Source organism: Bosea sp. NBC_00550, from assembly GCF_026020075.1.
Lineage (GTDB): Bacteria > Pseudomonadota > Alphaproteobacteria > Rhizobiales > Beijerinckiaceae > Allobosea.
The window spans coordinates 115,343-172,348 of record NZ_CP102773.1 but is presented as its reverse complement, the minus strand read 5'-3'; the positions used below and the strand labels follow the sequence as shown (position 1 = coordinate 172,348).

Here is a 57,006-nt window from a genome sequence, read left to right as displayed (position 1 = left end):
TTTCATTGGTTATTCGGCATCTCGGACAGGTCGCGCCCCTTGCGAGAAGTGCCCGGGCAGGCGCGCCAAGGCGCGATCCCGGAGGAATTCGAAGAGCACACCAGGGTGCTATGAGGCCGGAGCGAACCCGCCGTCGCACTTACAACGACTATCCACGCCCCCAGGATGACGACGATTTCTGGACCATCTTTCACCAGGGCTCTACGTCGGCACGATTGTTTAGCAACAAGGCCCGGGCGCCGAGCCTCCCTATTGGATGTGGGTCATTCAAATGCACGCGGGGGGCACGCCAACGGCGTCCGCCAGGTGACACCAACAGATGGTCAGGCTGAAACTCGCGACGCCTGCCTCCCGGCCTTCCGCAAATCCACCTGACCTACATCGGCGACGAAGGTTGGGCCGCCCATGTCGAGCACATCAGATTGCTGGGAACTCGGAGCGGAACGAAGCTTTACTGAGCCCATTAATCGCCCATGAGCCGATTGGTGATACGACGCGAAGACGAACTGAGCGCCGCTTTGGACCAGGCCCCAGATCGGATGGGATTCACCAACAACAGCGACGAAGAGCGCGAGATGGCGGTTTCGCGGACGCCGTGAAGGTCTATAAGGATTCGCTCGATGAAGGGCGTTGGCGCTCCCCTCAGCGCCTGTCCGGAGCGCCTGACCTAAGTCTGAGGGCAGACGGAAAAAATCGTGATGGAGACGGAATACCAAATAGGTGATTTTGTCGATCTCCAGCGAAATTTTGCCGGTGCGCTCCGCCCTGGCCCTTTCGAGATCATCCAGCTTTTGCCGAACTGTAATGGTGAGCAGCATTACCGCGTGCGCGGCCCGGACGACGCGCACCATGTGATCGGCAGATGCGAAATCGAAGAGGTCGCCATCGTACGGTTTCGGCGAAGGCACGCTGAGAAGAGCTGACGAGCCGGCACCTCCGCAGAAATAGGCCGTGCCAAGGAAAGGACGTGGGTAAGCCCCATCAGGCTTCAGGGCAGCTCAGTGACCTCAGCCGCCTCGGCATCTTCGCGCAGGCCCTTGTACGATGCATGCCGCAGCTTGCCATCGTCTGTCCACGCTCGGAACTCGACCTCTGCGACCAGAGCTGGCGTGAGCCAGCGATAGGCCTGGCGACTTCCCTTCACGCTGAGCGCCGGCTTCGGGATAACGAGCTCGTCCATTTGCTTGCGGAGTGCCGTCGCGCTGGCGTGGCTGAAGCCGGTACCGACGCCCCCGACATGGACCAACGCTCCGTCCTTGCGAGCAGCCAGCACCAATCGACCGATGCCGCCGAGCGCAGCGGTGGACGGTTCATAACCCACGATAACAAAGCTTTCCGACTGCACGCACTTCACCTTTAGCCAGTCGCCGCCGCGCCCCGAGCGATACGGAGCCGAGCGGCGTTTCGCGATGATTCCTTCCAGGCCGAACTCACCTGCGAGCTCAAGAAACGGAGCGCCTTCCGTCTTGATTTCCTTGCTGGGCCGGATCGAGCCATGCGGCTGGTAGGCGAGTACACCCTCCAGCATCGCCCGGCGCTCATCGAGGCGGAGCGCGCGCAAATCACGGCCGTTGAGATAGAGCAGGTCGAACGCGTAGAGCATCGCGCTCGCAGCCGATCGCTTGCCGCCCCGCCCGCCAAGGGCCTTCTGCAGGGCGCCAAAGTCGGAAGCGCCGCGCTCGTCGAGCATGACCGCCTCGCCATCGAGGATGGCGCTGTCCAGGCCGAACTCAAGCGCATCGTTTGCGATAGTCGGAAAGCGATTGGTCCAGTCGTGGCCGCCTCGGGTGATGATCTGCACCTTCTTGCCAGGCCCGATATGGACGGCGAGCCGGTAGCCGTCCCACTTCACCTCAAAAGCCCAGTCGTTGCCGGCTGGAGGTTTGCTTTGGAGCAGCGCCAAACAAGGCTCAACGCGTTCCGGCATCGGGTCCACAAATTGATCGCGCTCGGCTTCCCGCCGCCGCGCGAGCGGGTCTTGGACGATATCCGCCGCAGGCGCGCCTCTGACAGCCCGACAGTCACACATTGTACAACCTCCGCAATTAACAGAGTTGTAAAAGACGGGCGGAATGTTTCGTTCCGCTGCAGTGGTCTAAACCTCCTTTTACGGGGTCTGAACTAAAGTAGGGAGTGCTATTCTTTCGCCCTCTGGAGGTAATCCGGCAGATTGTTCGGACCCTAACAGTTTGGCGTATTGGCCCAGATTGGCCTTCCGCGATGGGACGGGCCCTCTTTATAGCCAGTCGCCTGATATCGACGTCGTTGAAGGGGCTCAACGCATGGCGCTCCGGATTGGCAGCCACGGCCGGACGATAGAATCGTTCCGCGTCGGAACTGTTGGGACGCGCCCGTCGTTGGCGCTGAAAGTCCGCGCCACGACGAGGTTGTTCGGTGAGAAAGCTGTTCCTGAAGAACATAGACGAGTATCGCGACGCTGCACGCCGGCTCGACGCAATCGGCAAGATCGAACCCGGTAGCCCGGCTCCCCCCGAGTACGAACTCCTGATGGCCGCGGTGGATTGTTGGGAGGAAACCCACGACGATGGTGAAGCGGTTTCCCTCGACGAACTTGATAGTGACACCGGCGTGAAGAAGCCGAACGAACGCGGCCCCAGGGGCTGAGTGTTTGCCCTGCTGGCGCCCTGTCGTGGATTACCGCTCGATCGGTGCTGCCGGTACATCCGCAGCTCGCTTCCTGATCCGCAGTAGAATGAAGGGCATTGTCACGAGAACGGGCGATTTGAACCTGGCAGGTTAGGGTAGGGGGCATGCAGCCGAGTTCCTACGCCAGTCACCAGTTCGCGCCCGAGCTTATCAAGCACGCCGTTTGGCTCTATCTGCGGTTCGCCTTGAGCTATCGCGATGTCTAGGAGTTGCTGGCGGAGTGCGGCCTCGACATTTCGTATGAGACGATCCGGCGATGGGTCCTCAAATTTGGATGCCACTATGGCCGCAACCTGCGCCGGCTGCGGCCGCAACCGGCAGACATCTGACACCTCGACGAGAGGCGTCCAGGGCCGGCGCCAGTATTTTTGACGAGCCGTCGACAGCGAGGGCGAGATCCTCGACATGCTGGTGCAATCGAGGCGGGACAAGGCTGCCACCCTGCGGTTGATGCGCAAACTGCTCAAAAAGCATGGCTTTGCTCCCAAGGTGCTGGTAACCCTGCTCTGATCGACAATGCTGAAGCGCGCGGTCTCCAAGCGACCGGCCGCGGGATGGATATCCCGCCTGTTGAGTGCCGACTGTTCGAAATCGAGGAGCGTGCTCCCATCGGGGACCACGCAGACGACGCGTGCGACCGGATAAAGCAATAGGCCCAATTGGCGTGGGCTTATCAGCGTGGGGGGCCGCCGACTTCGTTAGGGGGTTACTCACTGCCGTAATGGTCTGGGGGGTTCTCACGCTGGTGAAGCTGGCGCTCCGCGAGCATTGAGCGTTTTTCCGGCTTTGCGTCGATACGGTCAAAGGGCCGGTCACCCGGCGGCAGGCGCCGACCGGGGAAGACGGTGCATTTGATGACGAAATGGATGCCGACTCGGGGTGCATATAAGCCCTGGCGAAAGGTTCGTGCGACGCTGGCGAACGGAGATACGCTCGCCAGATCTAGTTCCGATAAGGCCTGGAAGGAAAGCGGCCGGGTCCATCGCAATGGTAAGCTGCATGACTCGAAAGGCAGCACGAATCTAGCCCAACGGCCTCTACGAAACTCTATTCAGCGGGCATACCACGCTGCGCTAAGCCGTGGCGAAGTCGTCCACGTCGGAGCTCCCAGCCCTGGACGCCCTTAAACGGCAATTGGCTTTGAACTGATGATGCGCTGCAACAATATCAGGGATGCGCCGGTCCCTACAGGCGCGAATTACTCAGAGGAATTATGGATATTATCCGAAAGAGGTACGCAGGCCGTAAGGGAAGTTAAGGAATAAATAACTCGCAACTTGCCTTGTAACTTAACAAAGCGTTAAAGCTTCCCTTAGGGCAGCGATACCCGCTTGCCCCACTATGGGACGCACAGGGAAGCATCCAATGAAAAAAATGACTGTTCTGACGCTCGCGCTGGTGAGCTCGACCTCGTTTGCCTACGCTGCCAGCAACGAGTCTGTCATCGGTCAGATCGGTGCCGAGAATGGCGCCGTCGTCGGCCAGGTGGGCGGGAACAATAAACAGGGAACTCTGCAGGCCGGCTATAAGAACTACGCCGTCACCTCGCAGGCCGCTGCCGGCTCCAGAACGAACGAATCGGCCGTCGGCCAGATCGGCGCTCGCAACACTGCCCAGGTCGGCCAGACCGGCGGCAACAACCGTCAGGGCACGCTGCAGGCTGGCGCTCGCAACTATGCGGCGACGTCGCAGACCGGCGTGAGCACCTCGGGCCGCATGAACAACTCCGGCACCGCACAGTTCGGCTACCGGAATGCCTCGGTTGTCGGCCAGACTGGCGGCAAGAACGACCAGAACACCCTGCAGATCGGCGCCCGCAACAACTCGCTGACGGGCCAGAATACCAACTCGCGCAGCGGCACCAATGGCTCGGCCACGCTTCAGGTCGGATCCGACAACAACGCGACGACCGCGCAGACGTCGACGGGCGCTGCTGGCACCGGGCTCTTCGGGAATGAAGGCAAGGGCGGTGCCAACAATGCGACCACTGCCCAGTTCGGCCGTGGCAACACTGCCTTGACCGGGCAGGCATCGGCCGGAACGGGTAGCAGCGCCTTCATCCTCCCCGGCTCCAACGGCGTCGACAACAATGCTGCTACGCTGCAGGCAGGCCGCAACAACTACGCATCCACCTCTCAGACCGGGGCTCGTCCCGTTCCCGCCGGCACCACGCTGTCCAACGACTCGTTCGTCGGCCAGTTCGGCGCAAACAATGCCGCCCTCGTTGGCCAGACGAACGGCCTCAATGCGCAGGCGACCATTCAGGCGGGACGTGGCAACTCTTCTATCACCTCGCAGGCGAATACTAATGCGCCCTTGTCGGCGAACCAGAACGCAGCGGCGACCTTCCAGGTCGGCGCCCGAAACAGCGCGACCACCAGCCAGGTCGCCAATCCGCTGGCTTTCGGCGTGAACGGTTCGCTGGTCGCCCAGATCGGCGCCAACAACGCTGCCGTGGTCGGCCAGACCGGCCTCCAGGGCATGATCGGCGCCAACCTGCAGCAGACGGTTCAGGTCGGTGCAAGTAACTATGCCTCGACCTCCCAGACCGGCAGCTTTGGTGTAAGCAACTCGTCGCTCACGGCGCAGTTCGGTTACAAGAACGCGGCCGTCGTCTCACAGAAGTAAGTCATCCGGGAGCGGCGGGCCATTCGGCCCGCCGCTTCACCTCGTTCTTGCCCCAAAGTTCTTGCCCAAGCGGAATGCGGCAATGCGGTTTGGCTCATTTCCTCCGGTATCCATTGGGTCGGCGGCAGTGCTCGGCGCTTGCCTCGCTTCGTTTCCTTGCCTCGGTGCACCAATGAAGCCGTTGCCGACCGATATGCCGTTGCAATGCCTGATTCGCGCCGAGGATACCGGTTCGGCGCTTCGGTTGCAGGCGATCGCGCGCGCGCATTCGCCGGTTTCGGGGCAATATCGTCTGTCCATTCTCAAGCAGAGCAGCAGCGGCACGAGCCAGAACATGCAAAGCGGCAATTTCTCCATCGGCTCCGGCCAGGATAGCGTGCTGACCACAGTTCTGCTCGAGCAGGCCGCCATCGGCCACTACGAGGCGTCTCTGTCGCTCGAATCCAATCGCGGGAGCGTTTCATGTATTTCGCCCTGACCGCGCGATTTTCGCGGTGCATCATGGCCGCTGCGGCGGTCCTCATAGCTCAGGCGGTCGCGCTGACGCCTGTTGCGGCCGAGTCGGCCTATGTCGCGCAAAGTCAGGCGGGAGATCGTCTCCCGATACATGCCGTCCCGGTGGCCAATGGACTTTCCGCGGCGCTTACTGCCGCACGCCCGGCTGTGACCGCGCCGCGTCTTGCTCCAGAGGCATCCATAACCGGGATACGCAACTTCGCGCAGACTATACAGATTGGTAACTATAATCAGGTCGCTCAAATACAGAACGGAGCGAACAATCTGTCGAACATCGGTGTTATCGCCGGAAATTCTAACAATGTCGGAGTGTTGCAAGCCGGTAACAACTTACGTTCAAATCTTGTGTTACTAAATACCCAAGGGTTGTCCGTGGGGGTGATACAACCCAACGGGTCGGCACCGATCAACGTGCTGATTGCGCGGCTGCCGAATGGCGGGCTCTTAATCAAGCGTTGAGATAAGATGGTGCAGCGTATGTACTGATTTGGGAGGTAATGTTCTATGGCACTACGGAATGTGGCTACCATTACAATCCTGAGCTGTTGTTTCGGAAGCGTTGCGGCCATTGCGGGGGAGCAGGTTTATCGTCCGACGAATCCCACTTTCGGCGGTAATTCGCTCAATGGCACCTTTTTGCTGTCGACGGCCCAGGCGCAAGGCAAGGGAGCTAAATCCGGCCAGCAATCTCCCGACCTTTCCGGTTTGACCAGCGCTTTGAGCGGCATCGGCAGTGGCGCCAGCCAGGCCCCGATTGTCGTTATCGGCGGCAACGGTCTCCCGGTCGTTCCGGCATCACCCTGAGATTCCTGGCGCTTACATAGGCGCCACTTTACTCATTCAGGTATTGGGGTCATGAATCGGATTTACTCGCAGATTGCGGGCGCGCTGACGCTTGCGCTTGTTACTGGTGGATGCGTCGTCTCAGGCACGAACATCGATCCCATCACGCAACCGGCAACACTGGTTCCCGATACGAAGACCGGAGTCGTTCTTGATCGACTGCCGCCGCCCGCGCAGAAGCTGGACGTTGCTGTCTACAGCTTTCCAGATCTGACAGGTCAGAACAAACCTAACGACAATTTTGCCGAATTTTCTCGTGCCGTCACACAAGGTGGGAGCGCAATACTTTCAGATGTTCTGACGAAGGCCGGTAATGGCGCTTGGTTTAACGTCATCGAGCGTAATGACCTTCAGCCGCTGCTGCAAGAACGCCAGATCATCCAGAACACTAGGACAGCGGTGGAAGGCAAACGCGCTCAAGGATTGCCAGCGCTGCGCTTTGCCGGAATTCTGCTGCAAGGCGGCCTGATCGGCTACGATACGAACGAAACGACTGGCGGCATCGGCGCCAATTATTTGGGGATTGGCGGCAATACCCAGTATCGCCAGGATGTTGTCACCGTGGCGCTCCGGGCTGTCAGCGTTCAGACGGGGCGAGTAGTCGCATCGGTGACCACGACTAAGACGATATATTCGGTGCTCGTCCAAGGCAGCGCATTCAAATTCGCAAAGGTCGATCACATCCTGCAGATGGAAGCGGGGTTTACAAAAAATTCGCCCGCCACCCTGGCCGTTCGCGAGGGCATACAGCTCGCCGTGTATTCGCTCATTTTCGAGGGCGTCAAGGCAAAGCTTTGGGATTTCGCCGATGCGCCGGCCGGCGCTGCCTTTATGCGGGCGCTCGACGAGCAGAAAAAGGCCGTCAATTTCGAGATGGTGACCGAGACGCCTTCGACCGCTGCGCTAGCGCCGCCTCCCGCGCCAACCAAAAGTGCGATGTAACCGCTCGGATTGGCCAAGGCCTCGTGACCCTTGTGCCATGAGGTCTGGATCCGATCGTACCGCGTGATCTCGCAAATCAACCGCGGAATTGCCGCGGGAGAGCATGATTGAAGCGATGCTCGCGCGGGCCAGGCCTCGTTTAGCGTGTCGGCGGACGGGACTGCTGGGTTGCCGTGTGACAGGCTGGATCGGATGTATTCTGCTGGCCGCAGGTCAACGGGCGGCCAACGGACCCGACCGCCGCAGTGCCGGAAACAACCGGCTTGGCCTTGATATCCGACGCGGCCTCGTCGGATATGAACACGCGGCCTTGCGCTTGGCCTATCCTTGCCTCCTCCGCTCGGCTTTGCTGAAGGGATGGGGCGCCGTCTACGCCAACGGGCCGAACAGCGCTGGGTTGAACGCAGCTGACGAGCGCAAGGCCGATGAGTGTGGCCAATCCGAGCCTTGTCGCCTGCATTGGGTCGTTCCTAGCACTGATCCGGGAGACACATATCTGAACGCATGGAGCAAAGGTCAAAAGGCATCATGGGATTTGTACCATGAGAATATATCGCAGCTGAGCGTTGGCGCTAGTGTGACTGACATATGCGCTTCTGAGCTTCTGATGCTACAACCATAAATCAGAGGTGAAGCGACGCGCCTGACGCAGAGGACGGCATCTCTAAAGGCTTCTAAACCTTTTGACGCTATACCGCCGTCATGTTTGGCGCGTGAGGTATGGCCGTGAGAACAATCTGGATGGCGATAGTCGTTGGCTTTGGGATTGGCTTGACGACGTCCGCGGGCCTGGCAAGCGAGGCTTTCATAACCCAGTTCGCGCGCGACCTAACGCAAGGGCGGTTATCACCAGATCGCCACGCCGCATCGGATCTTCTGAGCACGCCGATCTCGTTAAATCAGCTCGCGGCCGTGCCGGCCCCTCAGCATGGTCAGGGTGCCCGCGGCGCGGGGAATTATTCTTACGTATCGCAAGTCGGGTCGTCGAACTCCGCTTCGATCACACAGCAAGGTAGCGGCAGCCACTCGATGGTTGCTCAGCAAGGCCTGAATAATGTCGCACGTGTCCATCAGGTCCGATAGCGAACTTTGGGAGCAAGAACCGGCGAGCCGTTGGCCGATAGCCAACGCGCAGCGCGCCATCGCAGTTTATTAGAGGCCAGGGCCGCAGCCTTGGGATTGACCCGTCACGGCGCGACACTGACCCGCAGTGAACCGATTTTTAGCTCGTCGACACTATCGTCGACCAGCGCTCGTACACTGATCAAACCCGGAGCCTCGACCCGCAGGGGAGCGAAGATCAGGCTTGCAGCCGCCACGATGAATTTAGGCGTGGCTGGCACGTCGCCAAGTTCGTCGATTAGCCGATCCTGCACTGCCGGAGCCGGAGCCTCGATCCGCTCGGTGACGATCGGCTCATCATGTCCCGGGATATAAACACGCGCCGTTATCAGCTTAAATGGCCGAGTAGCGGGCGACAGAATATGCAAGTGCACGCAAAATTTTGGTAGCACGAACGGGAAGGAATCGGGGACGAACATGACGGAGTTATAGCAACCAATAAAGCTAAGCTTACCGCTCACTTCATTGCGTATGTCGTCGCAGAAAATCGAATAGCCGTATCGGTCCATCGAACTACTTTGCTGGAATGCGTGGCGTCACGATCCGTATCTGGGGCCGGGACGGTAAAGTCGAACTGTTGGTGGAGGCGCCAACCATGGTCGGCGCATTGCTGATCAGGGTCGACGCTTCCGGCAAGTGGTTTTGGCCAGTCTTTTCAACTCGCGCCTTCAATTCAAAGTTTATCTCACGATCTAGCGCCCAAGCGAGATCCGAAACTGCACGCAACGTCAGTCCGCTAGTTCCTGCGAGTTGATTATTGAGCTCCGATCGCGGAATGCGGAGTTTTTGAGCCAGAGACTGCTGAGACGTCCCTTTCAGCCTTTCTTCTACGACTGCCTTCAATAATTCACTTTGAACACCCCCAATGAAGCGACTTGCCTTGCTTGCTCTGGCGCCTATATCAAAGCGAAAGAACTTCACGAGGATCTATCCCCTCTACACAAAGTGCATCCTCCATCCCTAGCTCCCGCCGAATACGTCGTACCTCTATGCGGTAGCCGCGGTAAAGATCGTGATCCTTGATACGGTCGGCCCAATCCCCGAAAACGGCGACATAACAGTCTTTAACCATAAACCAGCCGAATATTCGGAGGTCTGCCGTTTTTAATTCCCAAACGGCATACTTCTCTGCCTTAATGAATCGATACTGTCTAGAATAAATCAGTTGGCGACCACTCGCGAACGTGTAGAAGAGGTGATCAAGTTGCTCGGACGGCGATAAATCCGCTGAGAGTGCAGAAGCTTCCCCAGCGTTCAAGCGCTCTTGAAGCCAATCGACGAAATTGGCTGTTCCATAGAGCAGTCTTAGTGGCTGCTCGTCCGCCTTCAAACCAATCTCGATGGGAATTATTACCCCTGCTGTCACAAGCTCGCGAATGCGATCGATCGCGCTCAATGGAAGCCTGCGCGGGAGGAGTTGACCTCGGCCAACTTTGCTCTGCGCGGAGCGGCACGTGGGCCAAGCGAGAGTTTAAGGCTGGCCAATGCGTATGCCACGGCGCATTGAATGGCTCTGTTCTGCATCATCATCCCCCGGCGATCGCGATTGAGTGCAGCAAGCTAGACCCGTTATCATCGCGGCGAAATTGAGCAGAGAACGAGCTAACCAGCAATGCTCTTGTCCGCCCTCGCCATTTGGTCGCGAGCGCGATCCCGACCGAGTCCTCGCTGGCCTTCCTCGGGCTGGGCGATCCCAATGTGATGAGCTTGGGCACGATGATAGGTGCCGGCCGCGGCCACCTTCGCACCGCTTGGTATCTGACGGCCATACCCGGCGTCGCCATCCTACTCACCGTGCCGCCATCAACCTGATCGGCGAGGGCCTGAACGACGCCCTCAATCCACGGCTGCGCAATCGCTGACGCGGAACAATAGCCACTGAAAGATTTACCGGCGCCTGGGTCCGAAGGGACAAGGCGCCCAACACAACAGGTGCGAAAGGGAAGCGACGCGATGGATGTGATCATCCGCAAGGGAACGGTCGTCAGCACGGCCGGGCTCGCGAAGGTCGATATCGGCATTGCCGACGGCAAGATCGTGCACATCGGAAGCAGCTTCCTGGAAGCGGCGCGGCACAACGCCATGGACTACTCCTCCTATGAGGGGCACAGCGTGAAGGGCCTGCCGCGCACGGTGCTGCTGCGCGGCAAGACGGTCGTCGAGAGCCGCGATTATGTCGGTGAGCCCGGCGAGGGCCGCTTCCTCAAGCGGGCGAGCTATCCGGCCGCGCCACTTTCCGTCTCTACGGGTTGTGAGGGATGGCAAAACCCACCCAGGCGGAGGAGCTGTTCGACGCGGAGCTCGCGGATTTGCCGCCCGAGATGCGCTGGCGCGAATGGATGGGGCGGGTCGAGGCTGTGATCTTCGCTTCCCCCAAGCCCGTTGGCCGCGAAACCCTGGTGCGTGTTGTGGGCCGGGACTGCAGCATCGATCTGTTGATCGCCGACATCCGTGACGAATTGCGTGGGCGCCCTTACGAACTCGTCTCTGTCGCCGGCGGCTGGCAGCATCGCACAAAGAAGAGCTATGCCGCCGCGATCCGGACCGCGACCGGGCTTGGCGGAGCCGACAGCAAAGCCCTGTCGCAGTCCGAGAGCCTGGTGCTGCTCTGCATTGGCTACTTCCAGCCGATCACTCGCGCGGAGCTCGGCGCCGTCTTTGGCAAGGAGGTCAGCCGCGACACGATCGGCCATCTGCGCAAGCTCGGCTTTCTCGCCGCCGGCCCGCGCAGCCCGCAGCCGGGCGCACCCTACACCTAAGTGACGACGCCGGCCTTCCTCTCGGAATTCGGGTTTGAGACGCTGCGCGATCTACCGGATTTCGAGAAGCTCGAGGATGCCGGCCTGCTCAGCAAGGAGCGCTTGCTAACCGGCGACATCCCCATCTCGATCCTAGATTCCGCTCTGCCACCCGCGAATCCCCTCAGCGAAGACTCGTGAAGCGGACTTCGTTGGCTGGGCGATCAGAGGGTTTGAAGCTGATCTGCCGAGGTGCGACCTGAGCGCTTGTCCTGGGCAAGCTCGAACGACACCTTCTGACCATCGCGCAGCTCGCGCAGACCCGCTCGCTCCACGGTACTAATATGCACAAAGACATCCTGCCCGCCTTGATCCGGCTGGATGAAGCCAAATCCCTTCGTCGCATTGAACCATTTCACAGTACCGGTCGCCATCGCAGATTACTCCTAGTAAGACGCAGCATTTTCAATGCCGGCGCGTTCTGACGCAACCCCTCAGGTGCCTGGGAGGAGACGTAAGCCCGTCAATCTCCCCCCTAAGACTTCCTGAAGTTCGGGTACCGGCGCTCTGCGATTGGAAAGGGCGATGATGGCCCCTTCCCGACTCAGGCAGCCTGATTGACGCGCAAAGTGCGCGGTCGCAATGCACCATTCACAGCTCAGCTTTTGTCGAGATCTCGCGCGCGAGATCGGCCAGATAGCCGCATTCGGCGGCGGATTCATTGTCCCACCACATCGCGCAGAGATTGTGGGACGGGATCGGCGGCCTGGTCTCGAGCACACGCAGGGCAAGGTCGTCGCCCGAGACCCTGATCATCTCGCGCGGGATCAGGGCCGCGCCGGTGCCGGCATTGGCGAGCCTGGCGATCACAGTCAGCGGATTGCAGGTGTTCATGCGGTGGGGTTTGAGCCCTTTTGTGCCGAACCACATCTGGATCGTTGTGAACAGGCCCGAGGGCGAGCTATTGGTAAAGATCGGCAGATCGACGAGATTCTCCGGCGTGGCGACATCGCCGTCGAAGGGCAGGTCCTTGCCGATGACCCAGACGAGATCGATCAGCCAGAGCGGCACGATGGTGATGCCCTCATGCGCGCGCGGCTGCGACAGGAAGGCGATATCGATCGAGCGATCGAGCAGGAGCTGTTCCAGCCGCGTGCTGAAATCCACGGTGACGTCGACCTGCAAGGCCGCGTGGCGAGCCGCCAACGCCGCCAGCAGATCCGGCAGGATCAGCGCCGCAAACGAGTCGGCGGCGCCGATGCGCAGCAGGCCGCGACCCGGCAGCGCGTCCTTCGAGCGGCGCTGGACCTGATCGGCATGGGCGAGCATGCGCTCGACATCGGCATAGATCGCGCTGCCCAACGTCGTCGGCACCGGCCGGTACAGCGCGCGGTCGAACAACTCTCCGCCGAGGATGCGCTCCAGCTCCTTGACGCGCAGGCTAACGGTGGGCTGGGCGAGATTGAGATGCGTTGCGGCGGCGCGGAACCCTCCGAGCCGGGCCACCCAATAGAATGCCTCGGCCTGACCGAAGGTGTAGCGCATGGGCAAAGACGATAGTGGGCGGCTATCGAGACGCCAAGAGTTCTTATTTTCATTGGTCTTTGCGCGGGTGTTACGCTTCTCCCCGTTGAGCGCCACGTCCGACGATGCGCGCTGCCAAGGCTTCGCCAGCCAAAAGGGGATGTTCGATGGTCAATCTACCGACGGATCGCCGACAATTTCTAACAGCGAGTGCCGGTGGCGCGCTGGCCGCGCTGTTGCCGTCCAGCCTGCTCCACGCCCAGCCGAACGCCGGAAAGACGCTGACGATTGTCCTGCCGAGCAATCCGATCACCATCGACCCGATCAACCAGCTCAATCATGACGCGATGGTGTTGGGCCAGACCGTCTTCGAGAACCTCGTCGAGTTCGATGTCGATGGCGTGCTGAAGCCGCAGCTTGCCAAGGCCCTGCCGACGATCTCGGCCGACAAGAAGACCTACACCTTCGAACTGCGCGACGACGTCACGTTCCACAACGGCAAGAAAATGACGGCCGAGGACGTGAAATACTCGTTCGACTACCTGCTCGACGCCAACAACAAGGCGCTGCGCCGGCCGCTCTTCACCAAGATCGCCAAGGTGACGGTGCTCGATCCGCTCAAGGTCCAGGTCGAACTGTCCGAGCCCTATGGCCAGTGGGTCTACTTCCTGACGAAATACATGGGCGTCTTCCCCGCCGGCTCGCGCAAGGAGCATGGCGACGACTATTTCAAGTCCAAGCCCGTCGGCATGGGCACCGGCTTCGGCATGTTCGAGGAGTGGAAGCCCAACGACTATATCAGCTTCAAGAAGAATCCGAATTACTGGCGCAAGGGCCTGCCGGCCTGGGACCGTCTCGTCGTCAAGATGATCCCGGAGGATGCGACGCGCGTCGCCTATCTCCTGACCAACCAGGTCGACATCATCAGCGCGCCGCCGGCACGCGAATTCAACCGCCTCAAGACCATGCCGGGCGTCACCGGCGCCTCCCGCCCGACGCTGGGCGGCGCGCTGCTGATGTTCACCAACAACCTCAAGCCCCCGCTCGACGATCTCAACTTCCGCAAGGCGCTGTCCTGCGCCATCGACCGCAAGGCGATCGGCGACAAGGTCTATTACGGGCTGCTCGATCCGTCCGCCGTGCTCGCGCCGCCCCGCGGTTGGTGGTTTAATGCCGCGGCCGACAAGGAGCTCGGCTTCGATCTCGACCGCGCCAAGGAGTTCCTGGCCAAGTCGAAATACCCGACCGGCGCCGAGATCGACATCTCGATCCAGGCCGAGCCCTATCTCCTCGACACCAAGGACGCGGCGATCTTCCTGCAGGCGCAACTCGCCAAGATCGGCGTGAAGATCAATCTCAAGGTCTACGAGTTCTCGGTGCTGATCCAGCAGATCGCGCGCGGCGAGCACCAGATGGCGATGCAGGTCTTCATGTCGCCGGGCGAGGCGACCTACATCATCGCCAACACGGTGATGCCGGGACAGTTCCTGTCGAAGAGCACCGGCTATGACAACCCCGAGCTCAATGCGCTGATGGCGACATCTTTCGCCGAGACCGACGAGGCCAAGCTCAAGGACCTCTACGGCAAGATGCAGGCGATCCTGGCCCGCGACGCGCCGATCGGCGTGCTCGGCTTCGTCCACGCCTCCAATCTCTGGCGGCAGGGCGTGAAGGACTTCACGGTGAACCAGGCGCTGACGATGAGCGTCGGGGACGTGAAGCTCTAGGGTCCAGCTCGAACTCCAGAACCGCCGTCATCCCGGACGCAGCGAAGCGGAGATCCGGGGTCCATCATAGGGGATCGTCGCGCCCTGTGATGGATCCCGGGTCAAGCCCCGGATGACGGCACCGGTTCCGGGGCCCATCCTGATCTGGCCGCTGGTCACCAAGCTTTAGGACACAACTGCCCATGCTTCGCCTCGTCGCCGGCCGGATCGTCTCGTCCATCGGCACCTTGCTCTTCGTCGGCTTCGCGCTGTTTGCCCTGACGCGGGCCGGTCCGGGTTCTCCGGCCCGGATCGTGCTCGGTGCGGATGCGACCGCCGCGCAGCTGGCGCAGTTCGAACAGGCGAACGGGCTCGACCGCCCCTTCCTGACGCAATACGGCGCCTGGCTTTCCGACATCCTGCATGGCGATTTCGGACGGTCCTTCGTGACCGGCCGCGATGTCGGCACCGAGATCGTCAACGCGCTTCCGGTGACCTTGTCGATCGTGCTCTTCGCCTTCGCGGTTGCGCTCGTCTTCGGTGTAGGCATCGGGATCGCGGCGGCGCTGCGCCCCGGCGGCGTGTTCGATCGCGGGGCGCGGCTGCTGTCGGTGCTGGGGCTGTCGGTGCCGGCCTTCTGGCTTGGCATCGTGCTGATCCGCTTCATCGCGGTCGATCTGCGCTGGCTGCCGCCCGGTGGCTATGCGCCGCTTTCCGCCGGCCTCGGCGCCCATCTCCAGACCATCCTGATGCCGTCGGTCTCGCTCGCTGTCTACTATGTCGCCGTGCTCGCCCGGATGACCCAGGCCAGCCTGCAGGAGACGCTGCGCGGGGACTATGTCCGCACCGCCCGCGCGATGGGGCTGTCCTCGCCGAGAGTCGTGATCTACGCGCTGATCAACGCGCTGCCGCCGGTGGTGAACCTGGCCGCCCTGTCCTTTGGCTACATGTTCGGCTGGGCGCTGATCATCGAGCAGGTGTTCAACGTGCCCGGCCTGTCGCGCGCTCTGTTGAACGCGATCTCGCAGCGCGACTTCCTGCTGCTCCAGGGCATCGTCTTCCTGTTCACGGTGATCTTCGTGCTGGCGAACCTCGCCGCGGACCTCGTCAACCGCGTGCTCGACCCACGCCAGCGGGTCACCGCATGAGGGGGCTTTCGTCGACGCTGCGCCTGATCGACTGGACCGGCTGGCTTGGCGGTATGATCGTCGTCGTCATGCTCGGCGCCGCTATCTTCGCGCCGCTGGTCGCACCTTACGATCCCGTCGCGCTGAGCATCGAGGATCGCCTGCTGGCACCCGACATGGCGCATTGGCTCGGCACCGACCAGGCCGGTCGGGACGTGCTGAGCCGAATCATCTACGGCGCGCGGGCTTCACTGGCCGTGGGCATCGGCGCCGTCGTCATCGGAGCGCTGATCGGCGTCTCGGCGGGGCTCTTCTCGGCCTACAAGGCAGGACTTGGCGAGCAGCTCGTGATGCGCATTGTTGACGGTGTCGCCTCGATTCCCCTGCTGGTCTGGGCGATCGCGATCGTCGGCATCCTCGGCGTCGGGCCGGTGCGTGTCGGGCCGCTGGTGTTGCCCAACGAGGTGAAGATCGTCTTGCTGATCGGGGTGTTGTTCTCGCCGGTCTTCGCCCGCGTGACCTATGCAGTGGCAAGCCGCGTCGTCGGCGCCGATTACGTACGAGCACGCTCTCTCCAGGGCGCGACGCATTGGGAGATCGTCACCGGCGACATCCTGCCCAACTGCCTGTCGCCGATCATTGTGCAGGGGACGTTGCTGGTCGCGATCGGCATCGTCGTCGAAGCGTCGGTCTCCTTCGTGGGCCTCGGCGTACAGCCGCCGCAGGCGAGCTGGGGCTCGATGCTGTCGGATGCGCGCAGCGCGATCTATTCCGGCGAATGGTGGCTGCCGGTGTTTCCGGGGCTGGCGATCTCGATCACCGTGATCGGCTTCAACCTGCTCGGCGACGCGGTGCGCGAGCTGTTCGATCCGCGCAGCGAAGCCAGGACACTGGTCGCATGAACGGGCCCCTGCTCAGTGTCGAGGGCCTTCGCGTTGGCTTTCGCGACGCGTCGGGCGGCGTCATCGAGGCTGTCCGCGGCGTCGATTTCGCCGTCGCGGCAGGAGAGGCTGTCGGCATCGTCGGCGAATCCGGCTCCGGCAAGAGCCTGAGCATGCTTGCGGTGATGCGCCTGCTCGGCGCGCCGGCGCGCACCACCGGCGGGCGCGTGATATTCGACGGGAAGGATCTGCTTGGCGTCGACGAGGCCCGCATGCGCGCCATTCGCGGCCGCGACATCGCCATGGTGTTCCAGGATCCGCAAAGCTCGCTCAACCCGGCGCTGACCATCGGCCGGCAGATCACTGATGTCGTACGGGCCCATCGGCAGGTCTCCTCCGGTGAGGCCCGGCGGATCGCCGCCGAATCGCTGGAGCGCGTCGGCATCCGCGATGCTGGCAAACGGCTCGATGCGTATCCGCACGAATTTTCCGGCGGCATGCGCCAGCGCGCCCTGATCGCGATGGCGATCGCCTGCCGCCCGCGCCTGTTGATCGCCGACGAGCCGACGACGGCGCTCGACGTGACCGTGCAGGCCCAGATCGTCGACCTGATCGCGGAGCTGCGGCGCGATCTCGGTATCGCCGTCATCTTCATCTCGCACAACCTCCAGCTTGTCGCCGAGATCGTCGACCGCGTCGTGGTCATGTATGGCGGGAAGGTCGTCGAGAATGGCCCCGTCGAGGCGATCGAGCTCACCCCCCGCCACCCCTATACCGGCCTGCTCCAGGCCTGCGTGCCGAGCCTGACCGGCCCTGTCGGCCCGCTGGTGGCGATCGAGGGTGCGCCGCCGCGTCTGGGCCGCATGCCGCAGGGCTGCCCATTCTCGCCGCGCTGCCCGCGTGTCGTCGAGGCCTGCGCCGAGGAGATGCCGCCGCTGGAACTTGAAGCCGACCGCCGCTTCGCCTGCTGGAGGCCGCAATGACCGGCCCGATCCTGTCTCTGCGCGACATCACCAAATCCTATGCCCAGGGCAGCGCCTTTGACCGCCTGCTCGGACGCGACACGCGTTTTGTGGCGCTCGACGGGGTCTCGCTGGAGATCGGACGCGGCGACGTCGTCGGCATCGTCGGCGAAAGCGGTTCTGGCAAATCGACCTTGGCCAACATCGCCGTGGGGTTGATCAGGCCGACAGCGGGCGAGGTGCTGCTCGACGGCAAGCCACTGTCAGCCTTGATGCGCGACCATGGCGGTCCCTGGCGGCGGCGCATCCAGATGGCGTTCCAGGATTCGAGCAGCGCGCTCAATCCGCGCAAGACGGTGAGCCGCTGCCTGACCGAGACGCTGGCGCTGCGCGGCATACCGAAGCTTGAGCGCGAAGACGAGGCGTTGGCGATGCTGGCGCTGGTCGGGCTGGGCGCGGAGCTCGCGCCACGCCTGCCGCATGAACTTTCGGGCGGCCAGCGACAGCGCGTCGGGCTGGCGAGGGCACTGGCGATGAAACCGGACATCCTGATCGCCGACGAACCGGTCTCCTCGCTCGACGTCTCGCTGCAGGCGCAGGTCATCAACCTGCTGAGCCGGCTGACGCGTGAGCTCGGCCTGACCTTGCTCTTCATCAGCCATGACCTCGCGCTGGTGCGCACGCTGTGCTCGCGGATCATCGTGATGCGCAAGGGCAAGGTCGTCGAGCAGGGGCCGTGCCTCGATGTGCTCGACGCGCCGTCCCACCCCTACACGCAGCTCCTGATCGCCGCCGTGCCGAAAGGCATCAAGGGGCGTCGCGGCCACATGGCGGCGACCCCAGTTAGTCCCTCCCGCGAAAGCGTCGGCTGATCTCTCCTCCGACCTCACGAGACCAAACCCATGGCGCAGCACAGCTACAGGATCGGCATCGATATCGGTGGGACCTTTACCGATATCGTCATTGCCCGCGACGACGGGTTGATCGAGACCCGCAAAGTGCCCTCGACGCCCGATGATTACAGTCGGGGCATCGCCGAAGCGCTGAGCCGGCTAGTCGCGGACTATGAGACGTCGCCCGACCGCATCACCGGCATTGTCCACGCCACCACCGTCGCGACCAACGCAATCCTGGAATACAAGGGCGCGCGCACCGGCCTTCTGACCACCGAGGGCTTCCGCGACGTTCTCGAAATGCGCCGACTGCGCATTCCGGTGCTCTACGACCTACAATACGACAAGCCCAAGCCCCTTGCCGCGCGACATCTGCGGCTTGAGGTGCGTGAACGGCTCGGGCCGGACGGCTCCGTTCGGATACCGCTCGACGAGGAGGATGTCAGGCGAGCGGCCGCGCAATTTCGAACCGAGGGGGTCGAGGCGGTCGCGATCAGCTTCCTGCACGCCTATGCCAATCCCGACCATGAGATCGCGGCCGAGGCGATCCTGCGCGAGGAACTCGGCGACGACGTCTATATCTGCCGGGGTTCGGAGATCCTGCCCGAGATCCGCGAATATGAGCGCACCTCGACCGTCGTCGTGAACGCCTATATCGGCCCGGTGGTGCGCAACTATGCCGCCGCGCTGACCACGCGCCTGGCCTCGATTGGGGTCACTTGCCCGGTCGAGATGATGCATTCCGGCGGCGGCATCATGCGGCTGGGCTCAGCGGTGAAGCGGGCCGCCTCGCTGGTCGAGTCGGGGCCGGCGGCGGGCGTCATCGCCTGCGCCCGGCTGGTCTCGGGAGGCAATGAGCCGAGCATCATCTCCTTCGACATGGGCGGCACCACCGCCAAGGCCGCGCTGATCGAGGATGGCGAGCCGGCCCGCACCACCGAATACGAGGTCGGCGCCGGCATCAATCTCTCCAGCAAGCTGGTCAAGGGTGGCGGCTACCCGATCAGGATGCCGTTCATCGACGTTTCGGAGATCGGGGCTGGCGGCGGCAGCATCGTCTCAATCGACAGGATGAACCAGGTCTCGGTCGGTCCCCAGAGCGCCGGCGCCTATCCCGGCCCGGTCTGCTACGGGCTCGGCGGCAAGCAGGCGACGCTGACCGACGCCTTCCTGACACTGGGCTATATCAACGACGTCGCGCTGGCCGGCGGCAGCTTTCCGCTGCAGGCCGATGCGGGACGCGCCGCGCTGAACGATCAGGTGGCGTGCCCGCTGGGCCTCGACCTCAGCAAGACGGCGCGCGGCGTGCTGACGCTGGCCGTCACCACGATGACGCGAGCCGTGAAAGCAGTCTCGACCTATCGCGGCCGCGATCCCCGGCATTCGACCCTGGTCGCCTTCGGCGGTAACGGGCCTGTCGTGGCGGCGGAGGTCGCCAAGGCGCTGGGCATCCGGCGCGTGGTGATCCCGCGCGCGGCCGGCGTCTTCAGTGCGCTCGGCCTGCTGCGCTCGGATGTCGAGCAGGAGTTCGTGCGGCCCTCGCGCCGCAGAGCGGGCGAGCTCGACGATGCCGGCTTGGCCGAGCTCTATGCCGAGTTGACCGAGGATGCCCGCCGGGTTCTGGCGCTGGAAGGCTACGATCTGGCGCGCGCCGAATTCAGGTTTGCGGCCGATTTGCGCTATGTCGGGCAAGCCTATGAGCTGACCGTGCCGGCGCGGCGCCTCGCCTTCGACGAGTTGGCCGAACTGTTCCATCAGGAGCACGAGCGGACCTATGGTCACCGCTCGCACAAGGACCAGGTTCACCTCGTCAATGCGCGGCTGACGGCAAGGCTGCCGCTCATCGCGCCGCCGCAGCATTTCGCTGCTGCGCCGGCCCAGCGCCGGATCGATCGGCCGGTGTCCTTCGATGAGGCCGGGATTGCCACGGTCGCAGTGATCGGGCGCGCCGATCTCGACGCGCTCCCACGCCGCGGGCCCTTCGTGATCGAGGAATATGACTGCACCTGCGTCGTGGGGCCGGGCCAGACCGCCCGCCTCGACGATGCCGGCAACATCGACATCGCGCTGGAGGCCGCATGATGACTGACGCGATCGATCCGATCACGCTGGAGGTGATCCGCAACGCGCTCGCCTCGACCGCCGACGAGATGGCGCTGATCGTGATGCGCAGCGCCTATTCGCCGGTGGTGCGCGACATCATGGATTACTCAACGGCGCTCTGCGACGCGCAGGGCCGTGTGATCGCCCAGGGGCTGACGCTGCCGATCCAGCTCTGCTCCTTTCCACGCGTCATGCAGTTCGTAAAGCAGCGCTATGGCGCGACGCTGAAACAGGGCGATGTGCTGATCGCCAACGATCCCTATGGTTCCGGCGGCCAGCATCTGCCCGACATCTACATCCTGAAGCCGATTTTCGTGGAGGAACGCCTGGCCGGTTTCGCAGCCACCGTCGCCCACCACACCGATATCGGCGGCATCGTGCCCGGCAGCGTCGCGATCTACGCCACCGAAATCCAGCAGGAAGGCCTGCGTCTGCCGCTGCTCAAGCTCTACGAGGCGGGTGAGCCGGTCGATGCGGTGTTCCGGATCATCGAGGCCAATACGCGCGCGCCGGTCGAGGTTCTCGGCGACATTCGCGCCCAGATCGCCGCCTGCAACGTCGCCGAGGAGGGCCTGCGATCGCTGATCGCGCGCTACGGCGCCAGCATGGTCGACCGCTATGTCGACGCGCTGCACGACCATGCCGAGGCGATGATGCGCGACGTAATCCGCGCTTTGCCCAACGGCGTCTACAGGGCAACCGACTATATCGACGGCGTCGGCGAGCATCCGGTGCCGCTCGCCATCGTCGCCACCGTGACGGTTGCCGACGACACGATCGACATCGACTTCGCCGGCACGGCCGATCAGGTCGCGGCCTCGATCAACTGCCCGATCTCTCTGCCGGAATCGGCTGCCTTCTGCGCGATCCGCTGCCTGTCGCAGCAGGACATCCCCAATTGCGAGGGCTATCTGCGCCCGATCACCGTGCGCGCGCCGGAGGGCTGCCTGGTCAATCCGCGCTATCCAGCCGCTTGCGGCGCGCGCGGCGTCGTCGGCTACCGGGTGTTCGATGCGATCATGCAGGCACTGGCGCAGATCGTACCCGAACGCGCGATCGGCGGCTCGGAGGGCGGGCCTTATCTGCTGGCCGGCGGCGGCGTGCATGAGGGCAAGCCCTTCGTGCTGAACGAGATGGTGGTCGGCACCTGGGGCGCGCGCGCCGGCAAGGATGGCATCGAGGGGATCTCCAACCCCGCCGCCAATCTCTCCAACCAGCCGATCGAGATGGTCGAGACCGACATGCCGGTCGAGGTGCTGCGCTACGCTCTGGTGCCGGATTCCGGTGGCGCCGGCGAATTCCGCGGCGGGCTCGCCTTCGTGCGCGAGTTCCGCTTCCTGGCCGATGCGCGCTTCACCTTGCGCGGCGACCGGCGCGACAACCCGCCCTTCGGCTTTGAGGGCGGCGGCACCGGCGCACCTTCGGCGCATCTGTTCATCCGGACGGATGGCACGCAGCAGCACCTGCCGACCATGCCAATGGAGAGCTTCAACGCCAAACGCGGCGACATCTTCCGCCTGACGGGAGCTGGCGGCGGCGGCTATGGCGATGCGCTTCGACGCGAGCCCTGGCGCGTTGCCGACGATCTGCTGGAGGGCAAGGTCACGATCGCGGGCGCAAGGCGCGACTACGGCGTGGTCTTCGCCGCCGATGGCGCGAGCGTCGACCAGACGGCCACCCTGCAGACACGCGCCGAACTGATGGAACAGCGCTAATGAGCCTCGAACCCTTCGGAGCGGCAGCGCTCAACCAGCCACTCATTGGCGAGCCCGGCAGTCGTTCGCGGCTGGAGACGCCGGCTGCGGTGCTCGATCTCGACATTTTCGACCGCAATATCACGAAGCTCGCCGAGACCTGCAAACGCGCCGGGATCGCCTTCCGGCCGCATGCAAAATCGCACAAATGCGCCGAGATCGCGCGCCGGCAGATGGCTGCAGGGGCATCCGGCATCTGCTGCGCCAAGCCGGGGGAGTTGCTGGCCCTGTTCGAGGGCGGAGCCAGCGACCTGATGCTGAGCGCACCGATCGCCAGCCCGGCCAAGGTCGACGCGCTGGCGCGTGCGGCAGCACGAGGCGCGCGCATCGGCGTCGTGGTCGACCGGCTCGACCTGGTGGCGGCCTATGCCGAGGCTGCGGCACGCCACGGCACGCGCTTCGATGTCTTCGTCGATCTCGACACCGGGCTGAAGCGCAGCGGCGTCGCCAATGCACAGGAGGCGGTCGCGCTCGCACGCGCCGTCACGGACCAGCCCAGCCTGCGCTATGTCGGCGTGCAGGCCTATCAGGGCCGTGTCCAACATATCGACGACTTCGGCGCCCGCCGCGCGGCCAATGACGAAGCCAACCGGATCCTGGCCACGGTGCTGGCGGTGCTGAAACAGGCCGATCTCGCACCCGGCATCGTCTCCGGCGGGGGGACCGGCAGCCATCTGCTCGACGGACAGGCGCAAGTGCTGACCGAGGTGCAGCCTGGCTCCTATGTCTTCATGGACGAGGCCTACAACCCGGTCGACATCTACGGGGGAGGCGGGCCGGAATTCGGGCCGGCGCTGCGTGTTGCGGTCACGGTGGTGGGCCACAGCTCGGCCGGCTTTGCAATCACCGACGGCGGCAGCAAGAGCTTTGCGCTCGACGGCCCGCCGCCGCGCGTGTTCCGGGGCAAAGAAATGACCGGCCGGATCGAATGGTGCGGCGACGAGTTCGGCCGCATCCTGCCAGAGCCCGGCCATGGCACGATTCCGATCGGAACGGTGGTGGAATGCACCGTTCCGCATTGCGATCCGACGATCAACCTCCATGATTTCCTCCATGTTGTGTCTGAGGACAGGCTAGTCGCGCTATGGTCTGTTGAGGGGCGGGGCCGCGCAGATTGATCGGTCGAACTCAGGTGGCGTTTGAGTAGGAAACCGTTCGGCATTACGAAAAGCAGCCGCCAGCCGCCAAGCAGCTTATCGTGACCAAACAGAAGGTGTTTTGCGCAACGGTAGACGGATCGGAGCGGGAGTTGCCGCTCCCCTATCCACAGAGCAATGCCTTGCTCAGATATCGGCTGCTCGCGCATCTCGCCCGGACAGGCCGTGGACGTCGAGATCGAACTTGGCAAGGTTAGCCGACGATCACTCACAGAGTGCTTTGTCATCACCTGCCGCGGGGCCGTCAGCCAGCTTCGCCTGTGCTGAAACCGTCTCGTCAGATTCGTCATCTGCACCGTCCCCACTGCCATCATCCGGGTCGCGCACCTGAAGACCGTCTCGCTGCCCTGCTGCCCGTTACAGCCGTGACGCCCGTCGCTTCGCACGGCGCCCGAAAAGCCTTCATGGCCCGATGCAGCGGTCGGACTCCGCGCGCTCGATCAGGTCGAGGGTGCTTTTTGTCGCCGACCGCGCTGGGGACGGCGACCTTTCCCGACGTCTTCACCCTGGATGGCTTCGAGGAGCAGCGCCCCGACCCAAGCAGCAGGATTGGCCAGCGCCGCCTTTAAGCCTAGAGTTGGTTTCCCGTGAGCAGTTCGTCAGCTGATGGAGACCAAGATTGCCGTGGCAAAGACGTCTCGTTGCAGCCGGTATCACCTTGCTGTCTGCCGGGGTTGGAGGTTGCATCGTTACGGACGAAACGTCCGGGGAGGCATCCAGCGAACAGTCCGTTGACCCTCGGTCACCAGGCGCCCCGCCGCGCGCAGGCATCGACCGGATCATCGAACAGCAGTCAGCGCATTACGAACTCCCCTCGGATTTGGTCCGGCGAATCGTCAAGCGCGAGAGCAACTTTCGCCCAACCGCCCAGAAAGGTGGTCATTTTGGATTGATGCAGATCAAACACGCGACGGCGCGCAGCATGGGTTACACCGGCCCGGCAGCGGGGTTGCTAGATCCCGAGGTCAATCTCACCTACGGCCTCAAATATCTGCGGGGAGCCTGGCTCGTGGCCGATCGCGACCCGAGCCGCGCCGACCGATACTATCGGAGCGGGTACTATTACGACGCCAAGCGGAAAGGGCTTCTCGAAGCGACCGGCCTCGGCAAGGACCATACCCGGCTAGCCAAACCCCGCCCCGCGTCGGACAGAGTTCTTCCAACTCGCTAGTGGATTGATCGGAATGAAGGAGTCGTGCTTGGGATTCCGTTCATCGGGATGATCTGCGATACTGCCGGATGCGGACAGGTAGCAGCATTGCCATCATGGCATCGGATTTACAGCGGCATCTGGAACATGGGTGGCATTCCTACGTTCTTTGCAGTGAGGCACTGATGAAAGGTGCATCCCAATTCGTCGCTGCTCTGAACGCGATTGCCCGTAATCTCCGTCGAGTGGCTGTCGGAGAACGACATGCCACGGTCCACGGGCGTAGGCTTCTCGAAGAACCAGGCCGTCAATCCCGCTTCGCTCCGCATTACTAGACCTACTACAAGTTCGCGGCCAAACTGACGCGGCCGACGTGAATGACAGGAGGTACATATGTCGGGGGACGAGCCGTAGCCAGTAGTTGGTGTAACGTCTCAGGCAGATTGAGCTTCGCGCGGATGAATCCACCTCTACTGCGCGGAGAGGTGTCGACCGACACCTTGCGGCACAAAGGAGGGCTAAAAAACTGATGACTTCTTTCATCTGCTGATAGTCTTTATCGCCTAACCAACGGCGAATTAGCTCCTGTGGAGCGAGGGCGTGGTATTACCCACGCCCTTTCGCTGTGATGGCCCCCTCCGGGCGCCCACCGCACGTCCCGCGAGATGCGCCAAAGGCAGCAAAGGGCACGAGGCCGCTGGGTGGCGGCCAATCCTCGACATTTTGACGGGCCGGGCCTAGACAGCCGCCTGCCGTTCACGCAAGGCCGCCCCTCCATGAAACTGCGCCCCGACACGCTGGCGATGACCGCCATGCTGGCCATGCTGACGGCGCTCGGCCCGCTCTCGACCGATTTCTACCTGCCCTCGCTGCCTGACATCGTCCAGGTGATGCAGACCGACATCGCCGGCGCGCAGGCGACGCTGTCGGTCTTCCTGTTCGGCTTCGCCGGCGGCCAGATCTTCTGGGGACCACTTTCCGACCGGATCGGCCGCAGGCCGGTGCTGCTGGTGGGGCTCGGCATCTTTTTGGTGGCGACGCTGGCCTGCGCCTTCGCGCCCTCGATCGAGGCTCTGACCAGCGCCCGCGCGGTCCAGGCGCTTGGCGCGTCGGGACCGATCGTGCTCAGCCGCGCCATGGTGCGCGATCTCTATGACGGGCCACGTGCCGGCCGCGAACTGGCCCGCATGGGCATGATCATGGGGGTGGTGCCAGCGATTGCGCCGGTGCTCGGCGGGGTGCTGCAGCAGGCCTTCGGCTGGCGCTCGACCTTCGTCGCCTCGCTGGCCTTCGCCGCTGCCCTGGTGGCGATGGTGACGTTCCTCCTGCCCGAGACGATCCGGAGCCGCTCGCGCGAGCCGCTCTCGCTGGTCTCCATCATCAGCGGCTTGGGCACGCTGCTCGCGAGCCGTGCCTTTCGCGTCTATGTCGCGCTGACGGCGCTGGCGTATGGCGGGCTCTTCGCCTTCATCTCCGGCTCGTCCTTCGTACTGATCGACATCCATGGTCTGACGCCGGTCCAGTATGGCCTGTCCTTCAGTCTCGTCGTGCTCGGCTTCATTCTCGGCACGATCCTCGCGCAGCGTCTCGTCGCCCGCCAAGGCATGGACGGTGTCATCGCGCTCGGCGTGCGGTTCCTCGCCGGCGGAGGCCTTGCCATGCTGGTCTGCGTCGCTGGCGGTTTCGGCGGCGTGGCCGGCGTTGTCCTGCCGATGGCGCTCTACACTTGTGGCGTCGGGCTGACCATGCCGCAGGCGCAGGCCTCGGCGATGATGCCCTTCCCGGATCGCGCCGGGGCGGCCTCATCTTTCACCGGGATCTGCCAGATGTTGTTCTCGGCCTGCGTCGGCCTCCTCGTCGGCCATTCGCTAAAGAGCGGCGCGCTGCCGTTGCCCCTGGTGATGTCGGCGATCGGCGTCGCCGCGCTCGTGCTGTTCAGGGCGAGCGCCGCCGTGCGGGCGGCCAGGATCTAGCCGGTCAGCCGTGACGCCCATCGCCTTTGCACGGCGCCCGAAGGCTTCATGGGCACGATGCCGCTGTCGGACTCCGCGCGCACTCTGCTGGGAGGATCGACTACCGGATCACCAGTGCAGGGATAGTTGTACTTGCCAGCACCTCAGACGTCTGGCTCCCCAGCACGACTTTCTGTATGCCTCGCCGGCCATGAGAGGACATCACGATGAGGTCACAGCCCTTGAGCTTCGCCAATCGGACGATTGCCGCGGCTGGAGAGACATCGATCTCGTGTTCCAGATCTACCGTGACGCCGTTTTCGGACGCGCGTTGCTCTATGGAAGTAATGCGATCCTTGATGAACTCATCAATCTGCTGACGGGCTGCAGATGCCAACTCCGGGCGCAGGGGCGCCGAAACGGTCAGAACGGTGACTTTCGCCCCGAGCGGCTTGGCGAGCGCCAAGCCATGTTCAAGACCCTTGCGAGCAAGTTCGGAGTCGTCTGTGGCGATCAGAATGTGTTTGTACATTTGCCCTCTCCCGTAGGTATCTGCTCGATGCCGTAGCTTTGTGAGAGTCCGGCTCGCGGCCAAGTTGGCCGCAAGTATTATGTTCGACGGCAACATCGCATAAATCGGCGCGCCTCTTTATGGGGGGCGTCCAATGTGGGCCACCGATAGCCGGCTTGGGTTCCATCAAGTGAGCAGGCACGGCAAGCCCGGCCCAATTGACGACCTCATCTATAAGCAGATCGAGTCCTATCTGATTTTTATGAACGTCAATTCTGGCTACGTCATCCGGGCCATGATGTCGGCAGGACCAGAAGGAATGTTCATCCCAGAACCTGGCAAGCTTTGCGGGACGCAGGTGGCAACGTTCATTCAGCGGATTTGCTGAGCGTCATCTTCGCAGGACGTTCCTGGTCGCAGCCGTCTTTCAGTCCAAAATCGCCGTCCAATGCGTCCAGCACCTCAAGCGATGAGCGGCTTGAGGTTGTGGGCTGTAACATGGAGGCTCCGCAATGACCGCTTCGGCACTGCGGTGTCGCGCTGGCCTGAGGTGGCCAGTTGCTGCTTGATTTGATCACCTTGGAGACCCTCAATTTGGGCACCCGATTGCGGCGATCCGCACGGAGACAGCTTTCACTGTCGCTGTGCTGCTCCGTGTTTTCAAAAAGCTTTAGTGTGAGCCGGGCATTGACCAACCAATGGGCATCCGCAAATGCGCCTACTGCATCTTCGCCGGCGGTCGTAAGCGCAGGCTCACGGATGCGGCGATCTTGGCCGCTATGTTTGTCTCGAGATCGAAGCCGCTGCCAGCATTTTGGTCCGCTTCATAGATGCCCGACCAGATGATCGCGGTCGTTTGCCCATCCAGCAGGCGGCTTGTGATCCTGAGCTTGCCGTCGCCTGCACGGATCACGCCCTCCAGGATATGCCGCCGGCCAAGCTGGCGATCGATTTGTGCGGCGGACGCGGAAGATTCCAAGGCAGCTGAAGTCTGACTGCGAAAGATCGTCAGCTCTTCGTTCGGAACGAGCTGCGAGATGACATCGTCGGCAAGTCCTGCCGCGAAAACCTCGAATTCGGCTTTCTCAGTGAGGTTGACGAAGGGCTTCACGACGAGTGACAGCCGTGCCGGGCTCACTGGCGCCGCCGGGACCGGTCGGTTCGCCATCGCCAGGAAGGCCACCAACGAGCTGATCGCGAGCGCTGAAGTGGCGCCGACGAGCCAAGGGCGCCTCAACCGCGCGCCCATTTGCGGGCGGGGTGGTTCGTCGGGCGCGGGATCGGATGGTGAAAGCGGCGCAGGGTCGATCTGATCGTTCAATTGCCAGCGGAAGCTGGGCACATAGCCCCCCTTGGCAATCTCGATCACAAGCGGGTCGGTACTGCCTTCGAGCAGGTAATACCGCTCCAATCCGCGCCTGAGCCGCCCCGCCTCGATGCGAACGACGGGGTCGTCCAGGACGTCGAAATTTGCATCCCGACCGAAGACTTCGACTGCGATCGCATAGGCCTTGATGCGGTCTGTCCGGCCACAGAGCGTCTCTTCAACCACAAAGGACAGAAACCGGCGCACCCGCTCGGGCACCTTAAAGTCGTCACTTGCTAAAATGCGACCCAGTTGGGCACGAATATCGTCTTCAGAGATCCCAGGAATAACGCAGGAAACTGAGCCACTGCTGGAACTCGTCGGCATCATCAATCACTCCGGCCGCGTGACCACGCACCATCCGAACAGATGGAGAAATTAGTGCAACAGCGCGGTGACACGCAGAGCGCTAACAAGTCAGCCAAACTCTCGCCCCTGCTGTCCCTAAGGTCAATTGAGGGATCGCTGCGCCATGCCCAAAATCAGTGAAGGGCAAGGAGTGCATCGACCCGCCCTCACATATCGAGGTCGGCATCATGACCCGGATCGAGGAGCGCGGGCGCGCCCGTCTGAAAATGCGTTTTCCTGATTGGCGGGCCCGTTTTGATCTGGCCGCAAGCGAACCCTTTCTCGACGTTTGCGAGGCGTACGAATTGGCGCATGTGGGGCTGGATTACTGGACCAGGTCAGACGCACCGTTACGCGACGAGATGATTGCAGATTACCGAGACCTGATGGCCTCCCTAGAGTTGGAAGCCCAGATCTGGGCAGATCGCGACATCATGGCAGGATAGGCTCAGCGAGAGGGCATTGACCCGAGCCGTCGACTGACTTTCTTGATTAAGCCCTCAGCCTCTCAGATGGGCGCGCCACGCGCTTCGCGTCTGAGGCGGGCCCGAAATCGCATTGGACGCATGCCTGCGTGCGACGCTCCCATGTTGCAAACTGTAACCTACTTCCTTCCGCGCCATTTGCGGCTTTGATTGCTTTACGGAAGGGCGATCGCGTTCTTAGACCCGCCGGCAGAGGCGGAATGCATGGAAGCCATCTATTACATGCCTACTCTCATCTATATCGTCGACGGCGACGCTGCATCTCGGGCCGAAAACGACAACATGCTCCGGGCCAGCGGCTATAAAACCCGGAGTTATGGCAGCGCCGAAGAGATTTTTAGGCAGCTGCCGGATGATAAGAATGCAGGCTGCATCGTCATCGACAGGCAAGCTCGCGACACAGCTCCATCCGACATTCTAGATCGCTTGAGCAAGGCCGGCTTTGGTCTGCCGGTTATCTTCCTGGCCGAGCACAGCGACATTCGGGCGTGCGTCAACGCGATCAAGGCGGGGGCCGAAGACTTCCTCACCAAGCCAGTCGAGCCCCAAGAATTCCTCGAGGCGATCGACCGGGCGATCGCACGACACCGGCTCACCATGGAGCAGGAAGTCTGGGCGCGCGCGGGTATGGCTCGACTGAATCAATTGACTCCACGCGAGCGGCAGGTCTTTGACCGCGTCGTACGGGCCAAGAAGAACAAGCAGGTCGCATTCGAACTCGGGACGACGGAGCGCACTGTGAAGGCGCATCGTCAAAAGATGATGGAGAAGATGCAGGTCCGCTCTGTAGCCGAACTCGTATCCTGCGCGGAACGGCTGGGCCTCGTCCGCCCCCGAGCGTTGCGGGTGTCCAGCTAACCCTTTCTAGCGTGTCTTCCCCTCTTGCTCTCGCGATCTGCCCAGATCTGGGCTTCCAACTCCAGGGAGGCCACCAGGTCTCGATAGTCTGCAATTATCTCGTCGCGTAACGGTGCGTCTGACGATCCACTAAGGGTGGCGACAGCAAGACGCCACCGGCGCTGGGCTGGGGGGCTGTTGCTGTCCGGTGGCGTTCGGCCGCATCTCAGCGGCGGGCCGAGGCTACGCTCGCCATCCGGCATCGTCCACAAAATGTGGACTGCTGGCGCCTAACGATTTGTCGCCTCGCCCGACTTGCATCCCAGTCGGTACCAACGCCCCCGCGAATGTCCTTCCCGCTCGAGGAAAGTCGTCAACGCCTTTCCCATAAGATGACGTATCGCGGTGGCCGCGCGCGATTGGGAGCGGGAGTGCGTAGCCCTTCACATTCGGTGCCGGAGAGGTCGGACCTGACCTCGGCAGCAAGCGAAGGAGCGACGGCGATGGCGCATTTCGTAGGTCTGGACGTGTCGGTGCAGGAGACGGCGGTGTGCGTCGTCGACGAAGCCGGCAAGGTTGTGTTCGAGCAGAAGGTTGCGACCGAGCCGGACGATCTCGTCGGGCTGCTCAAGTCCATCAGCGGCGACTATGGACGGATCGGGATTGAGGCCGGTCCGCTCTCGCAGTGGCTGGTAATTGGCTTGGCGGAAGCAGGCTTGCCGGTGATCTGCGTCGAGACGCGGCACATGAACTCGCTTCTGAACGCGCAACAGGTCAACAAGTCGGACCGTCACGACGCTCGCGGTATCGCGCAGATGATGCGCGTCGGCCTGTTCAAACCTGTCCACGTCAAGACGCTGGCGAGCCAGGAGAAGCGGATGCTGCTGACCAGCCGGAAGCTCCTGCAGCGCAAGATGCTCGATATCGGGTTCGACCTGCGCGGCACGCTGCGCAACTTCGGCCTCAAGGTCGGCGTGGTCGGCACGGCTGGGTTCGAGGCTCGCGTCGCGACCTGGTGGGGGGCATGTCCAGTCTGTCGGCGATCGTGGAGCCGCTGCTCACCGTCCGGCGCGTCCTGCGCCAGGAGTTCACGCGGTTGCACAAAATGCTGCTCGAACTGGCTCGCCAGGATCCCGTGTGCCGGCGGCTGATGACCGCGCCTGGCGCCAGGCGACTGGCGGTGATCGCATGTGGGTCGACGGCTCCGACTTCCGCTGGGGTCGCGACCCGGCAGCCACCGTTCAGGCGGCCTGACCCCGACCGGCACAGGAGCAGCGACGGGTTCTGCCACGGCAGGGAGAGGTCCTCACGGAGACGGTGGTGAGACGAGATCGTAATGTCCGCAGCCTCTGCCGCTCGACGGCGGCAAGAGCGCCCGCGTCGGGGCGGTCGTGGCTCTCACCTATCGGGCGACGGTCGATCAGCCGCAGCGCTTTGTTCACTCGAGGGCGGTCGGCGCGCACGTTGGTCTGACACCTCGACGCCACCAGTCCGGCGAGATCGACTATGATGGCGACATCTCCAAGTCCGGCGACACCATGCTCCGGACGATGCTGTACGAGGCCGCCCAGACGCTGCTTACGCAGAGCCGGCACTGGTCCTGGCTCAAAGCATGGGGCACTCGGGTTGCGCAGCGCCGCGGCATGCGGCGCGCCATCGTAGCCGTCGGCTGCCTCGCGGGGTCAGAATGCCTCTTCATGCGGGGGCTCAATTTCCGACTTCGGGGCGATCGCGGCATACGGAAAGCTGGCCAGCGGTCAGTGGTCCACCCTCCTTCGACACTCGGAACGTCCGCTTCTCTATCGCGGCTTAAGTCAAGAGGCAGCACCGATCGACCGCCGGTTGTACCAGCGGGGACGACGGCAGTGCGGATCGCGTTCAGCTGCGGTCAGTTCTGCTCGGGGGTCAATTCGGTGTGAGGTCGCCGCACGGGGCTCGCGCTTCTCTCCGGTGTCGGCGCGATGGCCGCCCCATGATGGGGTAAGAGGATGAGGCGGACCAATCTTACGGAAGCCCAGCCAGGCCAAGTGTGGTGCGGGGCTGCTTCGTGCCTGTAGTCTGTGCTAGCGTCAATCGAGACGTTGATGAGCGATCTTCCTGAGATTTGGCTGAACACGAATGCGACTGCTCCTGCCTGCGCCTCATCAATTGATCGCGCTTTTGCGTGGCTTACTTTTCCTTTTGGCCTTCGCCATTTTCACGCCGCTGGCCACTGCGCAAACCCCAAGCCCGCCTGCTGGCATCAGCAAGGAACAGTATGACGCCCTGGTCGAGGCGATAAGCCAGGCCGTCGTCGTGAAATTGAAGGCCCTTCCTGCGGGCAAGGTCGCTGCAACCCCGCCTGAAACAATCCCTGATGCGGCAGACGGTAGCGTCGAGTCCGAGGTCAGTGCATTTGTCGGCCGCAGCAGCCGGGCGGTCGAGGCCTTACCCGAGCTTGGACGGCGGCTCATGGGGCTTCCGGCACTCGTCGTGGAAGCGGGCGGCGGTCGGGGACTTCTTGCCTTCGTCTCGATACTGCTGCTCTCGATCCTTGCGGCGCTGGGCGCGGAGCGGCTTGTCGGTAGCCTTTTCGGCAATGTTCAACGTCGCCTGAGCATGAGGGCCGCAGCGACGCCCGGGTTGACAGTGGCAGGGCCGCTCCTGGGCATTCTCGCAATTGATCTGCTGGGATTGGCCGCCGTCTGGTTGGTCAGTTATGGCGCGATCGGCATCTGGTTTTCACGAGCAAGCGGCCAGGACAAGCTCGCCGCCGCCATTCTCGCCGGCATCTTTGCGTGGCGCTTCTATATGCTGGCATTTCGCGCCTTGCTGCGCCCCGCGCTGCCCGGGGCGCGGCTCGCCAGCATGGACGATGCCGGCGCGAGCGTTGTCTATCTTCGAATTTCGCTGGTCATCCTGCTGATCGTCGCGCTGCGGATCGTGATCCGCATGCTGATTGCGACGAGTGCCCCGCCCGAGGTGGTGGCGGCTGGCCAGATCGTTGTTTCAATAACCACCGTGACACTCGCCACCTGGGCCGCCGTGGCGTCGCGCGTTCCGATGGCGCGCTGGTTCGCGAATTTGTCTCATGACCAAGGAGCACGGAGCTTAGGACGCCGCCTCGGTATCCATTGGCTGTATCTGACGCTGCCGCTCTTCGTCATCATGGGCCTCACCCAGATCTTTGGCGCCGTCATGGTGCGTTACACCGTCCCAAATGCAGTGCTTCTGACGCTTAATGCATTAATTGCGCTGGTCTTGTTGCAGACTCTCAGCCGCTACCTCACTCGACCAAGTGTTGCTGTCCCGGCGCCGTCGGTAGAAGACGCTGTCTCACTCCCGCTATCGCAGTCCCGCCGATTCTCGGATGTCGTGGTGCGTTGTGTACGTGTTGCCATCCTGATCGGTATCATCGCGCTTGTGGCGCAGAGCTGGATCGTGGAAGTCTTTGCGCTGGTCGACGCTAAGGGCTGGCTGGCACTGACCCGTTCGTCGTTCGCAACGGCGGTGACCTTGTTCCTCGCCTTTGTCGCATGGGAACTCACCGATTTCTTCACTCGTCGCAATGACCCCGCGGCAGCCGCCATCGCCGCCGCTGGTCACGATGAAGCTATCGGCGGCGGATCACGCCTCGCGACCTTACTCCCACTTCTGCGCATCGTCCTAGCCATCAGCATCAGCGTACTGGCTTTGCTCATCGTGCTGTCGGCGCTGGGTGTGAACATTGGGCCGCTTCTAGCTGCGGCATCGGTCTTCGGGCTCGCGATTTCGTTCGGCAGCCAGGCGCTCGTGCGCGATATCGTCTCGGGTGTCTTCTATCTGAGCGATGATGCGTTCCGCATCGGCGAATATATCGACTGTGGCAAGGCCAAGGGCTCGGTAGAGGGCTTTACGCTCCGTTCGATCCGGCTGCGCCATCAGAACGGACAGGTTCACACCATTCCTTTCGGGCAACTCGGTCAGATCACCAACTTCAGCCGGGACTGGGCCACGGTGAAATTCAATCTCCGCTTCAAGCGCGACACCGATCTCGAAAAGTTGCGAAAGACAGTGAAGAAGATCGGCGACGAAATGCAGCAGGACCCGGAGCTCAAGGACGAGTTCCTCGCGCCGCTGCGCATGCAGGGCGTGGCGGACATTCTCGACAACGCGATGCTGGTGCGCTTCAAGTTCACCGTACGTCCGATCCAGCCGAGCTACGTGCAGCGCATGGCGGTCAAGAAGATGGTCGCCAAGTTTGCCGAGGTCGGGATCGAGTTCGCCGATACCATGGTGGCCGTGCAGACTTTAGGGTCTGGGACCGAATCGGCGGCCGCGGCAGCTAACTCTGTACAGATGCGCAATCGAGCGGGTGCTGCGGCACCGGCCGCAGAACCTGCAACCTGAGTACAATCCGACAAGCAGATGCACCAGTAACCTTGCGTGATCGGGAAAACTTGCAGACGACATAAATATTCACATTTTTATCAATAAGATACGTTTCTATATGCGATAATCCATGTTGAAGGGTAGATCACAGGTAGCATCGAAACTCCCAAGCGTGGCAACCTGCCGGAGTGTGGGTTGGCGAGCCGTGCGGCGCCTGCCAACAGCCTGGGCCGTCGAACCAGCGGTCGGGGAGACCGGTACGTCCGGCCGGGCCATCTGCCTGCAGCATGCCGGCAAAGCCTTGCAGATATTGCTCTGGTCATCGCCTGAATGATCAGGGGGTACGCGGAACGCACTGGCTGTAGCCCGATGCAACCACGTCTGGCAGACCCATCTGTGGATGCTGTCCTTAAGCTTCATGTCGATCGAACCCTGCAGCTCCCGTTTTCCCTCCGAAGGCAATAATCACACGTTCGAATCGTGTCGGGCGCGCCGCGAGTGTGGCGCGGATCTTCTGCGTCGGTGACGCACAGCCGGCAGGCAGAAGCAAACCACCTGAGCATCATCCCGGTTGTATGATAGCGTCGCTGACAGGATGAGGGCTGGGAGCCTGCTTACATGAATCAGCGTGACAAGGTCCGGCTGGCGACGTTGCCTACACCGTTCGAACGGCTGCCACGCCTGTCACAGGCTCTGACCAGCAATGACCGAACCCCGGCGATCTGGATGAAGCGTGATGACTGCACCGGCTTTGCCGGAGGCGGAAACAAAGCGAGGAAACTCGAATATCTGGTTGCCGACGCATTGGAGAGCGGCGCCAATATGCTCGTGACAATGGGCGCGATCCAGTCGAACCACGCTCGCCAGACCGCAGCGGCGGCCGCACGACATGGACTGGGTTGCCTGCTGCTCTTGAGCGACTCGGTGGCGAACCGGGGAGACGCCTATCGAACGAATGGGAACTGGCTGCTAGACAAGCTGTTCGGCGCGGAGATCCGCGTCCTTGCTTCGAGCGAGGACAGTTCCGCAATCGCTGCAGAGACGATGGCCGGACTGACGGCGCAGGGGCGGAGGCCCTACTTCATCCCGGTCGGCGGCTCGAATGCGCTTGGGAGCCTCGCCTATCGCGACGCGCTTCTGGAATTGGCGGCCCAAGCGAAGGATGACGGCTGCTGCATCGACCATATCGTTCTGCCGACCGGGAGCGGCGGCACGCATGCCGGCATTCTGGCCGGCGTCGAGGAGGCGGGGTTGCCCTGCCGCGTGCATGGCATCAGCGTCTCGCGCTCAGCGGAGCAAGCGCGCGCGATCGTTTCCGGTTTGGTTCAGGAGATTTTTGCTCTCGAAGGCCGTCAACGCGAAACCATGGCTGCCTTAGACATCGACGACTCCCAGGTAGGTCCCGGATACGGCCAGCCCACCGCAGCAATGACAGAGGCTGTCGAGTTAATGGCCCGCACAGAGGGGATTCTGCTAGACCCGGTTTATACCGGCAAGGCCATGGCAGGCCTTCTGTCCTTGGTCAGGAATGGCGCCATCGCTTGCGGTGAATCTATCGTCTTCTGGCACACTGGCGGTGCACCTGGTCTCTTCGCGTATCCAGAGGTGTTTCATCGATAAGTTCGAAGCGGCTGCAGGTCGGTCGGCTCCAAGAGAGACACCCCGGCATGCGTTTCGGATGGCGCGGGAGCGAATGCCCGAACAGGCAAAGGTCACATGTTCTGATCGTGTCGGGCGCGCCGAGGGTGTGGCGGCGGTATGCCGCCACACCGAGCTATCCTTGATCCCTGGCGAACGTCAGTTCGTCACTTTTTCTTGCTGGTTGATCCGGAGGCGTTGACCGTCGTCACCGCCAGCGTCGTCAGTTTGGCATTTGCCGCCTTTTCCTCGTCTAGGATCGACGTCAGAAGCTCGTGCGCTTCGGTGTGCCCCAGGACTTTCGCCCATTCGCGCAGTGTTCCATAGCGGGCAATCTCGTAATGCTCGACGGCTTGTGCGGCGCCGATCAAACAGACGTCGCGTGCGTGGCCTTCTGCCTCTTCGATAAGACCGTCCGCCTCTTTCAGTAGACCGGCCATAGCATCACATTTCTCGCCACTGGCCTTCAGGCCCAACGACTTGAACACGGATTCGAGTGTCGTCACATGGCCTTTTGTTTCTTTCATGTGATCGTCGAATGCCTGTTTCAGCTCGGCGCTTCCTACCGCTTTGGCGACTTTTGGCAGCGCCTTGAGAAGGGCGTTCTCAGCCCAGTAAATGTCCTGCAGCGTGTGCTCAAAAGCTTCCTGGAGTGTCTTCATTTCGACGTCCTCTATAAGCAGCAACATCCCTCGGACTTGAGGGGCACATGGCAATGTGCAGACAACGTCTGGCTGTAGGGACCGTTCCCAAGCAGCCTCTTGAAGATGGCCGAACCAGTTGTGAAAGTTCGAACGGGCGAGGACGGAAGGCAACGGTCACATGTTCGCGTCGAGTCGGGCGCGCCGCGGTTGTGGCCCCGGTCGGCATTCGCCTGATAGACAGCCACAACCTGCCGTCTATGCTCGTATCTCTTTCGACAATATCGCAGGTCCTCATGAACACCGACGAGTTCGCCGTCCGAGCGCCGCTGGCGACGACCTTGCCCGTCATCGGCACATCCGCACGCTTTCCCGTTCGGCGAATCTACTGCGTCGGCCGCAATTACGTCGCTCATGTGCGCGAGATGGGTGGCAACGAGACACGCGATTTTCCACTGATCTTTCAAAAGCCGGCCGATGCGGTGGTGCAGAATGCCGGCGTCGTGCCCTACCCGCCTATGACCGATGACTTCCATTTCGAGCTCGAGCTTTTGGCCGCGATGAAGTCAGGCGGCTACGACGTCTCTCAGGAGTCGGCGCTCTCGCATGTCTATGGCTACGGAATCTGCCTGGACATGACTCGCAGGCGGCTACGGGACACGCCAGCAGGACCGAGTCTCCCCTGGGAGCTGAAGAAGTCCTTTGACCATTCGGCGCCATGTGGGCCAATCCATCCGGTGGAGCGGGTCGGGCATCCAGCGAGTGGTCGCATCAAGCTTGAGGTCGACGGCCACGCGAAGCAGGATTCGGACCTTTCGCTGATGATTTGGTGCATCCCTGAAATCATTGCGACATTGTCGAAATACTACGCGATCGAACCCGGCGATCTGATCATGACCGGCACACCTCACGGGGTTGGCGCGGTCCTACCGGGCAATGTCCTGGTCGGCACGATTGAGGGCCTCGGAAGCTTGACGGTAACGATCGGCGAAACACCCAAGAAGCGCGCCTAGGGCGCGGCCGCGATCTCGGAGCATCGTCCAGTCCGATCCCCGCCGCTTCGGCAATGCGGGATTTTGCGAGCGACCGCGGCGTCGCCCAGAATGCTTTTCATGCCCCGCATGCCGTCCTTCTCGCCTTCGAGCGCCTGATTGCGCTGCGCCAGAGTGAGCCCCGCCAGGAACGCGACCTCGCACTCGTGGCGCCACTCCTCCGACCAGGTCGAGACCTCACGCTCGGAACGATACAGTCCAGTAAGTGAAGGCCGAGGGCGGCCACGGCTTTCAGCCGCCCGCAATTTGAACCCGCCGCGCTGGTCGTCTGCAGTCAGGCGACCGTCGAATGTCCCGTAGTGGGCAGACATCTCAGGTCCGGAACTGGCGCCTCGAAGAACACGACGATCCAGTCCGACTATCCTGCTGCAGTACCCATTACGTTCGCGGCAAGATCACGCTCAAATTCGTAAGCTGTCCATAGGTTCTCTTCGTCCTCACGGTTGAGGCAGGACTTTATCTCTGCGCGCAGACGGCCTTTCAGTAACTTCGCCATCTCATGCGCGAGCGCAACGGCTCGCTCTAGAACGCGCGCCGGTGTGTCGGCTAGCTCCTGGACGAGACCGATCTGATGCGCCCGCGTGCCCGAGAGGGGCTGACCCGTATAGGTCAGAAGCCGCGCCTCTCCCTGCGAGAGCACCTCTCGTACAATCCGGTAACCGCCAAAGGCGCCAACCTTGACTTCGGGCAAAGCCAGCCTGGCGTCTGCTGTCGCTAGCCTGATGTCGCAAGCACAGGAGAGCATAAAGCCCGACCCCATCGCCGCGCCATGAATGGCCGCGATGGCGGGGATCGTGCTCTCGCGCACCGCCTTCATGCCGTCGCGGACGGCACCGGTTCCGGCGAGCGTCTCCTCGGGTGTCAGCGCGGCGAACTCTCTAAAATCATTGCCGCCGCAGAAGTGCTTGTGCGGCAGCCCCGTGAAGACCATCGCAGCAACGCCATCCCGCTCCAGCCCCGCGATAATCCCCGGTAAGGTCCGCCAATGAGCGAAGCTGACGGCGTTGACCGGAGGGTTGTTGAACCGGATGACGGCCACCTCGCCTTCACACTCGACCTCGAACATCGGCGTCAACCCCGCGTCGCATAAGAGGGCGCGCGCTTTTCCAGGAAGGCGAGCGCGCCTTCCTTGGCTTCGGGCGTCCGCCGTACGGCGGCCGTCAGCGTGCATTCGAACTCATAGCCTTCCTTGAGGGTCATGAATTCAGTGCGGTTCAGCCCCTGCTTGGCCAGCCTGATGGCCGGCGGGCTCTTGCTGGCAATCTCCTCCGCCAACGCCATCGCCGTCGGCATCAGGTCCTCAGGGGCTACCACCTGATCGACGATATGCGCCTGCAGCGCTTCCTGGGCAGAGAGCCGCCGCCCCGTATACATCATGAGCCGGGTCATCCCCTGCCCGGCAAGGCGCATGACATGGCGCGAGCCGCCGAGCACGCCGACATCGATCTCGGGCAGCGCGAACTTCGCCTTCTCGGAGGCGATGCGGATGTCGCAGAGCGAAGCCAGCACGATGCCGGTGCCGACGGCGGCGCCGTTGATCGCGCCGACGATGGGGATGGCGCAATCATACAGCGCATTGAAGGTCAGGCGGACATGGGCGAGATACTCGGTCGCCTGGTCGAAATCGAGATCAACGAAGTCGTTGACGTCGTTGCCCCCGCAGAAGACCTTGCCGGCGCCGGTGAACACCGCGACTCGCAGGTCGTTGTCCTCGCCGAGCCGGTGGAAAGTCCGACGCAACTCGTCATAGACCTCGAGGCTCACCGCATTGGCGGAGGGTCGGTCCAGCGTCACGACGGCGAGGCCGCGATCGACCTCGACCTTCACGAACTTGTTGTGATAGCTCATCGTTGTGTCCTCTTCTTGCCGAGATAGCTGTCCTGGATGGCGTTCGAGGCCATGATCTCGCTGGCCCGTCCGTCGGCGACGCAGGTACCCGTTTCGAGCACGACCGCGTGGCGTGCTATCATCTGCGCGAGCGCCAGATTCTGCTCGACGAGCAGGATCGCGACGCCGGTCTCGGCGATGCGATTGACGGCTTGGGCGACCTGATCGACCGCCTTCGGGGCGAGACCCTGACTGGGCTCGTCGAGAAGCAGAAGGCGCGGCCGCGACATCAGCGCGCGCGCCAGCGCCAGCATCTGCTGCTCGCCGCCCGAAAGCAGCCCGGCACGCTGGCCCTCGCGTTCGAGCAGGATCGGGAACAGCGCGAAGACGGCGTCGTAGTCGTTCGTGCGCGGTTCGCCATGGACATAGGCGCCCAGCCGCAGGTTCTCGCGAACGGTCATGTCGCCGAAGACCTGGCGGCCCTCGGGCACGAGGGCGATGCCGCGCTTCACCCGGTCGGCCGAGGACAGCCGCGTGATCTCCTCGCCATCGAGCAGGATCGTGCCGCCCCAGGCTGGGATCAGGCCGGTTAAGACGCGGCACAACGTCGTCTTGCCGGCAGCGTTGGCACCCATCACCACCGTCGGGTCGTCGGCCTGGACCTCGAAGCCGAGTCCGTGCAGCACCTCGAGCCGGTCATAGCCGGCACGCAGCCCTTCAATCCTCAGCATCGGCAGCCCTCCGTCCGAGATAGACGTCGATCACCTTCTGCTCAACCTGGCATTCCTCGGGCGTGCCCTCGAACAGCAGGCGGCCCCGATCGAGCACCGCCACGCGCTGCGACACCTCCATCAGGAAGCGCACATTGTGCTCGACGAGCAGGACCGTGATGCCGGTTGCATTCCAGCGGCGAACCAGCGCCCCCAGCCTTTCGACCTCGGCCGTCGTCAGCCCCACCGCCGGCTCGTCGAGCAAGAGGAGGCGCGGCCTGAGCGCCAAGGCGAGCGCGATGCCGAGATGGCGCAGCGTCGCGTAGGGCAGGTCGCGCGCCGTGCGGTCGAGCACATCGCCGAGATTGCAGGCCTCGATCAGTTCGTCGACGCAGGCCGGATCGGGCGAGTGGACCGAGGCGATGCGCAGGTTCTCGCGAACGGTGAGCCCGAGGAAGGCGCGCGTCTGCTGGAAGGTGCGCACGATGCCGCGCCGAACCGTCTTCGCGATCGGCCAGGGGCCCTTCGCTCCGTCGAAGACGATGTGGCCGGCGCTCGGGGCGATCAGCCCCGAGACCATGTTGATCAGGGTGGTCTTGCCGGCGCCGTTGGGCCCGATCAGTCCGAAGATCATGCCTTCGGGCACGTCGAGCGAGACGCCGGCGAGTGCCACGACGCCGCCGAAGCGCGCCTCGATGTCGCGGATCTGGAGCAGGCTCATGGCGCGCGCTCCCGTCCGCCAAGGCGACGCGCACCCCGCGAAATCAGGCTGGCGATGCCCTGGGGCGCGAAGATGATGAACACGAGCAGAAGCACGCCATAGGCAAGCAGGCTCAGCGTCGCCGCCACCCGCAATCCCTCAGGCAACGCCGTCAGCAGGGCCGCGCCGAGGATAGGGCCCCAGAGCGTGCCCATGCCACCGACGACGACCAGCGCGACGAGCTGGAAGCCGGTCCCGAGCACGGTGAAGCTCTCGGGCGCGATGAAGGAGGAGATCGCGGCAAACAGCGCGCCCGCCAGCCCGGCGAACACGGCGCTGAAGGTAAAGGCTGCGAGCCTCGCGGAGGCGACGCGGATGCCCAGCGCCTGCGCCAGCGTCAGGTCCTCGCGCACGGCGAGGCACTCGGCACCCAGCCGCGAGCGCACGAAGGCGAGGGCAGCCATCAGCGTGGCGAAGAGCAGGCCCAGCGCGAGCAGCGCATAATAAATCGTCGTGCGCAGCGGCAGCCATGCCGGCTGCTCCGGCCCGGGAATGCCGACAAAGCCGCCGACGCCACCGGTCAGTCCTGGCAGCACCAGGAAGAGTTGGTGCCCGATCAAGCCGATGCCGAGCGTCAACACCGCGAAATACAGGCCACGGGTACGGAAGGCGAGTAGCGCTATTAGCGCGCCGGCCGCCCCCGTCAGTGCGCCGCACAGCGGCAGGGCTGCCCAGAAGGACAGGCCGTAGCGCGCCGTCAGGAGCGCGCAGGCATAGGCGCCAAGCCCGTAGAGCGCGCCATGGGCGAGCGAGAGATAGCCGGTGAAGCCGAGCAGCACGTCGAAGGCAACCGCCAGAGTCGCGAAGATCGCGCCAATGGTGACGACATAGACGAAGTAGTCGTTGAGGGTCAGCGTCAGACCGCCGGCCAGCGCGAAGATGAACGATGCGATGAAGGCCGATCTGGAAAGGGGCATGCTGGCCATGATCAGCGCTCCACCTGGGCGCGGCCGAACAGTCCCTGCGGCCTCACGAGCAGCACGAGGACGAGGATGGCAAAGGCACCGATGTCCTGAAGCTCGCTTGCGATGTAGCCAGCGACCAGAACCTCGGCGACACCCAGCACCAACCCGCCGAAGACGGCGCCCCAGAGGCTGCCGATGCCACCCAGGACGAGTACCACGAAGGCCTTCAGCACCGGATTGACCCCCATGGCCGGATAGATCGGAAAGGTCGCTCCGAGAAGCGCTCCAGCGATCGCGCCGAGACCTGCGCCGATGGCGAAGGTCGCGAAGCGGACCTTCACCATCGAGATGCCCATCAGCATCGCCGCGTCGCGATTCTGCGCCGTGGCGCGGATCGCGAGCCCGAGCCGGGAGCGGTTCAGCACCAACCAGACCGCAGCGAACGCGGCCGCGAGGCTGCCCATCACCAGGAGCTGGAGCTGCGTGACTGCAAAGAACGCGGTCCGGATCACGCCTGTCAGCGGGGCGGGAATGGTACGTGCCTCCGTGCCCCAGATCAGCGTCGCGACCTGCTGCAGGATGATCGAAGCCGCAAGTGCCGAGATCATCAGCGAGAGGGGTGGCGCCGTATCGATCGGCCGGAACACGAGCCGATCGACGAGGCAGCCAAGCATCATGATGCACAGCACCGAGATGAGCATCGCGAGCCAGAAGTTGATTCCGGCCGCGACAAGGGCATATGTGACAAAGGCGCCGAGCATGTAGAATTCGCCATGCGCGAAGTTGGGGATCAGCAGCACGCCGAAGATCAGCGTGAGCCCAAGCGCAACGAGCGCATAGGTCGAGCCAAGGGCGAGACCGTTGACCAGCTGCTGAGGAAGGAGTTCGAGCATGGTGAAGACCTCTGGTTCAGTGCTGCCAAGTCACTGCGGGACCTTGGCGAGCGGCTCCCACGCCTGGCCCTTCCAGATGCTAACGACGCCGCGCAAATCGACTTGACCCTTGTCGTCGAAGAGCTTGCCGTCCGGTTGGGCGCTGTACTTCGTCACCAGCGCCGGCACCTCTGCCAGCTTGAGCTCGGTCAGCGCCTTGTTGACCGCGGCGTTCTCGATCGAGCCCGCCTTCTCGAAGGCGGCCTTGAGCATGTGCACGGCGTCGAAGGAGAGCGCGGTCAGTTCACCTGGTGCGTCGCCGAACTTGGCGCGGTAGGCGGCGTCGAGCGCCTTCGCCTTGTCGTCGCCCAGCTTGACGTAATCCTCGGTGGTGGGCGGGATGCAGTTGAACACACCCTCCATCTCCGCTGCCGAGATGTTCTTCAGGACGGTCGAAGGTGGCGAGACCATTTCCCAAACGATCTGGCCGTTGAAGCCGAGCTGTCGCGCCTGCTTGGTGATCAGCGCGCCCTCGGCCGGATAGCCCCGGATCAGCAGGACGGCCGGGTTCTTGCCCTTCAGATTGGTCAGCGCGGCGGAGAAGTCGGTATCGTTGAGCTTGTAGTATTCCTCGCCGAGGATTGTCGCGCCCAGCCCCTTGAGATCTGCCGAGAGCTTTGCCTGCGAGCCCATGAAGCCGGCATGGAAGCGGTCGGTCATCATAGCGACCGACCCGAATTTGCGCGCCTTGAAAAGGTCGACGACCGCGACATTGTAGCCGCTCACGGTCGCCTGGTTGCGAAAGATATTCTTGCCGTTGGTCAATTCGTCGGCGATCGAGCCGTCGATGATCTGCGTGACCTTGTCGCTGCGCTCGATGATCGGCTTGAGGGCCGGCGCCACGCCGCTCGCCAGCGGTCCAATGATGAAGCGGACATCGGCCGCCATCAGCTTACGCAGTGCGGCCACGCCCACGGTCGGGCTCGCCTGGTCGTCCTCGGTCACGACCTTCAGCTTGTAGGCCTTGTCGCTGATCTTGACGCCGCCGGCGGCGTTGATCTGCTCGGCTGCGAGCTGGATGCCGCGGCTTTCGGGCAGGCCATAGAAGGTGGCAGGGCCCGTGATGGGGTGAAGATCGCCGATGGCGATCTCCTGGGCTGCCGCGGCCGAAAGGCCGGCAGCAAGGCACAATGATAGCGTTGCCAGAAACTGCTTCATTTTTTATCCTCCCGTTGTGAACACAAGAACCGGTCGTGCCGTGGCGTTTCAGGCCGCAGTTTCCGCCAGCTTCTTCTTGATCTCGTGTTTCTTGATCTTGCCCGCAGGGGTCTTGGGCAGTTCGTCCATGAAGACGACCTGCCGCGGCGCCTTGAAGCCCGCGATCGTGGCGCGGACATAGGCAATCAGTTCCTCGGCGCTCGCGCCGCTCTCAGGCTCAGGCACGATAGCGGCGACGACACGCTCGCCATAATCATCGTCCGGCAGGCCGAAAACAGCACAATCTCGAACCTTCGGGTGAGCGATCAGCGTGAGTTCAACCTCCTTGGCGAAGATGTTCTCGCCGCCGGAACGGATCATGTCCTTCTTGCGATCGACGAGGTGGACGAGTCCCTTCTCATCGACGCGACCGAGATCGCCGGTGTGCAGCCAGCCGCCGGCAAAGGCCTCCTGCGTCGCCTCCGGACGGTTGAGATAGCCGCTCATCAGCGCAGGCGAACGGATGCAGATCTCGCCGAGTTCGCCTTGGGGAACCTCATTCATGGCGTCGTCGAGCAGCGCGACCTGCGTGCCGGGAACCGGCCGGCCGATCGAGAGCGGCTGGTCGAGCGCCTCTTCCGGCCGGTTGATGCAGATATACGGCCCGCCTTCGGTCAACCCGTAGGCGTTCGCGATGCCGATCCCGACTGCACCGCGCTCGCGAAAGGCATCGACGATCTTCAGGATCAAGGTCGAAGGGTCGTAGTTGGCATAGGCAATGAGCTTCATCGCGCTCATGTCACTCGTCGGCCAGGCTTTGGATTCGACCATCTGGCGCAACACCAGCGGGACGCCGAACATGCCGTTGCACCGATGTGTCTCTATCATCGCGACCGCGCTCTCGGGCTCGAAGCGCTCGGCGATCACGGCCGCGCCGCGCTGAATGAAATAGATCTTGAGGTAGTCCCAGGCGCCGGTGTGGAAGAGCGGCATGTAGCAGAAAAACCGCTCACCCCGCTTGATGCCGAAGACCGGCAGCGCATTCAATGCGTCCAGAATTGTGCGCCGATGCGAGATGACTGCGCCTTTCGGCCGCCCGGTCGTGCCCGAGGTGTAGAGCACGAGATGCGGATCGTCCCAGCTTCGGGCCCGCGAGACCGGCTTGTTTGGAGCCATCGCGGTCATCGCAGCGAAAGCCACGACGCCATCCTGCGCCGGGCCGCGCAGCACGATCGTCGGCTTATCCGCGAGCGGCTCGATCGCTTCCTTCGTCAGAGCGTGGAATTCCGGGCTAGTGACCACCAGCCGGGGCTGGCAGTTGTTAAGGATGTAGGAGATCTCATTGGCGCGCAGCCACATATTGACCGGCACCAGGACGGCGCCCATGCCGGCCAGAGCATAGCCGAGCAGCACATAATCGTCGCTGTTGCGGTCAAGCACGGCAACACGACTGCCATGCCCAATGCCCAGTGCCGCGAGACCGTTCTGGATCGCGGCCATGTCTTCAGCGAATTCACGCCAGTTACGGATGCGCGTGCCGAAGATCAGCGCGGCTTCATCTGGCGCCCAGCGCACATTGTCGGCCACGATATCCGACAGCAAATAGGGCAGTCCCGCGCTTTCAGGCTGCACTGAAGCCTCCATCGACCATGACTGTCGAAGCCGTTGTGAAGGACGACCAGTCGGAACAAAGGAACGCGGCGGTACGGGCGATATCCTCCGGCCGACCCAGGCGTCCGATGGGGAGGACGGTCGGCTTGGAGTAGGCCAACGTCTTTTGCGTCATTGGCGTCTCAATCACGCCCGGGCAGATGCAGTTGACGCGGATGTTCTTGGAGCCGCACTCGATCGCGAGGGCGCGCGAGAACGAGAGGACGCCTCCCTTCGAGGCGGAATAGGCGTTGAGCTTTTCCCACCCTGTCACAGCGACGACTGAGGCGACCGTAACGATGCTGCCGCCGCCCACTCTTTCCATGGCCGCGACGGCCGCACGGCAAACATAGAAGGTGCCGGTCAGATTGACCGCTATGATCTTGTCCCAGGTCTCGTCCGTGACGCGGGTGATCGGCCCGTCCGACGAAGGGCGCCAGATTCCGGCGCAGTTGACCACGGCGTCGATGCCGCCAAAGGCCTGCTCGACGGCCGCGAAGCCCGCATCGACCGAGGCAGCGATCGAGACGTCGCAGGCGTAGCCGAGATGGCCGGCGCCGCATAGTTGCCGGGCGGCGGCCGACGCCGTCGCCTCGTCGAGATCGAGAACCGCAATCCGGGCACCGGCTTCCGCGCAGATCTGGGCGACGCTTGCCCCGATGCCGCTAGCGCCGCCGGTGACGAGGACGCGTTTGCCCTCCAGCATCATGTTGCTCACCCTTGTCTTCCTCGGTTGATGCGCTCTCCGGCGCGTCTGGACGCTTAAGCGCGGATGCGCCTTGCGCGGCCGTTTTCGGCCTGTCGTGATCCTCGCCGTCGGCGCCCCTTCGAAGCGCGACCCCGTCAAGCGCCAAACGAGCGAGTTCGGTGGCGATAGTCTGAGGAGTGGCTCCTGCATGGGCTGCCCAACGATGCACCGTCGACAGCAGCCCGAGGATCGCGAGCATCGCGATCTGGGGATCCTGCATACGGAATTCGCCGCTTGCCTGGCCTTCCTCGATGACGTGCCTGACCCAGGCTTCGAACTCGCGCTCGCGGGCGGCAAGGCCCTTGCGCGATGGGGCATCGAATTCATGGCGCTCGCGCCAGAAGATCGTCAGGAAGCGACGGTTCTCGATGTTGTAGAGCACCTGCGTCTCGACAAGCCGGCCAAGACGCGCCGCCGCACCGCCCGGCGAATGCGCTAGAGCCTCCATCGTCTTGAAGAACTCCACCGTGACGTCTTCGTAGAGAGTCTCGAGCAGATGCGATTTGTTGCGGTAGTAATGGTAGATTGCCGGCTTGCTGACCCCGCAGGCATCCGCGATGTCGTTCATCGAGGTGGCGCGAAAACCCTTGCTGTCGAAGAGGTCGAGCGCCCGCTCATAGACGATGCGGCGCACGCTCTGCGCGCGGCTTCCGTCCGCTCCCGTCCGGGGGAGCGCCTTGATCGGGATCGATCTTCTCATCGGCGTTTCCTCACGGCCCGGTCTAACGCCGTGCTCGACAAAATGGATATTACTTACCGGTCGGTAAGATTGTCAACCCGCACAACTCTCGTTCATGCGACAATCTTGAAGATACCGCCCGGTAGCGACCGGACCGGTTGCGATCTTATCGGCTCCAGCTCGCAGCTTCGCGGGGAGATTGGCCGAACGAGCGAGCACCTAAGAAGGTGGCCGGGTTCGCAAATGAACCGATCGGATACGCTAATTCAGGACGCCAAGTTCGGATCTCAGGTAGAATGTCGCTCCTGCTCGATCTGCTGACAAAGTTGGCAGAATGCCCTGCCTCAACAGGTCCCTGCTCATTACGTGCATTGGCCTACTGCGGGATTTTGAGGCGTCGTAAAGTGATACATACTGGTCCTTGAACGACCGTAGCGAGGCCATCGGGATGGTAATGCCGAGCTTGCTCGGCCCCAAGCTACCAGCGTGCTTGATCGGCAAAATCCCGCTCCGTGTAAGGGCATGAACCACGCGCGAGCCAGCTCCAAGCGCTTCGACGCATTCCCAAAATGAAAGGTCTCTGTCAGATTCAGGTCGAACCCGCGCCACCACGCCATTCAAATCAACCACTAGCGAGTCAATTCCCAAGAGTTCAGGCTTTCGACCAACCCAGTTCAGTTGGTCACCAAGAATGAGTTTTACAATATCGGATCTAGAGCAATTTGCTTTCAGGGCGGCCACTGCGATCGAAAGCTGAAACTCAGTCGTTTCATGAACCAGAACGGCCCTCGCCAAAAGCCTTTGGCAAAGTGACTCTAGAGTTTTCCGACAATGCATTCTTCGCGAAGAAGTATCCTTGACCGCGAAGTGATCGAGGACCCCCGCTTCTACTGGCTGACCTCAGGCCAGCTCGACCATCTCCACCCAATCCGGGCTTTTCCCCACCTCGGCCCGGTCGTTCACACCGAGCCCGCCGCTCCCGCCATCGATGGCATAAACCGTAGCGTGGTCTGTCGACTGCCCCAATACCACCAGGTAGCGCCCGGTCGGGTCGATGCCGAAGCCGCGCGGCTGGGTCTCGGTCGGGATGTGCTGCAGCGGTCGCAATTTGCCATCTGGCTCGACCGCGAAGCTCGCCAATGTCGAGCTGTTCCGCTCCGAGGCGTAGAGAAAGCGGCCGTCCGGCGTAATCTGGATATCGGCGCCCCAAGGCTTTCCGTCGAAGCCGGCTGGCAACATGGTGACGACCTGCTTGGTCTGAAGCGTGCCGTGTTTCGGATCGTAATCGAAGACCGTGACTGAAGCGTCGAGCTCGCCAAGCAGGTACAACCTCTTGCCGGCAGGATCGAAGATGAAATGGCGCGGCCCTGTGCCTTTCGGTAGGACGGTCGTTCGCGGTCGCGTCAGCGTCCCGGCCGCCTGGTCGAAATCGAAGCTGTAGAGCACATCGCCGCCCAGACTTGTCGCCAAAACATGCCGGTCGGAGTCGCCCATAATACCATGGGCGTTCGGCGCAGTTGGAACACGCTGCGCGACCTGCTGCGCGACGCCGTCGGTCGCGATCGGACTCACCGTGACGACATTTCCGTCATAGGAGGCGCCGAACAGGAAGCGTCCGCTGAGATCGGTGCGAATATAGGCGACGCTCTCCGTCATCGCCGCAAAGCCCAGTTCGCACAGGGCACCTGTGGCCTGGTCGATTCGGAAGGTTGCGACGCCGCGTGGCGCCCCCCGCATGGCTGCGTAGAGGAACTCTCGTCCCGGCGACAGTGCCAGTGGCAGCGAGCGACCGGGTTGGGTCACGCCTGGGAAGGGCATGCGCTGGATAGGGCTCAGCGTACCGCTTTTGCCAGAGAGCCGGAGCACACTGATATCACCGCCCAATCCATTGCCAATATAAACGGCGAGATCGGCCTGTCTTCTGGAATGATGATGCGACATGTACGGCTCCTAAATCTTCCCATAGTCTCGACCCACCGGAACATCTACATGTTTGATGATTACGGGGGCTGCTCTGATCCTCCGGGCATCCCGGCCCGAGGCAGATCCGACCTTGATCAACGTAGGGCAGGGGGCATCGGCCTGCGAGGCGTTGCAGAACCAGCCAGCGCCTGCGCCGCGACCGCGACTGGCGCGGTGCTCGGCATCGACCATACTTGTATAGGCATGGACATCGCCGAGCCCGAATAGATGCCGGCGGGGGACGGCGTATTCGCCGAGCAAGCTGTCGGAAGACGCCATCCCCATCAGGCATAAGCCGTCGAGCCATCGGGGCGGCGTGGGACCTTGCGCTCCCAGTGGACGTAGTCCTCCTTGGCGAGCACATCCATGTCCATCTCGACGCCCCAGCCTGGGCGATCGGGACGCAATTCGAGATGGCCATCCTTCGGCAGATAGGGGTCCTTGACGTACCAGGCGCCCTGCGAACGGTCTGGTTGAGCATTGGCGTCGCCGCTGCCGTCGCCGAAGGCGTAGTTGGGGCCATGCGGGAGCCTGTACTCGAGAATTCGGAAATTGGGCTGCGCCGCCGAGAAATGCAGGTTCACGGCGGTGGCAAGAGGGCCCATCGGGTTGTGGGGCGCGACGGTCACATAATGCGCCTCGGCGATGGCGGCGATCTTGCGCATTTCGAGCAGGCCGCCGACGACGCAGATATCGGGCTGGATGATGTCGCAGCCCTTGACCGAGAGCAGCCGCAGGAACTCGAACCGGCTGTAGAGCGACTCGCCCGTCGCGAGCGTGCAGTTGAGACCGCGATTCAGCTCGCCCCAGGCTTCGATGTTCTCGGGCCGGATCGGCTCCTCGAAGAAGAGCGGGTCATAAGGCGCCAATGCGTTGCCGAGCTGCATGGCCTGCTGGGGCTCGAAGATCTTGGCATGAGCGTCGAAGGCGATGTCGTAGTCCGATTGCACCGTCTCGCGCAGGCTGCGGAAATAGTCGGCGCTGGTGCGCACGACCTCGCCCCAGCGATGCGCATGCATGTCGATCCGGTAGGGGCTGAGCTTGAACGCCGTCAGCCCCCATTGCGCGTTCAGCGCATCGAACTGGTCGCGCGCGATGGCCGCGTCCGGCGCGGTATAGACGCCGGCATAGACACGCACGCGGTCGCGGACATGGCCGCCGAGCAGCATGTAGACGGGTACGCCCAGGGCCTTGGCCGAGATGTCCCAGAGGCAATGATCGATCGCCGAGATCGCCGCCAGCCCGAGCGCTCCGGGCGGGAAGCGACTCTGCTGGAGCAGATAGAGGATCAGGTGCTCGATGCGCCGCGGGTCTTGTCCGCGAATGAACTCGAAGAGATAGTCGAGCAGCGGCGGCAGCGCCTTGTCGGGGCCGTGATTGTAGCATTCGCCCCAGCCGGTCAGGCCATCATCGGTGTCGATGGCGACGACGACGCGGGGCCGGTCCTTGTCGCGCGACATGTAGATTCGCAGGCGGTCGATCTTCATCGGCTCAGTCCTTCGGAAAATAGACGCCCCGCTTCCAGCGGGTTTGCACATAGACATGTTCGCGGAAGGTGCCCTGCGCATAGGAGCCGGCCCCCTCGGTGACGGGGATCGAGACGTTCATCTCGCTTGGCCATTGCGCAACGAAATCCTCGTCGATCTCGACGCCGAGACCCGGAGCGTCGGGGACGACGATATAGCCAGCGCGTGAAACCGGATGCGGGATGACAGTCTTGGCGCGGCCCTCCCAATCGTCCTCGATGCGTTCGAGAACGAGCCCGTTCGGGCAGCTCGCGAGGAGATGGAGGGCGGCGTATTCCGCAACCGGCCCGAGCGAGCCGGAATGCGGCGCCAGCATGATGTGATGCGCCTCCGCCATGGCCGCGATCTTCTTCATCTGGGTGATGCCGCCGGCGCGGCCGGTGTCGGGCTGCACCACATCGATCAGATCGCGCTCGATCAACTCGCGCTCGCCGAACATCGTCGCCATGCGTTCGCCCGCTGCCAGCGTCACGGAGGAATGGTTGCGGATGCGGGCATAGCCGTCGAGATTATCGGGTGCGATCGGGTCCTCGACCCACATCATCCTGTAAGGCTCGAGGGCGCGGCAGAGCTGCGTCGCATCGGCTGGTGTCAGCCATGGCGGGCCATGCAGGTCGATGGCGATGTCCATCTCCGCTCCAACAGCCTCACGCAGCCCCGCGACTTTCCTGACGGGATCGGAGACGCCGCCGCATTTGATGGCGGTGACGCCGCGCTGTTTCAGCGAGAGCGCGGTCTCCGGCGTGTTGGCGTGGCCGTAGATGCGGATCCTGTCGCGCAGCTTGCCGCCGAGCAGATTCCAGACCGGCGTGTTCAGCGCCTTGCCCTTGATGTCCCACAGCGCCATGTCGATGCCGGTCATCGCGCCGGCACCGACGACGCCGGTCATGCCGTGGCCCATGATCGCGATCTGCATCTTCTGCCAGAGCCGCTCGATATGCAGGGGGTCTTCGCCGACAAGCAGCGACTTCAAATCCTCGACCGCCGTCCTGATGACGCGAGGCCAGCCGGAGCATTCGCCGATCCCGGTGATGCCCTCGTCGGTAACGACCTTGACGAACAGCCAGTTGCGGCTTCCGGTGAGGTTCTTCGAGAATTGCTGGGTTCCGAACGAGCCGTCTGCAGCCCAGTTCTTCAGGCTGGGGGCGCCCGCATGCATCAGGAATGTCTTGATATCGACGATCTTCATGGGGGCTGATCCGTAGGCTCGTTAACCGGCGTAGCGGTGGCGGCGATGGATGCTGCGGGCCCGTGGGTCGGGTCGCGGAATGGCGGAGAGCAAGGCCTGGGTATAGGCGTGCGTGGGCGCATTGCAGACTTGCTCGGCCGCACCGGTCTCGACCACCTTGCCGCGGTACATCACAGCCACGCGGTCGCACATGTAGCGGATGACGCCGATGTCGTGGCTGATGAATACGTAGGACAAGCCGAGCTTGTCCTGCAGGTTCATCATCAGGTCGAGCATCTGCGAGCGCAGCGAGACGTCGAGCGCCGAGGTCGCCTCATCGGCGACGATGACGCGTGGGTTAAGGGAGATGGCACGCGCGATGCCGATGCGCTGGCGCTGGCCGCCGGAGAAGGCATGCGGATAGCGCTCCCGCCAGGAGGGCTCCAGGCCGACCTGGCGCAACAGTTCAGCGACCCGGTCGTCGAGCTCTTTGCCGGAGGCGATCTTGTTGACGAGTAGGGGCTCGCCGATGATCTGGGCCACTGTCATGCGCGGGTTGAGCGACCCGACCGGATCCTGGAAGATCATGCGGATCTCGCGCCTGCAGGCCTTCAGCGTCTCCTTGTCAGCCTTGAGCAGGTCGACGACCTCGCCGTCGGCGCGTCGATAGTCGATCGCTCCGGCATTGGGCTCGTAGACGCGCAGTAGGCAGCGCCCCATCGTGGTCTTACCCGAACCGGACTCGCCGACGATGCCGAGCGTCTCCCCAGGTCTGACCTCCAGCGAGACGTCGTCGACGGCCTTGAGCGGGGCCTTGGGCGAGCCGAAATGCATTTCCAGATTGCGGACCTGCAGGACGGGCGGAACCTCTTGCGCAAGCGGCGCGCGCCTCAGTCTGATCTCGGCCTTCTGTTCGAGCTTTAGCACGGAGCCGATCAGCATCCGGGTGTAGTCGTCCTGCGGCGCGTGGAATATGGCGTCGACCGGGCCGCTCTCCATCACCTTGCCGTGGTGCATCACCAGCACCTCATCTGCGATCTCCGCGACCACGCCCATATCGTGGGTAATGAACATCACAGCCATGCCGTGCTGCCGTTGCAGCCTCCTGATCAGATCGAGGATCTCGGCCTGCGTGGTGACGTCCAACGCGGTCGTCGGCTCGTCGGCGATGAGCAGGGAGGGTTTGCAGGCAAGCGCCATCGCGATCATTACGCGCTGGCGCATGCCGCCTGAAAACTCGAACGTATAGCGGTCGACGGCGGCTTCGGGTTTGGGGATTTCGACCTGCGTCAGGAGCTCGACGCAGCGCGCGCGGGCCTCTTTCTTGCCCATGTTCAGGTGGAGCTGCAGCACCTCCATGATCTGGTCGCCGACGGTATGGACCGGCGACAGCGACGACATCGGCTCCTGGAAGATCATCGCGATCTCGAGGCCGCGAACGGCACGGATCTCGCGCCCCCGCGGGTTGAGCTTCGCCAGATCGACCGAGCTGCCATTGGGGCGATGCAGGACCATCGCACCGGAGACGATGCGCCCGGGCGCATCGACGATCTGCAGGATCGAGCGCGCTGTCACGCTCTTGCCCGAGCCGCTTTCGCCGACGATGCAGAGCGTCTTGCCGCGCTGGAGGGTGAAGGAGACGCCGTCGACGGCCCGGACGACACCGTTGCGTATCGGGAAATGCGTCACGAGGCCGGTGACTTCGAGGATTGTCGGGGCTAGCGCGGCAGCGCGCGTCTCAGGGCCTGTGGCGAGATCGATGACGCTCATTTGTTGTACGGATCGGCTGCGTCGCGCAGTCCGTCTCCCAGGAAGTTGAGGGCGATCACGGCGATCACCACGGCGACGCCGGGAGCAAACAGCCAGGGCGCGGTCGCGATGGAGCGGATGTTCTGGGCCTCGCGCAGCAGCACGCCCCAGGAAATGGTCGGCGGCTGCAGTCCCAGGCCGAGAAAGCTCAGCGAGGTTTCGGCCAGAATCATCGCGGGGATCGCCAGGGAGATCGACGCGATGATGTGACTGGCGAAGCTGGGCAGCATGTGGCGAAAGATGACCCGCCCCTCCGAGGCGCCGTCGAGGCGGGCCGCGGTGACGAACTCCTCGGTGCGCAAGCTCAGGAAGCGGCCTCGCACGACCCGGGCAAGCTGCGCCCAGCCCGTGAGCGACAGGATCAGCGTGATCATGAAGTAATTCAGTGTCGCCGGCCAATCCTGGGGCAAGGCGGCCGACAGAGCGAGCCAGATCGGGATGCTCGGCAGCGACAGCACGAATTCGATGACGCGTTGCACCGCGAAGTCGATCCTACCGCCGAAATAGCCTGAGATACCGCCGAGCAGGATGCCGATCGTAAGGGAGAGCAGGACGCCGACCAGGCCCACCGACAGGGAGATCTGGGCACCCTGCATGATGCGGCTGAAAACGCAGCGGCCGAGGCGGTCGGCCCCGAGCAGGAAGATCGGCTGGGTCTTGTTCTCCGAGGCGATCAGGTGGGTTGTCGTGCTGAACAGGCCGAAGAGTTTGTATTCGTAACCTTCGCCGAAGAACCTGACATAGCTCCTGCGAGTCTTGTCCTCGCTATAGACCGCCGAGAGCGTTTGCGGGTCGCGCTTGAATACGTTCGGATGGATGAAGGGACGCAACGACCAGCCCCCATCCGCGCCCCGGTCGATGAAATGGATCGTCTGCGGCGGATGAAAGGCGGCCCGCGCGTTCTGTTGCGAGGGATCGTTGATGGCGAAGAAGCCCGGCGCGATGGCGATGATGTAGAGGAACACCGTGACGACCAGTCCGGCCATGGCGAGATGGTGACGCTTGAATGCCCACCAGACGAGTTGCCATTGCGACGCGACGGCCAGTCGCTTGATGTCGATGGACGAAAGAGCGCTGTCGGTCATGGCCTATTCCAGCCTGATGCGGGGGTCGACGAGGGCGAGTAGAATGTCGCTGATGAGCGAGCCGATCAGGGTCAGCGCGCAGATCAGCAGCACAAAGGCGCCGGCCAGATACATGTCCTGGCTCATCAGTGACTGGAGCAGGAGCGGCCCTGCGGTCGGCAGGCTCAGCACGATGGCGACGATGATCGAACCGGAGACCAGGTTCGGCAGCAGCCAGGAAATCGTCGAGATGAACGGGTTGAGGGCGAGGCGAACCGGGTATTTCACCAGCAGGTGGAATTCCGAGAGGCCCTTGGCGCGCGCCGTCGTCACATAAGGCTTGTGCAGTTCGTCCAGCATGTTGGCGCGCATGACGCGGATCAGGCTGGCGGTGCCGGAGACGGCCAGGATGATGACGGGGATCCAGAGATGGTGGAGTAGGTCGATGACCTTGCCGATGCTCCACGGCGCCGTCAGGTACTGTTCGGAGAACAGCCCGCCGACCTCCTGCCCGAATTCGACGGCCGCGACATACATAAGCACGAGTGCGAGCAGGAAGCTGGGAACAGCGAGGCCTAGGAAGCTGAAGAAGGTGATGATGTAGTCGCCGATCGAGTATTTCTTGACCGCCGAGAAAATGCCGATCGGTAGCGCGATGCCCCAGGTGGCGAGCAGCGTCGAGAAGGTCAGCACCAGCGTCAGCGCCATCCGTTCCCAGATCAGGTCTCCGACCGGCTGCTGCCACTCGAAGCTCAGGCCAAAATCGCCCCTGAGGACGATGTTGGTGATCCATTTGAAGTACTGGATGATCATGGGCTGATCGAGCCCGAACCGGGCGCGCAGATCAGCCGCGGTGTTTTGATCGACGACTTCGTTCGAGGCTGCGAGCGTCGCGATATAGGTCGTGACGTAGTCGCCCGGAGGCAGCTGGATCAGCACGAACGCCAGAAAGCTGACGACGACCAGAGAAGGCACCATCCAGAGGAGGCGCTTTGCGATGAAGCGGAGCATGGCACAGCCTGTTTCGGTGAGGGAGCCCGGTTACGCTCGAAGCGTAGCCGGGCTCCGGTCGCTCATGTCGCGAAGAAGAACTGCTGTGGCAGGGCCGGGCCGGGATTGGGCCAGGTCCAGGCGTTGGGGTATCGCGCCGGCACGTTCTGCAGGTTGTTCTTGCAGATGCCGAAGGCGTTGACCGCAAGGCAGATGCCGACGGTCTCGAATGCCTCGGCCGTAAGGTCGAAAACTTGCTTCATCAGAGCGGCGCGCTTCTGCAGATCGGCCGTGGCGCGGGCCTGATCGAACAGCTTCATCCGCTGCTTCTGGCTCTCCGGCGGTTCCTGGCCGTCCTTGCCGCCCGAAACATACCATTGCGCCCAGGGAATGGCGTAGCGCGAGCCCTGCGTATGCTGGGCGAAGTAGTCGCGCGGATCGAGCATGGGGTCGAGCCCGCCGGGCCCCGGCCAAACCGCCGCGTCATGGTCGTTGTTGTCACCCCGCGTGTAGTAGAGCGCGCGCTCGATCGTATTGACCTTGATGTCGACGCCGATCTCGGCCCAGTGGCGCTTCACCAGTTCGAGCGCGTCGACCTCGTCGGGATACAGGGTCGGGATCACGTCGATCGCGAAGAAGACCTTTTGTCCGTCCGGCCGCAGCCTGATGCCGCTGCCGTCCTTCTTGGCGTAGCCGAGCTTGTCTAGGATGGCATTAGCCTGGGCCGGGTCATGATCGGTGAACTGCTCCGACAGGCCCGCATGATACCAGGGGTGCCCGGGGCGCGGCCCGGTCTGGTGCGGCTGCGACTGGCCGAGATAGACGAGGTCGATGATCTCCTTGCGGTTCATGCCGAGCGAGAGCGCCTTGCGGAATTCCTTGTTGGCGAACATCTCCCTGACCTTCGCGTCCTTGTGGGTCATGTTCAAGTAAATCTGAACCTGCTGGGACGAGGAGCTGATCAGCTCGATCAGGCGGTAGCCGCCCTTCTGCATGTTCTGCGACAGCGTCGGCTTGTTCTGCAGCGTGTCGAGATGACGCTCCTGAATGTCGAGACGTCCGGAAATCGCGTCGAGCATCAGCGACTCCACGTCCTGCGAGATGTTGAAGGTGAGCCGATCGATATAGGGCAGCTGGTTGCCCGCGGTATCGACCTGCCAGAAATAGGGATTGCGCTCCATCACGACGCGGGTCGCGCCGCCGGTATAGGCCTCCTTGACCACCCAGGGGTCGAGTGTTGGCTTGT

52 protein-coding genes and 5 pseudogenes (1 of these 57 running past the window's edge) are annotated in these 57,006 nt (G+C 63.0%); 29 read left to right on the top strand and 28 right to left on the bottom strand.

Going from position 1 to position 57,006, the window contains the following annotated elements:
- Positions 1-323: 323 nt before the first annotated feature.
- Together NWE53_RS27770 and ligD are read right to left on the bottom strand one after the other, a co-directional pair.
- Positions 324-851 carry a hypothetical protein gene (locus NWE53_RS27770; protein WP_265055441.1) on the bottom strand — a complete coding sequence of 176 codons (528 nt, stop codon included), beginning with the start codon at positions 849-851 and terminating at the stop codon, positions 324-326.
- Between the two features lie 137 nt (positions 852-988).
- Positions 989-1,903 (bottom strand): non-homologous end-joining DNA ligase, encoded by a 915-nt coding sequence (gene ligD, locus NWE53_RS27765; protein WP_265055373.1) that lies wholly within the window; start codon positions 1,901-1,903, stop codon positions 989-991.
- Between the two features lie 491 nt (positions 1,904-2,394).
- On the opposite strand from ligD, the gene NWE53_RS27760 reads away from it, so the two are divergent.
- The 8 genes and pseudogenes from NWE53_RS27760 to NWE53_RS30130 all read left to right on the top strand — a co-directional run bounded on the left by NWE53_RS27760 (position 2,395) and on the right by NWE53_RS30130 (position 8,679).
- Entirely contained in the window at positions 2,395-2,625 is a 231-nt protein-coding gene (locus tag NWE53_RS27760) for a hypothetical protein (RefSeq protein WP_265055440.1), read from the top strand.
- Positions 2,626-2,771: 146 nt separating this feature from the next.
- A pseudogene (locus NWE53_RS27755) lies at positions 2,772-3,168 on the top strand (IS6 family transposase); the annotation flags it as partial.
- 864 nt (positions 3,169-4,032) lie between these two features.
- Positions 4,033-5,295, top strand: a complete 1,263-nt coding sequence (locus tag NWE53_RS27750; RefSeq protein ID WP_265055439.1) for a hypothetical protein — start codon at positions 4,033-4,035, stop codon at positions 5,293-5,295.
- 172 nt (positions 5,296-5,467) lie between these two features.
- On the top strand, positions 5,468-5,773 hold the full coding sequence (gene csgH / locus NWE53_RS27745; protein ID WP_265055438.1) for a curli-like amyloid fiber formation chaperone CsgH: 306 nt from the start codon (positions 5,468-5,470) through the stop codon (positions 5,771-5,773).
- Positions 5,758-6,270 (top strand): hypothetical protein, encoded by a 513-nt coding sequence (locus NWE53_RS27740; RefSeq protein ID WP_265055437.1) that lies wholly within the window; start codon positions 5,758-5,760, stop codon positions 6,268-6,270. The genes csgH and NWE53_RS27740 overlap by 16 nt, the downstream gene beginning before the upstream one ends.
- A gap of 45 nt (positions 6,271-6,315) precedes the next feature.
- Positions 6,316-6,615 carry a curli assembly protein CsgF gene (locus NWE53_RS30135; protein WP_265055436.1) on the top strand — a complete coding sequence of 100 codons (300 nt, stop codon included), beginning with the start codon at positions 6,316-6,318 and terminating at the stop codon, positions 6,613-6,615.
- A 51-nt stretch (positions 6,616-6,666) separates the two neighbouring features.
- On the top strand, positions 6,667-7,596 hold the full coding sequence (locus NWE53_RS27730; protein WP_265055435.1) for a CsgG/HfaB family protein: 930 nt from the start codon (positions 6,667-6,669) through the stop codon (positions 7,594-7,596).
- A 720-nt stretch (positions 7,597-8,316) separates the two neighbouring features.
- On the top strand, positions 8,317-8,679 hold the full coding sequence (locus tag NWE53_RS30130) for a curlin repeat-containing protein (RefSeq protein WP_442865091.1): 363 nt from the start codon (positions 8,317-8,319) through the stop codon (positions 8,677-8,679).
- A 104-nt stretch (positions 8,680-8,783) separates the two neighbouring features.
- Here the strand turns inward: NWE53_RS30130 and NWE53_RS27725 are convergent, their stop codons facing one another.
- The 3 genes from NWE53_RS27725 to NWE53_RS27715 are packed head-to-tail and all read right to left on the bottom strand — an operon-like array spanning position 8,784 to position 10,114.
- Entirely contained in the window at positions 8,784-9,227 is a 444-nt protein-coding gene (locus tag NWE53_RS27725; protein ID WP_265055434.1) for a DUF6941 family protein, read from the bottom strand.
- A gap of 4 nt (positions 9,228-9,231) precedes the next feature.
- Complete coding sequence (locus tag NWE53_RS27720) at positions 9,232-9,639, bottom strand: XRE family transcriptional regulator (RefSeq protein ID WP_265055433.1); 408 nt, start codon at positions 9,637-9,639, stop codon at positions 9,232-9,234.
- On the bottom strand, positions 9,620-10,114 hold the full coding sequence (locus NWE53_RS27715; protein WP_265055432.1) for a hypothetical protein: 495 nt from the start codon (positions 10,112-10,114) through the stop codon (positions 9,620-9,622). The genes NWE53_RS27720 and NWE53_RS27715 overlap by 20 nt, the downstream gene beginning before the upstream one ends.
- 212 nt (positions 10,115-10,326) lie before the next feature.
- Here NWE53_RS27715 and NWE53_RS27710 point away from each other — a divergent pair.
- The 3 genes and pseudogenes from NWE53_RS27710 to scpB form a co-directional block, all read left to right on the top strand.
- Positions 10,327-10,580 (top strand): annotated as a pseudogene (locus NWE53_RS27710) (ABC transporter permease); the annotation flags it as partial.
- A 91-nt stretch (positions 10,581-10,671) separates the two neighbouring features.
- Positions 10,672-11,079 carry a hypothetical protein gene (locus NWE53_RS27705; RefSeq protein ID WP_265055431.1) on the top strand — a complete coding sequence of 136 codons (408 nt, stop codon included), beginning with the start codon at positions 10,672-10,674 and terminating at the stop codon, positions 11,077-11,079.
- Positions 10,977-11,657 (top strand): annotated as a pseudogene (scpB, locus tag NWE53_RS27700) (SMC-Scp complex subunit ScpB). Before NWE53_RS27705 ends, scpB begins: the two are co-directional and overlap by 103 nt.
- Before the next feature lie 23 nt (positions 11,658-11,680).
- On the opposite strand, the gene NWE53_RS27695 reads toward scpB, so the two are convergent.
- Together NWE53_RS27695 and NWE53_RS27690 are read right to left on the bottom strand one after the other, a co-directional pair.
- Entirely contained in the window at positions 11,681-11,890 is a 210-nt protein-coding gene (locus NWE53_RS27695) for a cold-shock protein (RefSeq protein WP_265055430.1), read from the bottom strand.
- Positions 11,891-12,107: 217 nt separating this feature from the next.
- Positions 12,108-13,001, bottom strand: a complete 894-nt coding sequence (locus NWE53_RS27690) for a LysR family transcriptional regulator (protein WP_265055429.1) — start codon at positions 12,999-13,001, stop codon at positions 12,108-12,110.
- Between the two features lie 146 nt (positions 13,002-13,147).
- On the opposite strand from NWE53_RS27690, the gene NWE53_RS27685 reads away from it, so the two are divergent.
- The 10 genes from NWE53_RS27685 (at position 13,148) to NWE53_RS27640 (ending at position 26,686) form a co-directional block, all read left to right on the top strand.
- Positions 13,148-14,707 (top strand): ABC transporter substrate-binding protein, encoded by a 1,560-nt coding sequence (locus tag NWE53_RS27685; protein WP_265055428.1) that lies wholly within the window; start codon positions 13,148-13,150, stop codon positions 14,705-14,707.
- A gap of 182 nt (positions 14,708-14,889) precedes the next feature.
- The gene (locus NWE53_RS27680) at positions 14,890-15,834 is read left to right on the top strand and encodes an ABC transporter permease (RefSeq protein WP_265055427.1); all 945 of its coding nucleotides are present in this window, start codon (positions 14,890-14,892) and stop codon (positions 15,832-15,834) included.
- Positions 15,831-16,715: an ABC transporter permease gene (locus tag NWE53_RS27675; protein ID WP_265055426.1), complete on the top strand. Its 885-nt coding sequence runs from the start codon at positions 15,831-15,833 to the stop codon at positions 16,713-16,715. The genes NWE53_RS27680 and NWE53_RS27675 overlap by 4 nt, the downstream gene beginning before the upstream one ends.
- On the top strand, positions 16,712-17,677 hold the full coding sequence (locus NWE53_RS27670; RefSeq protein WP_265055425.1) for an ABC transporter ATP-binding protein: 966 nt from the start codon (positions 16,712-16,714) through the stop codon (positions 17,675-17,677). Before NWE53_RS27675 ends, NWE53_RS27670 begins: the two co-directional genes overlap by 4 nt.
- The gene (locus NWE53_RS27665) at positions 17,674-18,528 is read left to right on the top strand and encodes an ATP-binding cassette domain-containing protein (protein WP_265055424.1); all 855 of its coding nucleotides are present in this window, start codon (positions 17,674-17,676) and stop codon (positions 18,526-18,528) included. The genes NWE53_RS27670 and NWE53_RS27665 overlap by 4 nt, the downstream gene beginning before the upstream one ends.
- Positions 18,529-18,558: 30 nt before the next feature.
- The gene (locus NWE53_RS27660) at positions 18,559-20,631 is read left to right on the top strand and encodes a hydantoinase/oxoprolinase family protein (protein ID WP_265055423.1); all 2,073 of its coding nucleotides are present in this window, start codon (positions 18,559-18,561) and stop codon (positions 20,629-20,631) included.
- Positions 20,631-22,367, top strand: coding sequence for a hydantoinase B/oxoprolinase family protein (locus NWE53_RS27655; RefSeq protein WP_265055422.1), 1,737 nt, complete (start codon positions 20,631-20,633; stop codon positions 22,365-22,367). Before NWE53_RS27660 ends, NWE53_RS27655 begins: the two co-directional genes overlap by 1 nt.
- Positions 22,367-23,524: a DSD1 family PLP-dependent enzyme gene (locus tag NWE53_RS27650; RefSeq protein ID WP_265055421.1), complete on the top strand. Its 1,158-nt coding sequence runs from the start codon at positions 22,367-22,369 to the stop codon at positions 23,522-23,524. The genes NWE53_RS27655 and NWE53_RS27650 overlap by 1 nt, the downstream gene beginning before the upstream one ends.
- 658 nt (positions 23,525-24,182) lie before the next feature.
- Positions 24,183-24,734, top strand: a complete 552-nt coding sequence (locus NWE53_RS29890) for a lytic transglycosylase domain-containing protein (RefSeq protein WP_320109594.1) — start codon at positions 24,183-24,185, stop codon at positions 24,732-24,734.
- Positions 24,735-25,489: 755 nt separating this feature from the next.
- Positions 25,490-26,686 (top strand): multidrug effflux MFS transporter, encoded by a 1,197-nt coding sequence (locus NWE53_RS27640; RefSeq protein WP_265055420.1) that lies wholly within the window; start codon positions 25,490-25,492, stop codon positions 26,684-26,686.
- Between the two features lie 100 nt (positions 26,687-26,786).
- Here the strand turns inward: NWE53_RS27640 and NWE53_RS27635 are convergent, their stop codons facing one another.
- Positions 26,787-27,197 (bottom strand): universal stress protein, encoded by a 411-nt coding sequence (locus NWE53_RS27635; RefSeq protein ID WP_265055419.1) that lies wholly within the window; start codon positions 27,195-27,197, stop codon positions 26,787-26,789.
- Between the two features lie 133 nt (positions 27,198-27,330).
- On the opposite strand from NWE53_RS27635, the gene NWE53_RS27630 reads away from it, so the two are divergent.
- Positions 27,331-27,564: a hypothetical protein gene (locus tag NWE53_RS27630; protein WP_265055418.1), complete on the top strand. Its 234-nt coding sequence runs from the start codon at positions 27,331-27,333 to the stop codon at positions 27,562-27,564.
- A 330-nt stretch (positions 27,565-27,894) separates the two neighbouring features.
- Here the strand turns inward: NWE53_RS27630 and NWE53_RS27625 are convergent, their stop codons facing one another.
- Positions 27,895-28,872, bottom strand: a complete 978-nt coding sequence (locus tag NWE53_RS27625; RefSeq protein WP_265055417.1) for a hypothetical protein — start codon at positions 28,870-28,872, stop codon at positions 27,895-27,897.
- A 206-nt stretch (positions 28,873-29,078) separates the two neighbouring features.
- Between NWE53_RS27625 and NWE53_RS27620 the strand changes: the two genes are divergently transcribed.
- The 6 genes and pseudogenes from NWE53_RS27620 (at position 29,079) to NWE53_RS27595 (ending at position 36,182) form a co-directional block, all read left to right on the top strand.
- A complete protein-coding gene (locus NWE53_RS27620; RefSeq protein ID WP_265055416.1) occupies positions 29,079-29,336 on the top strand; it encodes a hypothetical protein in 258 nt (85 codons plus the stop codon).
- 243 nt (positions 29,337-29,579) lie between these two features.
- Positions 29,580-30,233 (top strand): response regulator transcription factor, encoded by a 654-nt coding sequence (locus NWE53_RS27615; protein ID WP_265055415.1) that lies wholly within the window; start codon positions 29,580-29,582, stop codon positions 30,231-30,233.
- A 482-nt stretch (positions 30,234-30,715) separates the two neighbouring features.
- Positions 30,716-31,377 (top strand): annotated as a pseudogene (locus tag NWE53_RS27610) (IS110 family transposase); the annotation flags it as partial.
- 214 nt (positions 31,378-31,591) lie between these two features.
- Positions 31,592-31,876: pseudogene (locus tag NWE53_RS27605) on the top strand (transposase); the annotation flags it as partial.
- A gap of 454 nt (positions 31,877-32,330) precedes the next feature.
- Complete coding sequence (locus NWE53_RS27600) at positions 32,331-34,580, top strand: mechanosensitive ion channel family protein (RefSeq protein ID WP_265055414.1); 2,250 nt, start codon at positions 32,331-32,333, stop codon at positions 34,578-34,580.
- A gap of 600 nt (positions 34,581-35,180) precedes the next feature.
- Positions 35,181-36,182, top strand: coding sequence for a D-cysteine desulfhydrase family protein (locus NWE53_RS27595; protein ID WP_265055413.1), 1,002 nt, complete (start codon positions 35,181-35,183; stop codon positions 36,180-36,182).
- A gap of 185 nt (positions 36,183-36,367) precedes the next feature.
- On the opposite strand, the gene NWE53_RS27590 is transcribed toward NWE53_RS27595, so the two are convergent.
- Positions 36,368-36,862 carry a YciE/YciF ferroxidase family protein gene (locus NWE53_RS27590; protein WP_265055412.1) on the bottom strand — a complete coding sequence of 165 codons (495 nt, stop codon included), beginning with the start codon at positions 36,860-36,862 and terminating at the stop codon, positions 36,368-36,370.
- Between the two features lie 275 nt (positions 36,863-37,137).
- Between NWE53_RS27590 and NWE53_RS27585 the strand changes: the two genes are divergently transcribed.
- The gene (locus tag NWE53_RS27585; RefSeq protein ID WP_265055411.1) at positions 37,138-37,854 is read left to right on the top strand and encodes a fumarylacetoacetate hydrolase family protein; all 717 of its coding nucleotides are present in this window, start codon (positions 37,138-37,140) and stop codon (positions 37,852-37,854) included.
- On the opposite strand, the gene NWE53_RS27580 is transcribed toward NWE53_RS27585, so the two are convergent.
- The 18 genes from NWE53_RS27580 to NWE53_RS27495 form a co-directional block, all read right to left on the bottom strand.
- The gene (locus NWE53_RS27580; RefSeq protein WP_265055410.1) at positions 37,851-38,204 is read right to left on the bottom strand and encodes a DUF7696 family protein; all 354 of its coding nucleotides are present in this window, start codon (positions 38,202-38,204) and stop codon (positions 37,851-37,853) included. The two genes, NWE53_RS27585 and NWE53_RS27580, sit on opposite strands and share 4 nt — an antisense overlap.
- Before the next feature lie 47 nt (positions 38,205-38,251).
- A complete protein-coding gene (locus tag NWE53_RS27575; RefSeq protein WP_265055409.1) occupies positions 38,252-38,959 on the bottom strand; it encodes an enoyl-CoA hydratase/isomerase family protein in 708 nt (235 codons plus the stop codon).
- A gap of 5 nt (positions 38,960-38,964) precedes the next feature.
- Positions 38,965-39,741: an enoyl-CoA hydratase-related protein gene (locus NWE53_RS27570; RefSeq protein ID WP_265055408.1), complete on the bottom strand. Its 777-nt coding sequence runs from the start codon at positions 39,739-39,741 to the stop codon at positions 38,965-38,967.
- Complete coding sequence (locus tag NWE53_RS27565; protein WP_265055407.1) at positions 39,738-40,451, bottom strand: ABC transporter ATP-binding protein; 714 nt, start codon at positions 40,449-40,451, stop codon at positions 39,738-39,740. The genes NWE53_RS27570 and NWE53_RS27565 overlap by 4 nt, the downstream gene beginning before the upstream one ends.
- On the bottom strand, positions 40,438-41,151 hold the full coding sequence (locus NWE53_RS27560; protein ID WP_265055406.1) for an ABC transporter ATP-binding protein: 714 nt from the start codon (positions 41,149-41,151) through the stop codon (positions 40,438-40,440). Before NWE53_RS27560 ends, NWE53_RS27565 begins: the two co-directional genes overlap by 14 nt.
- Positions 41,148-42,116 (bottom strand): branched-chain amino acid ABC transporter permease, encoded by a 969-nt coding sequence (locus NWE53_RS27555; protein WP_265055405.1) that lies wholly within the window; start codon positions 42,114-42,116, stop codon positions 41,148-41,150. Before NWE53_RS27555 ends, NWE53_RS27560 begins: the two co-directional genes overlap by 4 nt.
- 2 nt (positions 42,117-42,118) lie before the next feature.
- Positions 42,119-42,988, bottom strand: coding sequence for a branched-chain amino acid ABC transporter permease (locus tag NWE53_RS27550; RefSeq protein ID WP_265055404.1), 870 nt, complete (start codon positions 42,986-42,988; stop codon positions 42,119-42,121).
- 30 nt (positions 42,989-43,018) lie between these two features.
- On the bottom strand, positions 43,019-44,185 hold the full coding sequence (locus NWE53_RS27545) for an ABC transporter substrate-binding protein (RefSeq protein ID WP_265055403.1): 1,167 nt from the start codon (positions 44,183-44,185) through the stop codon (positions 43,019-43,021).
- A gap of 48 nt (positions 44,186-44,233) precedes the next feature.
- Entirely contained in the window at positions 44,234-45,796 is a 1,563-nt protein-coding gene (locus NWE53_RS27540) for a class I adenylate-forming enzyme family protein (RefSeq protein ID WP_265055402.1), read from the bottom strand.
- Positions 45,786-46,523, bottom strand: coding sequence for an SDR family NAD(P)-dependent oxidoreductase (locus tag NWE53_RS27535; RefSeq protein ID WP_265055549.1), 738 nt, complete (start codon positions 46,521-46,523; stop codon positions 45,786-45,788). Before NWE53_RS27535 ends, NWE53_RS27540 begins: the two co-directional genes overlap by 11 nt.
- Entirely contained in the window at positions 46,480-47,196 is a 717-nt protein-coding gene (locus NWE53_RS27530; RefSeq protein WP_265055401.1) for a TetR/AcrR family transcriptional regulator, read from the bottom strand. Before NWE53_RS27530 ends, NWE53_RS27535 begins: the two co-directional genes overlap by 44 nt.
- Before the next feature lie 945 nt (positions 47,197-48,141).
- Positions 48,142-49,182, bottom strand: coding sequence for a lactonase family protein (locus NWE53_RS27525; protein ID WP_265055400.1), 1,041 nt, complete (start codon positions 49,180-49,182; stop codon positions 48,142-48,144).
- A 305-nt stretch (positions 49,183-49,487) separates the two neighbouring features.
- Positions 49,488-50,690, bottom strand: a complete 1,203-nt coding sequence (locus tag NWE53_RS27520) for a mandelate racemase/muconate lactonizing enzyme family protein (protein ID WP_265055399.1) — start codon at positions 50,688-50,690, stop codon at positions 49,488-49,490.
- 4 nt (positions 50,691-50,694) lie between these two features.
- The gene (locus tag NWE53_RS27515) at positions 50,695-51,918 is read right to left on the bottom strand and encodes a mandelate racemase/muconate lactonizing enzyme family protein (RefSeq protein ID WP_265055398.1); all 1,224 of its coding nucleotides are present in this window, start codon (positions 51,916-51,918) and stop codon (positions 50,695-50,697) included.
- Between the two features lie 21 nt (positions 51,919-51,939).
- Positions 51,940-53,667 carry an ABC transporter ATP-binding protein gene (locus NWE53_RS27510; RefSeq protein WP_265055397.1) on the bottom strand — a complete coding sequence of 576 codons (1,728 nt, stop codon included), beginning with the start codon at positions 53,665-53,667 and terminating at the stop codon, positions 51,940-51,942.
- Positions 53,664-54,791, bottom strand: coding sequence for an ABC transporter permease (locus NWE53_RS27505; protein WP_265055396.1), 1,128 nt, complete (start codon positions 54,789-54,791; stop codon positions 53,664-53,666). The genes NWE53_RS27510 and NWE53_RS27505 overlap by 4 nt, the downstream gene beginning before the upstream one ends.
- Positions 54,792-54,794: 3 nt before the next feature.
- A complete protein-coding gene (locus NWE53_RS27500; protein ID WP_265055395.1) occupies positions 54,795-55,781 on the bottom strand; it encodes an ABC transporter permease in 987 nt (328 codons plus the stop codon).
- Positions 55,782-55,843: 62 nt separating this feature from the next.
- On the bottom strand, positions 55,844-57,006 hold the 3' portion of the coding sequence (locus NWE53_RS27495) for an ABC transporter substrate-binding protein (RefSeq protein WP_265055394.1). 796 nt of this gene lie beyond the right edge of the window; only the last 1,163 of its 1,959 coding nucleotides appear in the window; its start codon lies off the right edge, out of view — the gene reads right to left on this strand; the stop codon is at positions 55,844-55,846.

Coding starts and splice junctions, on each gene's coding strand:
- NWE53_RS27570 (WP_265055408.1), bottom strand. CDS start 39,741: ATGAGCTATCACAACAAGTTCGTGAAGGTCGAGGTCGATCGCGGCCTC.
- NWE53_RS27625 (WP_265055417.1), bottom strand. CDS start 28,872: ATGATGCCGACGAGTTCCAGCAGTGGCTCAGTTTCCTGCGTTATTCCT.
- NWE53_RS27550 (WP_265055404.1), bottom strand. CDS start 42,988: ATGCTCGAACTCCTTCCTCAGCAGCTGGTCAACGGTCTCGCCCTTGGC.
- NWE53_RS27740 (WP_265055437.1), top strand. CDS start 5,758: ATGTATTTCGCCCTGACCGCGCGATTTTCGCGGTGCATCATGGCCGCT.
- NWE53_RS27510 (WP_265055397.1), bottom strand. CDS start 53,667: ATGAGCGTCATCGATCTCGCCACAGGCCCTGAGACGCGCGCTGCCGCG.
- NWE53_RS27770 (WP_265055441.1), bottom strand. CDS start 851: ATGGTGCGCGTCGTCCGGGCCGCGCACGCGGTAATGCTGCTCACCATT.
- NWE53_RS27585 (WP_265055411.1), top strand. CDS start 37,138: ATGAACACCGACGAGTTCGCCGTCCGAGCGCCGCTGGCGACGACCTTG.
- NWE53_RS27680 (WP_265055427.1), top strand. CDS start 14,890: ATGCTTCGCCTCGTCGCCGGCCGGATCGTCTCGTCCATCGGCACCTTG.
- NWE53_RS27590 (WP_265055412.1), bottom strand. CDS start 36,862: ATGAAGACACTCCAGGAAGCTTTTGAGCACACGCTGCAGGACATTTAC.
- NWE53_RS27665 (WP_265055424.1), top strand. CDS start 17,674: ATGACCGGCCCGATCCTGTCTCTGCGCGACATCACCAAATCCTATGCC.
- NWE53_RS27725 (WP_265055434.1), bottom strand. CDS start 9,227: ATGGACCGATACGGCTATTCGATTTTCTGCGACGACATACGCAATGAA.
- NWE53_RS27615 (WP_265055415.1), top strand. CDS start 29,580: ATGGAAGCCATCTATTACATGCCTACTCTCATCTATATCGTCGACGGC.
- NWE53_RS27520 (WP_265055399.1), bottom strand. CDS start 50,690: ATGAAGATCGACCGCCTGCGAATCTACATGTCGCGCGACAAGGACCGG.
- NWE53_RS27670 (WP_265055425.1), top strand. CDS start 16,712: ATGAACGGGCCCCTGCTCAGTGTCGAGGGCCTTCGCGTTGGCTTTCGC.
- NWE53_RS27505 (WP_265055396.1), bottom strand. CDS start 54,791: ATGACCGACAGCGCTCTTTCGTCCATCGACATCAAGCGACTGGCCGTC.
- NWE53_RS27695 (WP_265055430.1), bottom strand. CDS start 11,890: ATGGCGACCGGTACTGTGAAATGGTTCAATGCGACGAAGGGATTTGGC.
- NWE53_RS30135 (WP_265055436.1), top strand. CDS start 6,316: ATGGCACTACGGAATGTGGCTACCATTACAATCCTGAGCTGTTGTTTC.
- NWE53_RS27560 (WP_265055406.1), bottom strand. CDS start 41,151: ATGAGCCTGCTCCAGATCCGCGACATCGAGGCGCGCTTCGGCGGCGTC.
- NWE53_RS27580 (WP_265055410.1), bottom strand. CDS start 38,204: ATGTCTGCCCACTACGGGACATTCGACGGTCGCCTGACTGCAGACGAC.
- NWE53_RS27690 (WP_265055429.1), bottom strand. CDS start 13,001: ATGCGCTACACCTTCGGTCAGGCCGAGGCATTCTATTGGGTGGCCCGG.
- NWE53_RS27650 (WP_265055421.1), top strand. CDS start 22,367: ATGAGCCTCGAACCCTTCGGAGCGGCAGCGCTCAACCAGCCACTCATT.
- NWE53_RS27500 (WP_265055395.1), bottom strand. CDS start 55,781: ATGCTCCGCTTCATCGCAAAGCGCCTCCTCTGGATGGTGCCTTCTCTG.
- NWE53_RS27535 (WP_265055549.1), bottom strand. CDS start 46,523: ATGATGCTGGAGGGCAAACGCGTCCTCGTCACCGGCGGCGCTAGCGGC.
- NWE53_RS27630 (WP_265055418.1), top strand. CDS start 27,331: ATGTGGGCCACCGATAGCCGGCTTGGGTTCCATCAAGTGAGCAGGCAC.
- NWE53_RS27545 (WP_265055403.1), bottom strand. CDS start 44,185: ATGAAGCAGTTTCTGGCAACGCTATCATTGTGCCTTGCTGCCGGCCTT.
- NWE53_RS27595 (WP_265055413.1), top strand. CDS start 35,181: ATGAATCAGCGTGACAAGGTCCGGCTGGCGACGTTGCCTACACCGTTC.
- NWE53_RS27515 (WP_265055398.1), bottom strand. CDS start 51,918: ATGAAGATCGTCGATATCAAGACATTCCTGATGCATGCGGGCGCCCCC.
- NWE53_RS27555 (WP_265055405.1), bottom strand. CDS start 42,116: ATGGCCAGCATGCCCCTTTCCAGATCGGCCTTCATCGCATCGTTCATC.
- NWE53_RS27660 (WP_265055423.1), top strand. CDS start 18,559: ATGGCGCAGCACAGCTACAGGATCGGCATCGATATCGGTGGGACCTTT.
- NWE53_RS27635 (WP_265055419.1), bottom strand. CDS start 27,197: ATGTACAAACACATTCTGATCGCCACAGACGACTCCGAACTTGCTCGC.
- NWE53_RS27675 (WP_265055426.1), top strand. CDS start 15,831: ATGAGGGGGCTTTCGTCGACGCTGCGCCTGATCGACTGGACCGGCTGG.
- NWE53_RS27525 (WP_265055400.1), bottom strand. CDS start 49,182: ATGTCGCATCATCATTCCAGAAGACAGGCCGATCTCGCCGTTTATATT.
- NWE53_RS27730 (WP_265055435.1), top strand. CDS start 6,667: ATGAATCGGATTTACTCGCAGATTGCGGGCGCGCTGACGCTTGCGCTT.
- NWE53_RS30130 (WP_442865091.1), top strand. CDS start 8,317: ATGGCCGTGAGAACAATCTGGATGGCGATAGTCGTTGGCTTTGGGATT.
- NWE53_RS27705 (WP_265055431.1), top strand. CDS start 10,672: ATGGATGTGATCATCCGCAAGGGAACGGTCGTCAGCACGGCCGGGCTC.
- NWE53_RS27640 (WP_265055420.1), top strand. CDS start 25,490: ATGAAACTGCGCCCCGACACGCTGGCGATGACCGCCATGCTGGCCATG.
- NWE53_RS27565 (WP_265055407.1), bottom strand. CDS start 40,451: ATGCTGAGGATTGAAGGGCTGCGTGCCGGCTATGACCGGCTCGAGGTG.
- NWE53_RS27600 (WP_265055414.1), top strand. CDS start 32,331: ATGCGACTGCTCCTGCCTGCGCCTCATCAATTGATCGCGCTTTTGCGT.
- NWE53_RS27575 (WP_265055409.1), bottom strand. CDS start 38,959: ATGTTCGAGGTCGAGTGTGAAGGCGAGGTGGCCGTCATCCGGTTCAAC.
- csgH (WP_265055438.1), top strand. CDS start 5,468: ATGAAGCCGTTGCCGACCGATATGCCGTTGCAATGCCTGATTCGCGCC.
- NWE53_RS27750 (WP_265055439.1), top strand. CDS start 4,033: ATGAAAAAAATGACTGTTCTGACGCTCGCGCTGGTGAGCTCGACCTCG.
- NWE53_RS27685 (WP_265055428.1), top strand. CDS start 13,148: ATGGTCAATCTACCGACGGATCGCCGACAATTTCTAACAGCGAGTGCC.
- NWE53_RS27620 (WP_265055416.1), top strand. CDS start 29,079: ATGACCCGGATCGAGGAGCGCGGGCGCGCCCGTCTGAAAATGCGTTTT.
- NWE53_RS27655 (WP_265055422.1), top strand. CDS start 20,631: ATGACTGACGCGATCGATCCGATCACGCTGGAGGTGATCCGCAACGCG.